Origin of the sequence: Pedobacter sp. PLR, from assembly GCF_026239675.1 — a bacterium.
GTDB lineage: Bacteria > Bacteroidota > Bacteroidia > Sphingobacteriales > Sphingobacteriaceae > Pedobacter.
The window spans coordinates 519,043-576,713 of sequence record NZ_JAPIVQ010000004.1; the positions used below are offsets into that span (position 1 = coordinate 519,043).

A 57,671-nucleotide genomic window follows, 5' to 3' on the forward strand; every position below is an offset into this window, starting at 1 on the left:
TCGCCAGATTAGATGTAGACAGCACCCGGACTAAAAATGGACTGCAACAAATCATATCCGATTTCCAGGAAAAGAAAACCGATATCCTGATTGGTACCCAGATGGTAGCCAAAGGATTAGATTTTGATAATGTGACTTTAATTGGCGTGATTAATGCGGATACTTTATTGAACTATCCGGATTTCAGAGCTTTTGAAAGAAGCTATCAATTACTGGCTCAGGTGGCTGGTAGAGCCGGAAGGAGGGACAAGCAAGGAAAGGTGATTATTCAGGCATATGATGATAAACACAGGATCATTACACAGGTAATTGACAACAAATACCAGGAAATGTACACGGATGAAATTCGTGAGCGGAGAGAGTTCCAGTATCCACCATTTACCAGGGTTATTTTTGTCAACATCAAGCATAAAGACATGAATCTGCTAAATGTTGCCGCTCAAAAATTCGCGAATGTGCTGAAAGGACATTTGGGAAGTCGTGTACTAGGTCCGGAGCAACCAATGGTAGGCAGAATCAGGAATTATTATATTAAACAAATCATCATTAAAGCCGATAAAAATACGGCCATCACTAAAGTGAAATCGGTATTGAAGGACGTTATTTTGCAATTCCAGGCAGAAAAGGAGTACCGTGGAGCAATTGTTCAGGTGGATGTAGATCCTTATTAGTTTTATTGCGATTGATACTGTGACGATTATAATTTAGCCGTCGATTATGTAAGCGCATTAGTTTTCAAAAACCTATTTTTGAGTAATGGCATATAAGTTTGTAGATAATTACAGGGAGCGGGGAGCGAGAAAGAAATTGGTAGCTCATCTTGAAGGAAGAGGCATCTCAGATAAAAAGGTGCTGGAAGCCATAGGGAAAGTACCGCGTCATTTTTTCTTTGATGAAACTTTCTGGAACCAGGCTTATAAAGATATTGCCTTTCCTATTGGCGATGGTCAAACGATTTCACAACCTTACACGGTAGCTTATCAAAGTGAATTGCTCCACATCAAAAAAGGAGATAAAGTGCTGGAAATTGGTACCGGTTCTGGTTATCAAACCTGTATTTTAATGGAATTGGGTGCCAACGTGTACACGATTGAACGCCAGGAAAGTATTTACCGCCATACCATTCGTGTTTTGCCTGGAATGGGATACAATGCTCATTTTTTCTTAGGCGATGGTTCTAAAGGAATCCCTGAACATGCCAGTTATGATAAGATTATTGTGACGGCCGGTGCCCCATGGGTTCCTGAAGCACTACTAAAGCAATTGAAAATAGGGGGGATACTTGTGATTCCTGTTGGCGATGAAAATATCCAGAAAATGGTTACCGTGATCCGCATAAGCGAAACAGATTACGATAGAATTGAACTGGATACCTTCCGCTTTGTGCCTTTAGTAGGAGATCAGGCCTGGTAAATTAAAGCCAGGTTTCTTATTCCTTCATTGCACGATCCATTTCTCTTTTGGATTCTCTGTCTTTGATGCTATCTCTTTTGTCGAATTCTTTTTTACCCTGTGCCAAAGCAATCTGGATCTTTGCATACCCCCTGTCATTGGTGTAAATCCTTAAAGGAACAATGGTATATCCTTTTTCTTCACTTCTGAACTTTAACTTTTTAAGCTCTTTTTTATGAAGCAGCAAAACTCTGTCGCGCTTAATGTCGTGATGGTGGAAAGAGCTGTGGCTATATTCGGAAATATGTAAGTTTCTAACGTAGAGCACATCACCTATGAACATGCAAAAGGCATCGGACATATTTGCTTTACCCTGTCTGATGGCTTTAATCTCGGTACCCAAGAGGGCTAATCCGGCATTAAATTCCTCTACAATATGGTAATCGAAGTAAGCTCTTTTATTTTTAATTTGAATATCGTTCTTCATTGGTCTCAATTTTCACAAAGCCCGGCAGAGATAAATTCTATGCCGGATTTTATAAGAATACCGCTAATATCCGAAAGAAATAGTGATTTCTGAATTTTATCGGACAATTAATACCGGAATAGTTACTTTATGTCTTACCGAGTTGACAGTAGTTCCCAAAATCAGGTCTTTCAGACCCTGGTGGCCATGAGCGCCCATTACCAATAATTCCAGGTCATTTTGTTTACTGATCTCCACAATTGCCGCTACAGTACCCCCGTAGCCAATGTGAGCGGTAGATTTATAGCCCAGCTCTTTTAGATTTGCCAGGTATTTCTCCAGGTTCTCCGCATCACTCAGGGTTTCTGCATCTAATGCAGCTTCTCCATAATACCTGGCAACAGCAGTTTCTACCACGTGAATCAGGTAATAATGTGCATGTTTTCCACCTTGAGTCAGTGCATGACGGATGGTGTTTCTATCGTTTTTAGAGAAATCAACAGTGATGCCAATACGTGCATATTTGATTTTCTCGACATCCTCGATATCCATTGCATCGCCGTGTGGCGCATTGTGCTGCCCTACTTTCGCTTTGTTTAACAGCGGATAAATGAAAACATATAATAACAATAAGCCAATCAGAATGGCCGCAGGAATCACCAATACATATAAATACCAGCTGTGACTGTTACTCGTCCAGGTACTGATTTCTTCCAGCACCAGTTTCACATTTAGTGCGACAATGACAATAGAACTAACCCACGCCAGGACTTTTACCCATGGTTTGATGGCAAAACCTTTCATCGTTTTTTTATCAGAAGTGAAATGGATCAATGGGATAACCGCAAAGCCGAGTTGTAAACTCAGTACCACCTGACTTAAAATCAGTAAACCACCTAAAGCGTCGTCTCCAAGAATTAAAATGGTAAAGAAAGCAGGGATAATCGCTAGTAAACGGGTGATTAAACGGCGCAACCAGGGCTGGATTCTCAACTTTAAATGGCCCTCCATTACGATTTGTCCGGCAAGAGTACCGGTTATGGTTGAACTTTGTCCGGCAGCAATTAAAGCGATGGCAAATAGCGCAGGAGCCACATCTCCGAAGATGTTTTGTAATAGCCGGTGGGCATCCTGTATCTCCGCAACCTCATGTAAGCCGTTTTTATAGAAGGCTGCTGCGGCAAGGATCAGGATCGCTGCATTAACAAAAAATGCAAGGTTAAGCGCGACTGCAGTATCAATGAAATTGAATTTAATGGCTTCTTTGATACCTTTTTCATCCCGTTCAAACTTCCTGGTTTGCACCAGAGAGGAGTGAAGGTATAGGTTATGTGGCATTACAGTGGCCCCAATGATACCGATAGCAATGTATAAAGCGTCACCTGACAACATGGAAGGCTCAAATCCTTTAACAATTTCTTTTAAATTCGGTTCTACAATAAACATCTCTACGAGAAAGGATACGCCGACGATAAATACCATGGAAACGATAAAAGCCTCCATTTTACGCATGCCTTTATTGAGCAGAAACAATAACAAAACCGTATCAAAAATGGTAAGACTGATTCCCCAGATTAAGGGAAGTCCGAATAAAAGTTGTAAACCAATGGCCATACCAATGATTTCTGCCAGATCGCAGGCGATGATGGCCGTTTGAGCAAGACCGAATAATGGGATGTTGATCCATTTAGGATAACCGTTTCTGGAGGCCTGGGCTAAATCCAATCCTCTAACGATACCTAACCGGGCGCTTAGAGATTGTAATAAAAGGGCAATCAGGTTAGACATTAACAGTATCCAGATCAACTGGTATCCGAATTTACTACCCCCTGCAATATCTGTGGCCCAGTTTCCGGGGTCCATATAACCAACACTCACCAGATAAGCAGGGCCAATGAATGATAAAATACGACGCCAGCCTTTACGCTTGTGGGTGTCTACGGTTTGATTTACTTCGCTTAGAGATTCGGAATGCTTCATGTTAAATTCTGATGAGTATGTGCCTGGCTATTTCCCTGGTTACACTTGTCTTTTTGTTTTCTACAATGATTTCTACTGAGCCATCAAAATCATTGATGGCACTAATGGTTAATGATTTTCCTAACGTAAGTCCTAATTTTTCCAGGTGCTTCAGAAAAGCGGAGGAATGTTCACTCACGCCCATAATCAGTCCTTTATCGTCTTTTTTAAGCTTACTGAGCTTTATAAATGGAACGAAATCGAAATTCCCGTTTTTGTCAGGAATCGGATCGCCATGCGGATCATTTTTTGGGAAAGCCAGGTATTCATCCAAACGTTCTACCAGTTCGGGGGAATTGATGTGTTCCAGCTCTTCTGCAATGTCATGAACTTCATCCCATTTGAAATTTAGTTTTTCCACCAGAAATACTTCCCAAAGGCGGTGTTTTCTGATCACATTGATTGCCGTTTGCCTGCCAAGAGGGGTTAAATGTGCACCCTGATACTTTTTATAGCTGATCAGCTCCTTCTCAGAAAGCTTTCTGAGCATATCAGTAACCGAAGCTGCCTTGGTTTGCATCTTTTCAGCAATCGCATTGGTTTGTACAGCGCCCTCATTGTTCTCCGATAAATGGTAGATGATTTTCAGGTAGTTCTCTTCAGTGAATGATTGCATTTTTGTGTGTCTAACTAAATGTTTAGACAAATCTAAAAAAATAAAGAGAAATAAACTACAATTATTTGTACGATTTTTAGAATAAAATTTGGTGATTTTGCTGTTGATAGTCTACCTTTGACTATATTTTAAACACAGATGGCAGCAGAACTAGATAAAACAGACTTTAAAATACTGAAACTATTACAAGAGAACGGTAGGATTACCAATCTTCTTTTATCCCAGGAAATCGGACTTTCTCCGGCACCAACCTTAGAAAGGGTACGTAAACTGGAAATGTCGGGTTTCATAAAAAGTTACCATGCCTTAGTGGATGAAGAGAAGCTAGGATTAGGAATCAAAACTTTTATCCAGGTTCAATTAGATTTTCATAAGAACAATACCATTCAGATTTTTCTTGACGAAGTGAACCAGATCAAGGAAATTACAGAATGTCACCATGTAACCGGACAAGCAGATTTTCTGTTGAAGGTTTACGTGAACGATATCAAAGCTTATGAACGTTTGATCATGGATAAGATCAGTAAAATCTCCGTGGTGAAAACTTTTCAAACGATGATGATTATGTCTACGACAAAGAAAGAACCTATTGTTCCTTTGGAGTACTAAAATTATTTCTTTAACCTATTCAATTAGGAAAAACAGGGGGGATCCTGTTTTATTCAAAAGGGGTTATGTTCAATGTAGGTTGAATTACCCCTTTTGTTTTTTTAGCTGATTTGCCAGTTGATTGGGCTTTCTCCCTGCATAATCAATTGTGCATTGGTTTTCGAAAATGGCTTACTGCCGAAAAAACCTGTGTATGCAGAGAAAGGAGAGGGGTGTGGCGCAGTAATCACGGTATGCTTACTGGTAGCTATCAAAGCGATTTTCTTTTGCGCATAGGCACCCCAGAGAATGAAAATCAATCCTGTTCTTTTTTCCGATAATTCCGTAATGATCTTATCGGTAAACATTTCCCATCCTCTTTTCTGATGCGAGCCAGCTGTTTTTGCCCTGACGGTTAAGGTCGCATTCAGTAAAAGTACGCCCTGATCTGCCCATTGGGTTAGATCCCCATGGTCAGGCGTCTTAAAACCTTCAATATCTGTGCTCAGTTCTTTATAAATGTTTTTTAAGGAAGGAGGAACTTTTACTCCTTTTTGTACGGAAAAAGATAGACCATGTGCCTGTCCCGGCCCATGATAGGGGTCTTGTCCAAGGATTACCACCTTCACCTGATCGAATGGCGTATGGTTTAATGCATTAAATACATCGCTGCTTTGAGGATAGATCTTGTGTCCCGCTTGTTTTTCTTCCAGTAAAAATGTTTCTAAAGCTTTCAGGTATGGTTTATCAAACTCCGGCTCCAAATGGCTTAGCCAACTTTTATCTATATTCAGTGGTGTATCTATATCAACAAACATATTTTATTTTTTCGCGAAGATACTCAACATATCTTTTTCCAGTGTTTCTACTGGTGATTCTGTGATACGACCCAGCTCTTTTCCTGCTGCAGTAACGATGAATGTAGGCACATGGCTAATGTTCATCCCATCTATGAGTCCGTTTTCAGCTTTCTTGCTGTGGTCTACACAAATCAAGGTAATGTCTGCTTCTTTAATATTTAAAGCATCCAGAATTTTGTAAAAATGAGGAACCTGTAGCTGACTGTCGCCGCACCAGGTTCCCATCACCATCGTGATTTTCTTATCTTTCATCAAAGGTTGAAGGGCGCTCAATGTAGCCTGATCTGGCTGATAAGCCGGATATTCCAGGTCATACCTGTGCTGCGTATCTGGCAGGGCTTGTAAACCCGCCCTGCTGCAAATGTTGATCAATCCGGTGACCTTCCCGGTATCGTCTTTGGTTTTCTTGTTGATTTCTTGTGAACTGGCTGTCATAGCAAATAATAATAGCGTAAAGGTAATTAACTTTTTCATCACAGGTTTGGGTTGGTTTTATAGGTTGATCGGGATACTTATCCTTTTCTTTTGTTGAAATTATAAATTAAATCTGCTTTTTGTGATATAAACACGATATTTGCAAAAAATAATTTAAAAGGAATATGCCAAATATAGTTCGCCTTATTATAGGTTTCGCAGTGTTAGGAGGGGCCATAGCCCTGATGGTTTTCGGTTTATGGGGATGGGGAATATTAGCATTTTTCATCAGTCTTTTAATCCTGGTAACTTACTTCTTCAATGAGAATATGTTACTGGCTCAATGGTATTTGAGAAAAGATAACATGCCTAAATCGGAAGTTTTCTTAAGAAGAATTACTGATTATGAGAAACAATTGATCAGAGCACAACATGGTTATTACAACCTGTTGATCGGTTTAATTGAATCCAGAAAAACACCAATGGCTTCTGAGAAATACTTCAAGAAAGCACTTTCATTGGGAATGACTATGGACCACAATATCGCATTGGCTAAGTTAAGCCTTGCGGGAATTGCAATGGGAAAGAGAAATAAAAGAGAAGCGCAGATGTATCTGGCGGAAGCGAAGAAGGCTGATAAGAATAAATTACTTGCTGACCAGATCAAACAGATGAAAGATCAGATGGGAATGATGGACAGACAACAACAAGTAAGATACAAATAAGAATATTTAAGAATTGAATAAAAAGCCACATGAGAATGTGGCTTTTTATTTTTCACTCAATCTGTCAAAGTTCTCATAATTGCGTTCATTTGATCTGCTGATGATGTCGCCGTCCAGCTCTTCTTTCTTCTTGCTGAAGAACAATTGCTCCGACTGGATCCTCTTGATCAGCTGACGGATTAAAGTCAGGTCGAAGTCTTCTTTGCTGAGCTTAATGCAGTATTCGTTTTCTGTGATTTCTAAACTTGAGCTATACATAATTTTCATGTTTTAAATATGCTCTAAATTAAAAAAGGCCTGCTACAATTTATGTAGCAGGCCTTTAAGTTTATGTTATCAGTTTGTTAAGCAAACCAGGCTTCAACGTCCTCTTTTGAAGGCATCGTTAATTCCAGCTTCAATTTCTTGCGCATTCCTCCTAAGTCGTTAAAAACCTTATTTGGGTTGGCTGCTTTTAATTCTTCAATCGTGTTGATGTTCAGCTTTCTGATTACCGGAACCCATTCTGCCGGGATACCTGCATTAACGAAATCTTCATCAGTAGTTACTTTTGCTTTTTTCTCTGGTCTCATCTGAGGGAAGAATAAAACTTCCTGGATGGTAGACTGGTTGGTCATTAACATCACTAACCTGTCAATACCGATACCTAAACCAGAAGTAGGAGGCATACCATATTCCAATGCGCGAAGAAAATCTTCATCCATTGCCATAGCTTCATCATCACCTCTTTCAGATAGTTTCAATTGCTCTACCAGACGCTCTTTCTGATCGATAGGATCATTCAGCTCAGAGTAAGCATTGGCAATTTCTTTACCGTTTACAAACAGCTCAAATCTTTCTACCAGACCTTCTTTACTTCTGTGCTTTTTAGCCAGAGGAGTCATTTCCAAAGGATAATCTGTAATGTAAGTGGGTTGGATCAGGTTGGCTTCAACTTTCTCACTAAACAACTCATCAATCAGCTTTCCTCTGCCCATAGAATTATCTACTTCGATATTCAGGCTGGTACATACTGCTCTGATCTGGTCTTCCGTCATAGCTGATACATCGATATCAGTATATTTCTGGATAGATTCGTACATGGTCAGTTTTTCATAAGGACCTTCGAAATTGATTTTGTGTTTACCCACTTCAATTTCTGCTTTACCATGAATAGCTACCGTAATTTTTTCCAGACATTCTTCTACCATGGCCATCATCCAGATGTAGTCTTTGTAAGCTACATAGATTTCCATAGCGGTGTACTCCGGGTTATGCGTACGGTCCATACCTTCATTTCTGAACATTTTACCGAATTCATAAACGCCGTCAAAACCAGCTACGATTAACCTTTTCAGGTAAAGCTCATTTGCGATACGCAGGTACAAAGGCATATCCAGGGTGTTGTGGTGTGTCGCAAACGGACGTGCCGCTGCACCACCATGGATAGGCTGAAGAATTGGCGTTTCTACTTCCATCCAACCTTGTTCATCAAAGTAATTTCTCATCGTATTGATGACTTTTGAACGGTTGATGAAAATTTGTTTGAAACCAGGGTTTACGGTAAGATCCACATAACGCTGTCTGTAGCGCATTTCCGGATCAGTAAAACCATCGTAAATATTTCCTTCCTCATCGCGTTTTACCACTGGTAAAGGCTTCAGAGATTTTGATAACAATTTGAACTCCGTAACGTGAACAGAAATCTCTCCGGTCTGGGTAGTGAATACATAGCCTTGTACGCCTATAAAGTCTCCCAGATCCAATAACTTCTTAAATACGGTGTTGTATAAGGTTTTATCCTCATCAGGGCATAGTTCGTCTCTTTTTAAGTAAACTTGTATTCTTCCTGTCGAATCCTGCAATTCTACGAAGGCAGCACTCCCCATAATTCTGCGGGTCATGATACGGCCTGCAATGCTGATGTTCTTATATGCAGTCTTATCTCTTTCGTAGTTAGCTAAAATATCTGCTGCATTGGCATTGATTTCAAATGCTTCAGCAGGGTAGGGATCGATCCCTAATTCACGAAGTTGGTTTAGCGAATTTCTACGCAACAACTCTTGTTCTGATAGTCCTGTACTCATATTTGTGATCTGTCCGGCATCATGCCGGAAAAGGTTTATTTTATGCTGATTTAAATCACAGATTCCTGTGATCTCACAAAAATAGTGATTTGTGATGTTTTTATACGATTAAAGGAGGTATTATATATCACAATTATTATAACAAGTATAACAGTTGTGAAAATTAGCTCCTTTAATCCGCAGACTATGTGCTGAAAGTGGGTTTAATCAACCTCTATTTCTTCCGTATACATCTCGTCGATGCTGGCGGCGTACTTGTTTTCAATGACTTTTCTTTTCGCTTTCATGGTAGGCGTAAGCTCACCATCTTCAATTGTAAAAGGGTTTCTTTTGATCTTGAAATTCTTGATGCGCTCAAATTTAGCCAGCTCATTAGAGAGTTTTTTGATGTCTTTAGCCATCCAGTCTACAATCTCTTTATCTTCAATAAACAGTTGAGGCTGTTGAAAAAAGGCTTCTGAAAGCTTGAATTCTTCCTGTAAGGTTTCTCTATTTGGGATAATGATGGCGGTTAAATACTCTCTTTTATCACCAATCAGGAACAACTGCTCAATTTTAGGGCTTTTCAGATAAATGTTTTCTACCGGAGTAGGGTATACGTTTTTACCATAAGCATTGACAATCATGTTTTTTAAACGATCGGTGATCTGTAGGTTTCCTTTATAGAACCTGCCAATATCACCGGTATGGAACCAGTTGTCTTTATCTATCGCTTCGGCAGTTTCGGCAGGCTTATTAAAATAGCCCTGCATCACGCAATGTCCGCGGACAATAATTTCCCCTTCTGCGCATTCAAAATCCTCCTGAAAGGTTTCATGGGTTTGAATATTGATGATTTCTTTGGTTTCTACGTTTTGAATTCCGATTTCAATACCCGGGATTACACGACCAACTGTACCATAGACTTGTCGGTCATATTCCGTTACCGCCATTACCGGTGAGGTTTCCGTCAGGCCAAAACCTTCCAGAACTTTAATACCCAGGTTCCCGAAGAACTCACCCACATTTTTAGGCAAAGCTGCACCACCAGATAACATGAATTTTAAACGGCCACCGGTCTTCTCCTTGATTTTGCTGAATACGAGTTTTTCTGCAACCGCTTTTTTAGCCGACAAAATCAGTCCTGGTTTTCTGCCGGCTTCTTTCTCATTACGGTATTCCTGGCCGATATCTAAAGCCCAAAGGAAGATTTTTGATTTTAACCCTCCACCGGCAGTTCCGCTTTTAATGGCTTTATCATGGATTCTTTCCAATAAACGGGGCACACAGCTCATCACTGTTGGTTTGATCTCTGCCATGTTTTTTGCCAGCAGTTCCAGACTTTGAGCATAGGCAATTTTACAGCCCTGGGCACAGCAGACATGATAAGTTGCTGTTCGCTCAAACACGTGAGATAAGGGAAGGAAAGATAAAAAGGTTTCAGTTTCGTCGATAATAGGGATTTGCTGCAAACACACTTTCACGTTTTGTACAAAGTTGTTGTGCGACAAGACCACACCTTTCGGCGTGCCCGTAGTACCTGATGTATAAATCAGGGAGGAAGTATCGGAGGGACGTAAGGTTTCACGAATGCGTGTAATTTCTGCGCGTCTTTCCTCGCTTACCGGAGTTTCCAGTAAAGTAGAGAAAGGGATCACTTCTGCTTTCATTCCTTCCGGCAGGGCTATCTTTTGATAATCTGCGAAAACCGGAATGATGTATTGCAGGTTTCTACAGTTTTCCGCTATTTTGGTTACTTTTTTATATAGAAAAGGATTGCCAATCAGAATCGCTTTAATTCCTGAATCATTGATGATATAAGTAACTTCCTGTTCCGATAGCGTAGGGTAGATAGAGACGTTAATGGCACCAATCTGCTGGATACCCTGATCATAATAAACATAGTCGGGCGAATTCTCGATCATTAAACCCATCCGGTCTCCTTTTACAATTCCCTTATCCAGAAAAAATGAAGCTACCGCATCTGCACGTTGCAGTGTTGTTTCAAAAGAGATTTCTTCCCAGTCTGCATTCTTCTTATGAATGAGAAAAGTCTCTGTTGGTTTATGGATGTTTTCTACCACATTTCTCAAGAGGCCGGGAACGGTAGAAAACTCATTAAATGATACCATGTTATAATATTTTGTTTGATTGGAGGAACAATGATAAACTTTTCTTTGGAAAGAAAAAATCAGTTACATGAAAAAAGGGCACTGATGTGCCCTTTTAAATCAATAAGGTGTATTAGTTAAACAGAGAAACTCTCGCCACAACCGCAGGAACGACTTGCGTTAGGGTTATGGAAATTGAATCCTTTTCCGTTTAGACCATCTGAAAAGTCAAGCTCAGTACCGGCAAGATAAAGGAAGGATTTCATATCTAATGCAATCCTGATACCTCTGTCTTCGAAAAACTGGTCTCCGGTTTTCTCTTCGTTATCAAAATCTAAATTGTATGATAAACCAGAGCAACCTCCGCCTTTTACAGAGACGCGCAAAAAATAAGTATCATCCATCTGCGCATCTTGCATCAGGTGATCAATTTTGCTTTTCGCTTTATCGGTTATCGTAATCATCGGTTTAAAAATTAAAGTTTAGCATAGCAAAACAAATTGCCTGCCAAACTAAGATTGAAATTAGTGATGAGATTTAGGCATTGCAATTGGTTCCATACCGTTTTTAACGCGGTAATCGTTGATTGCAGATTTGATCGCATCTTCAGCCAATACTGAACAGTGAATTTTTACCGGCGGTAAAGCCAATTCTTCCACGATGTCCATATTGTCGATGGTCAAAGCCTCATCTACAGTTTTTCCTTTTAACCATTCTGTAGCTAAAGAAGAAGAAGCAATTGCAGATCCGCAACCAAAGGTTTTGAATTTTGCATCAGTGATCACATTGTTGTCATCAACTTCAATCTGTAGGCGCATAACGTCACCGCACTCAGGTGCACCAACTAATCCTGTTCCTACATTCTTGCTATCTTTATTTAAAGTACCAACATTTCTAGGGTTGGTATAGTGTTCCATTACTTTTTCTGAGTATGCCATTTTGTTTTCCTCCAAATCTCCGTTTCCGGGGATTGTATTTAAATATTGTTTGTTAAGGGTTGAAGCTTAGTGCTCAGCCCATTCAATTTTACTTAAGTCAATTCCTTCTTTAAACATTTCCCAAAGTGGAGAAAGTTCTCTTAAGTGATTAACTGCTGCCTTAGTGTGCTCAATAGCGAAATCAATTTCTTCTTCAGTCGTGAAACGACCCAATCCGAAACGGATAGAAGAGTGTGCTAAATCATCAGAAAGACCTAAGCTTTTCAATACATAAGAAGGTTCTAATGAAGCGGAAGTACAAGCAGATCCTGAAGATACAGCAAGGTCTTTCATCGACATCATTAAGCCTTCACCCTCTACATATTTAAAGGAGATATTGGCAACATGTGGCAAACGGTGTTCAGTGTTACCATTCACGTAACTTTCTTCCATTTGAGATAAAGCGCCTTCTAATTTATCTCTTAAAGCAGATAAACGTTTTGCTTCTTCATCCATTTCCAAACGGCAAAGTTCACATGCTTTACCCAAACCTACGATACCAGGTACATTTAATGTTCCTGAACGCATACCGCGCTCATGACCACCACCATCGATCTGTGCAGTTACTTTAACCCTTGGGTTTTTACGGCGTACATATAATGCACCAACACCTTTAGGTCCGTACATTTTATGTGCTGAAAATGCCATTAAGTCAATACCATCAGCATTTACATCTACAGGAATCTTTCCTACAGCTTGTGTTGCATCAGTCATGAATAATGCACCATATTTATGTGCAATAGCAGAAATTTCTTTGATTGGCTGAATTACACCGATCTCATTATTACCATACATGATGGTAACTAAGATAGTTTGTTCAGTCATTGCAGCTTCAAGCTCCTGAAGATCGATTAAACCATCTTCTTTCACTTGCAGGTAAGTTACTTTTGCACCTAATTTCTCCAGGTGTTTACAAGCATCTAATACTGCTTTGTGCTCAGTAGTTGCGGTAATGATATGATTACCCTTGTCCTGATACATTTCATAAACTCCTTTGATACCTAAATTGTCTGCTTCTGTAGCACCTGAAGTAAAGATGATTTCTTTATCAGTACAGCCAATTAGTTTCGCCACTTGTTCACGAGCGTAGTCAACACCTTCTTCTGCCACCCATCCAAAAGCATGGTTACGGCTGGCAGCGTTACCAAATTTGTTGGTGAAATATGGTAGCATCGCTTCTAATACCCTTGGGTCAAGGGGAGTAGTTGCATTGTTATCTAAGTAAATAGGAAGTTCCATCGTATGTAATTATTCTTAATAATAGACAAATGTACGAAAAAAGAATGCCAACAATTATAAATAATAGCTATGACGGTATAGGTAAAACCCGCATTTTTACATTTTTCTAACCGTTTACCCAGATATGAGGAAAATTGAACACATCGGAATCGCTGTAAAAGACCTGGATTTGTCCTGTGATCTTTATGAGAAATTATTGAATACCACTTGCTATAAAAGAGAAGAGGTCGTTTCTGAAGGGGTGCATACGGCATTTTTTCAAACCGGAGCCAATAAAATTGAGCTGTTGTCTGCCAGTCGCCCGGATAGCCCGATTGCAAAGTTCCTGGAGAAAAAAGGAGAGGGCATTCACCACATCGCTTTTGATGTAGAAGATATCCTGGCGGAGATGGAACGCTTAAAAAACGAAGGATTTGTGTTGCTGAATGAGCAACCTAAGTTAGGTGCCGACAATAAACTGGTTTGTTTTCTTCATCCGAAAAGCACGAATGGCGTATTGGTAGAGTTGTGTCAGGAAATTAAAACCATATAATGGAAGATTCAAAAGCATTAAGTATTATCGTCAGCAAAGATTTTGAAGTCGAAGAAATCTGGTCGGAAACAGAGATTAAGGAGCGATTGGTCCAGGCTTTTGCCTATCTGCTCGACAATGACATCTCCAAAATGATGAACATCTTGTACCGTGCCGATGTAGATGAAGAGAAATTGAAAAGCCTTTTAATCAGTAATTCGGAACTTCCTTCGGCTGAAGTCATTGCTGAGGCCTATTTGAGGCGGCAAAAAGAGAAAATAGAGACTAGAAAAAAGTATAGTAGATAATTTTTCAAGACTTCCTTGCTAATGAAAAATAATTTTAGGATATTTGCAACCTTAAAAATAAGCGAGAAATAAGGAAATAATAATATAAAAGCATCATGAAAAAAGATCTGCATCCATCAAACTATAGATTTGTAGTATTTAAAGATATGTCAAATGAGTACTCTTTCTTAACCAAATCTTGTGTAGATACTAAAGAGTCTGTTACATGGGAAGATGGTAACGAATATCCTCTATACAAATTAGAGATTTCTCATACTTCACACCCTTTCTATACTGGTAAAATGAAATTAGTAGATACAGCTGGTCGTATCGATAAATTTAAAACTCGTTACGCTAAGAAGTAATTCTACCAAAAAAGTAATTATTTTAAAGTCCCGGTGCTATTGCTTCGGGACTTTTTTTATTTTTGTTGCTTATGACAATCAATTTATTTGATGATAATGCCTGGGCATCCCTGCGTCCGCTATCTTTCACAAGACCGGTTGCCGACCTCCGTGTGGGTATACTTACCATAGCTCAAAAATGGGAACGGCATCTACATGCTACTGCCGGTTTCCTGACCAACCCTTATCTATCTGTTAAATTCCCTGCACAGCCAACGGCTAGCTTATCGATCAATGGATCGGTATGTCCGGATGAAGGCCTGCTGGAAGCAATAGACCGTTTGCGCGATGGAGAAGCTTTGAAACAACAGGACTTGCTGATTGCTTACCGTGCAACGGCCACCGGGATGCTTCCCGAACAGGCAGCAGCACTCAAGCCGGTGGCTTATGAAGCAGCGCTGATCCGGATTTTCTATCCGGAAGATATTTTTAAAAACAACGATGTAGAGCTGAGAAAAGACTTTAGTTTATTGACAAAAGGTCGTTCTTCCACAATATTGAGCAGCACCAACGTTATACTTGGAGAAGAAATCTTTGTAGAAGAAGGTGGCGGGGCAGAATGTGCCACGTTAAACAGCTTAAGCGGACCGGTCTATATTGGCAAAAACAGCCAGATATGGGAGGGAGCACACATCCGTGGATCCTTTGCACTTTGTAATGATTCGCAAGTCAAGATGGGGGCTAAAATCTACGGACAAACTACGGTGGGCCCTTTTAGCAGGGTTGGCGGAGAGATCAATAACGCCGTGATCTGGGGCTATTCCTCTAAAGGTCATGAAGGTTACCTCGGTAATTCCGTGTTAGGGCAATGGTGTAATATTGGGGCAGATACCAATAATTCTAACCTTAAAAATAACTACGCTGATGTGAAAATCTGGGACTATTCGATGGCTGGTCTTCGCGAAACAGGGATGCTGTTTTGCGGAATGATCATGGCTGATCATGCGAAATGCGGGATCAATACCATGTTCAATACCGGATCTGTAGTCGGGGTAGGAGCCAATATTTTTGGTGCCGGATTCCCAAAAACATTCCTTCCTGATTTTTCATGGGGCGGTGCTCAGGGCTTTGAAACTTATCGCCTTGACAAAATGTTTGAAACGGCTGAACAGGTTTTTAAGCGTAGAAACCTGCCTTTTGATGAGGTAGAAAGAAATATCTTAGCCGCTGTGTTTGAATTGACTAAGTCATACAGAAGTTAATAATCATTAAAAAAACAGCAGAATTGAAGCCTTTATCTTAGCTTCATGGCGCTAAAACAATAAAAATATGACCAGAAAAAAAATCGTTGCCGGAAATTGGAAAATGAATTTAGACTATGCCGAAGGGGTATCTTTATTCTCAGAAATCGTAAATATGGTAAGAGATGAGAAAAAAGGTGACCAGATCGCCATCATCTGCGCTCCATTCATTCATTTAAACAGTTTGGCACAATTAGGTGGTGAAACCGTTAAAATTGGTGCTCAAAACTGTCACCAAAACGAAAGCGGCGCTTATACAGGAGAGACTTCTGCAAAGATGATCAAATCTGTAGGTTGCGAATATGTGATCATCGGACACTCAGAAAGACGTCAGTATTTCGCTGAAACGGATGAGTTATTGGCTGAAAAAACAGTAATTGCTTTACAAAACGACCTTACGCCACTTTTCTGTATTGGTGAAACATTAGACGAAAGAAATAACGGAAGTTATTTTGATGTGTTGAAATCTCAGTTAGTGCATGGTGTTTTTGGTTTGGAAGCTGCTGATTTTTCTAAAATAGTGATCGCTTACGAACCAGTCTGGGCAATTGGAACAGGTTTAACTGCTTCTTCTGAGCAGGCACAGGAAGTTCATGCTTTTATCCGTGCAGAAATCACTACTAAATACGGTATTGACATCGCAGAAGGCACAAGTATCCTTTACGGTGGTAGCTGTAACCCTAAAAATGCAGCAGAATTATTCGCTCAACCGGATATTGATGGTGGACTAATTGGTGGTGCTTCCCTTAAATCAAGAGACTTTACTGACATCGTTAAAACTTTCAATTCTTAATGCAATACATCAAGGTAATATTCAGCTTTACAGCGATAGAAGAATATCAGCAGGATTTGCTGATCAGTGATTTGGCGGAGATTGGCTTTAATACATTTGAAGATACCGAAAATGGCTTTGCAGCATTTATTGACCTGGACAGTTACGCTTTAGAAAACCTGACCGCAGTACTGGAAGGGTATAAAGAGGAACTGGAAATCGCATACACCGTTACAGAGATTGCTGCGGAGAACTGGAATGAGGAGTGGGAGAAGAATTTCGAACCCCTTATTATCGACGGGCAGTGCTATGTAAGGGCAACATTCCATCAGCCGCAACCACAGTATCAATATGAGATTGTGATTGATCCTAAGATGGCATTTGGTACCGGTCACCATCAAACTACGACCATGATGATGCAATACATCCTTTCTACAGACGTTCAGGGAAAATCAATCCTTGATATGGGCTGTGGTACAGGTATTCTTGCAATCTTAGCGGCTAAAAAAGGCGCTGCATCACTGGTAGCGATAGACAATGATGATGTGTGTTACCTGAGTACCTTAGAAAACTCGGAGTTGAATGGCATTACCAACTTAACTGCCGCCTGCGGTGGTAAAGAGACCATTCCTCAACAAACTTTCGACATCATTCTGGCAAACATCAACAGAAACATTCTGCTGGATCAGATTCCTACCTACAATGGAGTTCTGGCCTCAGGAGGAAGTATCTTCTTCAGTGGATTCTATGAAACTCCTGATCTGGATATGATTAAAACAGCCTGTGAAGCTTTGCAGATCAGGTATGTAGATCATAAGAAAATAGGAGAATGGGTTGCTGCTCAGTTTAAAAAAGATTAATACCGCTTCGGCGGTATTTTTTTATACCTTATTTTATCATTGACATATGCGCATACATTTTATAGCTATTGGCGGTAGTGCCATGCACAACCTGGCCATTGCCTTACATAAAAAAGGCTATCAGGTAACGGGTTCTGATGATCTTATTTTTGAACCTTCTGCAAGCCGGTTGGCCAGGCATGACATTCTGCCGGAAGAAATGGGCTGGGATCCCGGGCGGATTACACCGGATTTAGATGCCGTAATTTTAGGGATGCATGCGCTGCTGGACAATCCTGAGTTGCTGAAAGCACAGGAACTGGGCCTTAAAATCTATTCTTACCCTGAATATATCTATGAGCAAACCAAAGATAAACTTCGGGTAGTCATTGGTGGCAGTCATGGCAAGACCACCATTACTTCCATGATCCTTCATGTACTAAATTATTACAACCGTGATTTTGATTACCTGGTGGGTGCTCAGCTGGCCGGATTTGATACTATGGTGAAAGTTACGGATGAAGCACCACTGATCATTATCGAGGGGGATGAATATCTTGCTTCCCCAATAGACAGGCGACCGAAATTTCATTTATATAAAGCGAATATTGCGGTAATTAGCGGAATTGCCTGGGATCACATCAATGTTTTCCCGACTTTCGAAGATTATACCCGCCAGTTTGAACTATTTATAGATACCATTCAACCGGAAGGAAAATTGATTTATTGTACTGCTGATGACGACTTAAATCAACTGGTAGATAAATCTACAGCTAATGTACAGAAAACAGGATACGGCATTCCTCCGCATGAGGTAAAAGACGGTGTAACTTATCTTTTACCTGAGCATACTGTTTTAAATGTCTTTGGAAATCATAACCTGATGAACCTCAATGCCGCCCGCCTGGTTTGTGAGGCTTTAGGCTTGACAAATGAACAGTTTAATGACGCGATTTCTTCCTTTACAGGTGCAGCAAAAAGACTGGAAGTACTGCTCAAAAAGGACCATACAAATGTGTATAAGGACTTTGCACACTCTCCATCTAAGTTAAAGGCAACCATAGAGGCTGTGAAAACTCAGTTTACGGAAAGGAAACTGGTTGCGTGTATAGAGTTACATACATTTAGCAGTTTGAATAAAGAATTTTTAGCACAATATGCAGATACAATGAAACAAGCTGACCGTTCAATTGTATACATAGATGAAGCTACTTTTACTCATAAAAAGATTAAACCTTTTAGCAAATTGGATGTGCAAAATGCGTTTAAATGTAATGAATTACAGTTTTTTAATAATTCTGACGAATTAAATGATTACTTATTGAGTATCAATTTTAATCACACAAATTTATTATTAATGAGCTCCGGGAATTTTGGTGGTTTGGATTTGGTGAAATTGGCACGTGAGTTGACTACCAATTAACATAAAGTACAAACTAGAATAATACACCTAAATTTATCACATGAATATCATTGGAAAAAACATTAGACAATTACGCCAGAAGAATGGCTGGAGCCAAGGGGAAGTGGCTAAACGTCTAAATATTTCAATTCCTGCCTTTTCAAAAATTGAAACGGGTATTACAGATATTAATATCTCCAGATTAGAGCAAATTGCTAACCTATTTCAGGTATCGACTATGGACATCATCTCTAAAGAAGGCGAAAATCCTCAATCCCTTAATTTTGAAGAAATTAATGCCCTCAAAGAAAAACTTTCTTTGAGAGAAGAAGAGATCATCAAACTTCAGAAGAAGGTGATCGATCTTTACGAAGAGATCCGCGAAAGATAGACAGCCCCTTAAAATATTTTACGTAGCGTCAGGTGTCGTTTGCCAAAAGTGGCACCTGTTGCTTCATGTAAAGAGAGCATCTTATCATTAAAGTCGCCTACCCAACTCAATTCCAGCTCATCGTATTGATCTAAGGGCAATACATATTCCTTCAGTTTAATAAAGAGCGCCGATTCCAATCCATGTTTCTGGAATACCTGCTTTGTACCCATTACAATCGCACGCATTCTGTTAACGCCAACCCAGCGTTTGTAGAGGAACATTAACTTTTCTATTAAACCCAGTTTTCCGTTAAAACTTTTGATCAATTGATTCGCATCAGGGATAATCACCACAAAAGATGCCGGTTCTCCATTGATATAGGCAAACCAGATCAGCTTTTCATCCATAATGGTTTCCATCTTTTTGAAACTTTCCAGTAAAGTCTCTTTTTTAATGGGTACAAACTTTTCAAAATCCTGCCAGCCATCGTTGTAGATCTCCATCAGGTCCTGCACATACTTCTCTGAATTCTTCTTAGAGAAATGCTCAAAAGTATAACCAGGCTTATTGGCTACCCAGTTGGCAATTTTAGTAAAACGCTCAGGGAAAGGTTTTCTAACATTAAGGTGATTGGTGATTTGTTCATAACTGGTCTCAAATCCGTAGTTTTTGAAAAAACCATGATAATATGCATGATGATAATTCATGCCGTAAGAAGGCGGCGTAAAGCCCTCTACGAGTAAACCCCAGAAAGAATCATTCTCCCCGAAATTGACCGGCCCATCCATGGCTTCCATTCCTTGTTCCTGCAGCCAGATTTTAGCCGTATCAAAAAGGAGGAATGCAGCTTTCTGATCATCAATGCATTCGAAAAAACCCATGCCACCCGTAGGTTGGTCATACTGATAAGCTTTTTTGTCATTGATAAAGGCAGCTACCCTTCCAATCGTTTGCCCTGCGGCATCTTTCAGGATCCAGCGGGTACATTTTCCATGGTTAAAGAAGGTATTCTTTTTAGCATCAAATATCTGTTCAATATCTTGATCCAGCGGACAAATCCAGTTGGGGTCATCTTTGTAAAGAAAGCGGGCCACATTTAAAAATTCTTTTTTTGTCTTTGAATCGGATACGGGTATAATCTGCATGTATGCTGGGCTGAATTAAAATAAAAAGCATCCCTATAGGGGATGCTTAGAGAAATAGTATGTGTTGTTGTTTAATAATCGTCGTCATCGTCGTCACTGAAATTGTCGAAGCCATCCAGGTCGTCTAAAGGCAGGTCAAAGTCGTCTTCATCTTCTTGATACGACTTCTTGTTGCCGGTTTCTTCGCTTGAATCTTCGATGTCAGTTTCAGGGTCAACTAATGGACTTTTGCTGGTAGGTTTTTTTGGTGTTTTCATTACAAAAAAATAAATTCAGTAAGGTTTGTATTGATAGTATAAAATTACAAAAAATCTTTATAAATATAAACAACAGTGTTTATTTGATTTTTTGGTGCATCAAAATTAGTATAAAAAACTTTTATAGTCAGCGTATTTTTGAAAAAAAAAGATGGCATAACCGCGTTACTTTGCAGTATAATTTATGTTGAAATCAGGATATGAATGCCGGGAGATTTCTCATTATTTGATAAATGAAGGTAAGGATAAATACTTTAGCGATCTTTGAAAAATTCAATTGGATAATGCGGTTTGCAGGGAGTCCGGACCGGACTGCCGGATTCGCTGGAAAAGAATGGAATCAAGCCCTTAAAAAGGGTAAACCCTACGTTTAAAAAATGAGAATTAAGTTTATAATCTGTTACTCATCATCAGGAGCTTACTGAATATGGGTGTTGTTCCTACAGAGGGAGGAGCGCTTAAAAAAACAAAGCAAAAAAAAAATGGTAAAGTTTGAGGCTTTACCATTTTTTAACACACAAATGAAACCTGAATTGAGATATAGTTTTAGGTTAGGTAAAATATCTTTGATCAATTCTATAAGAACGCTTTTTACAAACTATGTTTGTTTTTAATATCTATAACAAGTTTAGTGCTAATTTGGATACCAATAATTTTAACTTAGTAAGTGGTACTTATAATTGAGTAAACGGTAATTTAGGTGTATAAAGGGATAGAAATCGATACAAAAGTACCAGACAACCCGGTTTGCTGTACACTGATCTGTATCGGATTTGCTTCTACCTGATTTAATAAATGGATACGTTCTTTAGTCAGGTCCATCCCTTTACTCTGGTGTTCTCCTTTTTTCTCTCTCAAAGAGTTTTCAATGCCTACGCCATCGTCAATAATTTTAATGATGAGGTGATCGGGCCCCTGAAGGTCAATCAGGATGTCTATTTTACCACCTTCTTCTTTGGGCATAATGCCATGCCATATCGCATTTTCAATAAAAGGCTGGAGAATCATAGAAGGAATCATCGTTTCTTCCTTATCAATTGCCGGACTCACCCGGATCTGATAAATCAGCTTATCGCCAAATCTTTTCTTCTCCAGACTCAGGTACAATTCCAGATAATCAAGTTCCTCTTCCAGCGTAATGAAACTCCGGGTACAAATCTCCAGGTTTTTTCTAATCAGCTTAGCAAAGCCTGTTAGCACCTTATTGGCAGAATTGGTGTCCTTGGTATTGATGTAGTGCTGAATGGAATTCATCACATTAAACACGAAATGTGGGTTCATCATGGCTTGCAAAGCACGTTGCTCCAGCATGAGGATCTTGTTCTTCAACAGCAATTGTTCCTGTTCTTTGTTTTTTTGCCGGCGTGTTACCACTACAGCCAACTTATAAAAAGCAAGGCCCGCCACTGAAAATACCAGTACGAGGAACCAGGTGGTCTGCCAGAAATAAGCTTTAAGTACAAAGCTTACGGTAACCGGGGTACTCCAGTCGCTGTTATTGGATTTTGCACTCAGTTCAAAAACATAAGCGCCGGGCTCCAGCGTGGAGAACTCAATCCTGCGACTTCTGGTTTCTGTCCAGGGGGCATCATGTTTCAGTCGATAGCGGTATAAGATGTTTTTATTTTGAAAATCAATGGCACTATAGAAAAATGTAATGCTGTTGTTAGAAGGCTCCAGTATATGATCCGGATGGTTCATGCCCAGCTTATTCTTGTTATTGACCACCGAAGTAATGTATACTTTTGGCGCCTCATTTTTATTGATGGAGTGATTGACATCAAAATAGACCAGACCACTGTTAGTCGCAAAATAGGCGTTCTTTTCTCCTATAAACAAGCAATTTACGTCATCTGTCAGTAGGGAGTTGGTAAAGCCAAAAGATTCTACAACAGCCTTGTCGTTTTTAAAATCAATCTTATTGATGCCATTATTCGTCACTACCCAGGTCTCATCATTCTTTACAAACAATCTTTTACAAATGTTATCTGCCAGACCATCTTCCTGCGTGATGACCTTTAAGATACGGCCATTCCTCATGAAAATCAGTCCGTTGCCATCCGTTGCCAATACAAGCGTATGGTCTGAAAGCTCCTGAATATCATTGATCCTTTTCGTTAAAAGTGGTTGTTTAACATAATAATTGGACAATATTCCTTTAGAAAATTGCGATAGCCCATTCACATTGGAGAACCAGAGATGCTGTGCCTGGTCATAAAATACCCGGTAAGAACGGTTGTTAAAGAAATCTTCCCCTTGTTTAAAAGATAAGGAGGTGAATTCAAACCGGCGCTCCCGGTCAGGAATTATCACCACACCAGAAGAAAGCGCCAGTGCAAGGTTTTTTCCCGAAGCAATGCTAAAGCTTTTGATGACAAACATGGAATTATTGGTCTCTTTCAGGAAATCAATCTGACGGTTGTCCTGATAAATGTCGTTGATCCTGCCCAGACCATAATCTGAAGCAAAATAAATGGCATGATTCAGAGAGTCAAAAGCGAGCTGTTTGATGGTGTTATATTTCTTTTGATCTGGCAATGCGATCTTTTGAATCTGACCATTTTTAAGGTTCAGCGTATTGATCTTTGCTTCGTCAAGGCCTAGCCAGAGTCTGTTGCGATCGTCCCTGGTAATGCTTTTCACCACATCGCTGCTCAGTCCGTTGGCTTTGTTGACCACATAAAGACGTTCATTTTCCTGTGGCAACATATAAATCCCGTTAGTGGTGGTAAACCACATATTGCCTTTGGCATCCTTAATGGCCTGACTGGCGGAGATATTTTCCAGGAAGCGTTTGGTTTTTCCGTCTGCTTCCACATGGTAGATTCCTGAGGCATTACTGATCCAGAGATCCGGCTTTTGATCGGTATAAAAATAACCAGGGTCATTGTTCAGGATATCCGGACTGATCTTTATCTTCAAAACCTCCTGATTGCCCTTTCTGATGTTCAGCCCCTTTTGATCAAGATAGGCGAGGGTTTTATCAGGTAAATTGAGTGCAGTTTTATAAGATAAGGGTAAACGCTGATGGGGAACCACCTTGAAGGTGTTGTTTTCCATGACGCGGACAGAGGTATTGCTGATGGCCCAGATCTTTCCTTTCTCATCTTCATGGATAAAGGCATTGATGAACTGGCGGTCATGGTCGGCAGAAATGTATTTTCTGATCGACTTTCCATTGTACATGACCAGCATGTTTTTATTCGTTCCCAGCCATATTCTCCCCTTACTATCCTGGAAAAAAGAAACGATAACGGCATTGACTTTTAAGAGCTTTAACAGCTTGTTGTTCGTTTCATTATAGATCTTGCCGTTTAAAAAATAACTGAGCTGACCATTTAAAGCCAGGAACCATATTTTTCCACTCTTATCTTCCTTTAATTGCAGGATTTGATTGTCGGGTAAACCATCATTAACGGAGAATGTCTCTACAACTTTCCCGTCAAACCGGCTGACGCCTGCATCGGTAGCAATCCAGATATAGCCTTTGCTATCCTGCATCGTATAAAAGCAATTGTTGCTGGGTAAGCCACTCTTGGTATCAAGGTGTTGCAGGTAGGTGCTTTGAGAAAAGACCACCTGGCTGCTGATCAGGCAGAGCATAAAAGGAATGATCCACTTAACGATCCCTTTTGTATTAAGATTTATCACTTTCAATTCTGATATACGATTTAACTTTTTCCGCAAAATCACTCGCGCGCCTTCTCGAAACGGCGATCTTTTCCCCGTTTTTCAAAAGAACTTCCACACCATTTTTCGAATTATACTCTTTTAAATAGTTCAGGTTAACAATACTCGATTTATGAATGCGCACAAATTGCTGCTCAGGAAGTATCTCTTCATATTCCTTTAAAACTTTTGAAACGGTAATTTTTTCCTTGTTGGCGAGGTGAAAAATAGAATAATTGCTGTCTGCTTCAATATGAATAATATCGTTGATATCTATTAAAGAATAGCCCTGGCCATTCGGAAGGCTGATTTTTCTGATTTCTGACCGGTCTGAAAGATTGGCTGCCAGATTTTGTAAACTGTCATTCCTGTTGTGTTCCTTTTTATTCAGGGCAATGAATTTCCCCGCTTTTTCTACCGCTAGTTTTAACTCATCAATATCAATAGGTTTCAAAAGATAATCCAGGGCATTGGCTTTAATCGCCCTTAGTGCATACTGATCGTAAGCAGTAGTAAAAATGACATGGGCGTTGTGTTGTTGGGCCAGAGGGATGAGTTCAAACCCATTTTCGCCAGGCATGGCAATATCCAGAAATATCAAATCGACCTGGTGATTGCTCATCAACAGCCTTGCTTCAGCTACTGATTTTGCAATCCCCACGATATGAATGCGCTCGCAATTTTCCTGAAGCAGGAAATAAAGAGAGGAGCGGGCAAATTCTTCATCATCAACAATAATCGTGTTCAGCACTGCTATCGGGTTTATAGGGTCAATTTATTAAAAAAATGAGGGATGTAAGAATCTTTTTTGCTGAGGATAAAAACCAAGTGGTCATTTCTAGCGTAAGTCCCATTATAAAACCTAAGAAATTTTAGAAAACTAAAACCTGCGCAGGTAAGTTTCATAAACTTTTGAACTAAAAATTAGAATTACGGTTTGCGAGAGCAAAATCGTGATTTTTTAACTCAAAGCTATAACTATGAAAAACTTACATGATGAAAAAGAAGTGCTGCAAGAGGAACGCAGTATTCTTACCGCTCCATTGCAACGCCGTTCATTTCTGCAATTTGCAGGTGCTGGTGCAGCAGGCGTCGCTTTGATCGCCGCAGGATGTAAAAAAGATAGATCCATGATCGATGATGGTGGGATCAAAGGGGGAGTCACGCTCGATTTCAAAGACGATATAGGTGTATTAAATTATGCTTATGCATTGGAACAACTAGAAGCCGCATTTTATATTCAGGTGGCTGCCACTCCATATGCGAACATCAGTGCTCCTGAACTTGCCTATTTTAAAGACATACAATTTCATGAAATTGCCCACCGTGAATTTTTCAAAAATGCACTGGGTCCGGCTGCAATCGGCGGACTGGAAGTTGACTTCTCAAAAATCAACTTTGCGGACAGAACCAGTGTACTGGGGACTGCAAAAGCATTCGAAGATTTAGGGGTTTCTGCTTATAATGGCGCTGGGAAATTATTGAAAAGTACCGTTTACCTAACACTGGCAGGCAAAATTGTTTCTGTGGAAGCGCGTCATGCGGCTTACATCAGAGAGCTGATCTCGCCAAACTCCTTCTCTAACGTAGAAGTAGTAGATGCCGTCATGGGGCTGGACAAATCCCGTGATCCAAAAGCGGTACTGGCCATTGCTGGTGGATTTGTGAAAACAAAAATCAACGTCATTAATTTATAGTCTTAACCTGGAAATCATGAATATCGTCGATATATTAGAAGAAATTGAAAAAGTAGATGGAGAGGTGTATGAACGCTTTAGTCCACGTAGAACTGCAATGAAGGAGTTTTTCAATGTAGGAAAGAAAATAAGTCTGGCTGCGGTGCCATTGGCCCTCGGTTCCATGTTTAACAAAGCCTACGGACAAAGTACCTTGCCTGCAAATGTAAAAGCAGTATTGCAATTTGCCCTAACCTTAGAACATTTTGAAGCCGCCTTTTATGTACAGGCATTGAAAACAACAGGTGGTGCGGATTTCTCCGGATCGAAACAAATGGCCTTAGATAAAGCGGCTATTGAGATCATCAGTGCCCATGAAACGGCGCATGTTAACTTTTTAAAAGGAGTAATCGGGGCAGATGCAGTTGCTGCCAAAGCCAGTTATGACTGGACGGCAAGTGGTGCTTTTCCAAATCCATTTGCATCGGGTAATTACGGGATTTTTCTTGCCGTTGCCCAGGCCCTGGAAGATACCGGAGTTCGTGCTTACAAAGGACAGGCGCCAGCCTTAGTTGGACAGGGTGGTGTGCTGGAAGCAGCATTGAATATTCATTCTGTGGAAGCTCGTCATGCCGCCAAAATCCGTTACATGCGTGCACAAAACGGCTTTAACATTAAACCATGGATTACCGGTGGAAATGATAGTGGTGTTGCGAATGCTGCAGCAGTATATGCCGGAGAAGAAAATGTGCTTCAGGCAGGTATTACGATTACTGGAATTAACGGAGCCGCAATTACGGCGAATGCTGCTACAGAATCATTTGATGAGCCATTAACTACACAACAAGTATTAGATATTGTGAAATTATTCGGAGTTTCTTAAAAAACAGGGGATTTGTTTAGGTTTAAGTTGGGGAAGAGGATGTATTCTCTTCCCTTTTTTCTTATCTGCCAATATCAATTTAGTAATTGATTACCTGCTCTTCCAGGTGATCCGGAAGGTCGCGGTAATTGTACTGCTGACCGCGAAGCTGAGGCTCGAAACCTGCTTCTCTGATGGCATCCTGAATTCCTTTCGCGGTGAAACGGTGTGGAGCACCAGCGGCAGAAACTACATTCTCCTCAATCATAATCGATCCAAAATCATTGGCACCTGCATGTAAACATAGCTCAGCTACGTTCTTACCTACGGTAAGCCAGGAAGCCTGAATATTTTTAATGTTAGGCAGCATAATTCTACTCAAAGCAAGCATTCTGATATACTCATCTCCGGAAACATTATTGCTGATCCCTCTTAATCTTTTCAATAAAGTACCATCATCCTGGAAAGGCCATGGAATAAAGGCAAGGAAACCTTTGGCATCTGCCGGTTTTTCGCTCTGTACTTCCCTGATCCAAACTAAATGTTCGAAACGTTCTTCAATAGTTTCTACATGACCAAACATCATGGTCGCCGAAGTCGTAATGTCCAGTTGATGTGCTGCACGCATCACATCTAACCATTCTTTACCGCCACATTTACCTTTAGAAATCAGCCTTCTTACGCGGTCGTTCAGGATTTCTGCACCTGCACCTGGCAGGGAATCCATACCGGCTTCTTTCAAAGCGCTCAATACTTCCGTATGGGAAATTCCTTCCAGTTTCGCCACATGGGCAATTTCCGGCGGACCTAAAGCATGCAGCTTTAGATCAGGATATAATTCTTTTAACTTTCTAAACAGATCAGCATAAAATTTCAGTCCCAGGTCCGGGTGGTGGCCACCCTGCAACAACAACTGATCTCCGCCTAATCTGAAAGTTTCTTCAATTTTAACTTTATAAGTTTCAATGTCAGTGATATAGCTTTCGTCGTGTCCTGGTCTTCTAAAGAAGTTACAGAACTTACAATTGGCAATACATACATTGGTCGTATTTACATTACGGTCTATCTGCCAGGTAACTTTCCCACTCGGTACTTGTTTTTTCCTCAGTTCATTGGCCACATAGGCCAGTTCGGCAGTTGACGCATGGTGATACAGAAAAACGCCTTCTTCTTGTGTAAGAAAGTCGAATTTTAGCGCCCTATGCAATAAATCGGCTGTATTCATACCGCAAATATACCATAAGTTCCTTTCTTTTTATTTCACATTATTATCACATTTCCCTTTTGCATTATTCCTATCTTTGGCTGATTATTTTTAATATATATGGTAGATTTTAACCGTTTTACATTGGCCAATGGATTGCGTGTCCTGGTACACGAGGATGATACAACGCCTATGGCGGTGTTAAACATTCTATATGACGTTGGTGCAAGAGACGAAGAAGAAGATAAAACCGGCTTTGCCCATTTATTTGAACACCTGATGTTTGGTGGTTCTGTAAATATTCCTAGCTATGACGAACCTTTACAAAGGGTTGGTGGCGAAAACAATGCTTTTACGAGCAATGACATCACCAATTATTACATCACCTTGCCGGCTACAAATCTGGAAACCGCTTTCTGGTTAGAAAGTGACCGCATGCTGAGCCTTGCTTTTTCAGAGAAAAGTCTGGAAACACAGCGTAATGTGGTGTGTGAAGAGTTCAAACAAAGATATTTAAACCAACCTTACGGTGATGTATGGTTGAAGCTGAGACCGCTTGCTTATAAAGAACACCCTTACCGCTGGGCAACTATCGGACAAGACTTAAAGCAAATCGAAGATGCTAAAATGGAAGATGTGAAAGCATTTTTCAAAAAACATTACCACCCTCAAAATGCCATTATGGTAATTGGTGGAAATGTGAAAACAGAAGAAGTGAAAGCACTGGCTGAGAAATGGTTTGGGGCGATCCCTGCCGGAGAACAGACCGAAAGAAACCTTCCTGTAGAACCAGAGCAAACTATTGCCCGTGAAGAAACAGTGGTGGCAGAAGTACCATTGAACGCGATTTATATGGCTTTCCAAATGCCGGATCGTGCCGATAAAGACTATCAGGTTTATGATCTGATGTCTGATATCCTTTCACAAGGTCAATCTTCCAGGTTATACAACAGCCTGCTTAAAGAACAACAATTGTTCAGCGATATCCATGCTTACCTAACCGGAAGTATCGATAAAGGCTTGTTCATCGTGGAAGGTAAACTGGTAGAAGGTGTAACGATGGAAGCTGCTGAGGCTGCCATCTGGAAAGAGCTGAATGCCATTGCTAACGAAGAAGTGACGGTAGATGAGTTGACGAAAGTGAAAAACAAGTCGGAGTCTATCATTGTATTTGCAGAAATGAGTCTTTTAGATAAGGCTATGAACCTTGCTTATTATGAGTTATTAGGAGATGCAGAGCTGCTAAACACAGAAATCGACAGGTACCATGAAGTGACTTCATCGCGTATTTTGGAGGTGGCAAAACGCACCTTCGTTAAAGAACAGTCTTCAATTTTATACTATTTAACTGCCCAAGATGCTTAATCGTACATTAGCGCCTGAATCAAAACAGGTAGATGAAATAAATTTTATTGAACCATTAAAGCAACAGCTGGATAACGGAATTCCCGTGTTTACCATCAATGCAGGTAAACAGGAACTGGTACGTATTGAGTTTATCTTTGAAAACGTAAACTGGGATCAAACGAAACCATTACAAGCAGTAACGGTAAGTCACCTGATCAATAACGGAACAGCGAAATTAACCGCCAAAGATATTGCTGAAAAGGTAGACTATTATGGTGCTTTCCTGCAAACAGAATATGGTGCAGACCAGTCGAGCGTAAAAGTTTATACTTTAAACAAACACCTAGCCGCGGTATTACCGATCTTAAGCTCCATCCTTAATGAAAGTGTTTTCCCTCAGCAGGAGCTGGATATCTATGTGCAGAATCAAAAGCAATCCTTGCAGGTAAGCTTGCAAAAGAACGATTTCTTAGCAAGGAAGCATTTTGCACATGCCATATTCGGAGATTCCAGCTATGGATCCAATATTGATGCTTCGGATTATGAAGCGATTCAACAGGCAGATTTGCTAAGCTATTTCAAGGCAGCTTATAAACCTGAAAATTGCACCATCATTGTTGCCGGAAAGTTTGAACAGCCAGAATTTGATCTTTTAAATGGCGTTTTAGGCAAAACCTGGAACAACAATGATCAGTCTGTCGTAAACAAATTTGATTTTACCAAGGGAACAGCAGGGGAGATCCTGATTGAGAAACCAGAGGCCATACAATCGGCTATCCGTATGGGTGCATTGGCCATCACCAGAAAACACAAAGATTTTCCTGGCTTCCAGGTGATGAACTGCTTGCTGGGTGGTTATTTTGGCTCCCGTTTAATGGCCAATATCCGCGAGGATAAAGGGTATACCTATGGGATCGGATCGGCCATCGTTTCTTTAAAAGATGCTGGTTATTTCTTCATCGCAACAGAAGTAGGGGTAGATGTATGTAACAACACCTTAACTGAAATCGAAAAAGAGATTGATTTACTGAAATCAGAACTGGTATCGGAAGCAGAATTAAACCTGGTCCGTAACTACATGTTAGGTTCCATGTTGGGTAGCTTAGAGAATGCTTTTTCTCATGCTGATAAGTTCAAAAACGCCTATTTCTCTGGCCTTGATTACACTTATTACGATAACTATATCGAAACCGTGAAAACCATCACACCAGAAGATTTAAAACAACTGGCAAATCAATATTTAAATACTGCCGACTTCACCAAAGTCATCGTAGGTAAAAAATAGGAAGTTATCCTGGCTATTAAATTTTAGCCAGGATACTTTTTTGTTTATCTGCCTGGTAGAGCTTCTTACGAAAAGCAACATAATCATTGTATTTCTCTGCAGGATAGGTTTTATTCGATATGACAATCTTACGCGTATAAATTAAGGTATTGTCTTTAACAACTGAGGTAGCAGTGTACTTTCCGAACTCGGAATCAACCGTTACATCTTTAGGGATAAATTCCACTTTAAATCCTTTTGGAATGGTGTAAATCACTTCATCTTCATCCATATAGCCATATTTTACGGCAAAAGGTGTTCTTCTGTTTTCAATAACCGCAAGTGTATTCTCCACTCTGTTCAGTAAGTTCAGGGTAAGAAATAATTTATCAGCTCCTTTGGTCATTAACTGGCTGCTTTTTAATTGAATACTGGAGTTGATCACCGGTAAGGTTTTATCAGGCTGCGTATAATTTAAAGAGGTGATCTCTATATTAGGAATAGAAAAGGAATTCATGATTCTTTTACGCTGATTTATCGGCTCACTGAGCATCATCCCCAATTGATCCTCATATTGTGCATTTGCATATTTTGTATCTATCTGTATTTCTGCTGATCCTTCTTCATTCAGATTCACCTTAGTGATGCTGTGCATATAATTGTGTTCAGGCTTAAGTATCGGCGTTTCTACTAACTTTCCCCCATCTGCTGTGACCAGTAAAACTGTTCTTCCAGAATTGTTATTACCTATAAATCCTGCTGGACTGTAGTTGCTGGTGCATTCCAGCCAGGTGGTGTCTTTTGCCATGGGTACGCATAGGATCATATGGTTGGCCTGGTTCATACTCGCGTATTTACGGTTTAGTGAAGGCATTCCATTACCGATCACCACCAGATTAGATTTGATACCAGCTTCTTCCAATAACGATTTCATGTAATTGGAAAGGCCTTTACAATCGCCATAATTTACGCTGGAAACCTTTTCCGCAGATATAGGTTGAAATCCACCGATTCCAAGCTGAACACCTACATACCTTGTGTTTTCCTGCAGGTATTTATACAATAGACTTACTTTTTCCTCAGCTGATCCCGCAGTTTTTACAATATTTTGCACTTTAGCTTTTGCCGGTTCTGAAAGTACCTGACTATTTTTACTCAGCTCATACATCCAGGAGCCCAGGTTTTTCCAGTTCTCAATATTGGCTTTTGAATGGTCATATTCAAATTGATTCGGTGCAACAGTTACCCATGGATTAACTGTTTTTAATCCGGTGCTTAAAGGTTCGCTATCCAGTGCCGGGATGGACGAACATGACCATTTGTACTCCATTTTGTCTTTTACCAGTATGGAATCTGTTTTCAGGTCCTTACTGTGCAGGTATTTAAAACTTAATTCCTTTGGGATTTTAAAGGTGTAACTTGATTTTTCAACAGCCATACCAAAGCCAGCAGCAGCAAACCAGGAAGGATACGAAAGAATACCCTTATAATCTATCTCATAGCTATATTCAATGGTGTAGGGGAAAGTAGTGTGCAGAAACTCGAGGTACTTTACCCTGCTGTCCTCATACATTGAACCATTAGAAACAGCACTGCGGTCTTTGAAGTCTGCAGCCCGGTATTCTTTGATTTTTTGACCTTTAGCATCATAAAGGCTCGCCTTTAAGTTGGAAATGTTTGAAAAGTTATCATAGTATTCGACCAGATTGGAGCTTCCTTCGCCGCTCTTGTTTAAGATGGTTACCGCAGTCTTATACTGTTGTATTGCCGATCCTGGCCCTTTTACTTCATAGGTTAATTCTTCATTTCTGACCACTATACGGGCATTTTCCAAAAGCTCAACAGGAATTTTACTGATATCATAAATCCCCTGAGCATTCAGTTGCAGGCTGGCAAAACCCAGGATGGCCATGAATATTATCTTTTTCATCTTTAGATCTTTTTTAAGACTATCTGTTCTGCCTGTTTCCTGACAATATTTTTAAAAAACTCCTGGAGTCCTTTGTATTCTTCCGCAGTGTAAAAGGCTTTTTTGATGGAAATTTTACTGGTTACCTGTACCGTATTGCCTTCTGTAGCAGTTAAAAATGTAAATGAAGCACTTTCATCAGCCATATTTATTTTTTCGCTTTTAGGTAACTTATCCAGTTGATAGCCTGCCGGGAATTCAAGGTTAAAACGATAATTTTCTTCTGTAGGGTAGCCAAAATCAACCGGGAATTTTCTGTCTTCCAGCTTAAATGGGTTTTCTTTCGTTCTATCATATAAAAGTGGCGTAAAGTAAATTAAGTTTCCAGCCTCCTCTATATGGTCTTCAATTTCAACATCCATGCCCTCATTAACCGTTTCCTTCTGGTTGCTTACATTGTCAAGCTCATAGTTTTTTAGGCTCAAACCAGGATTACTGCTTTTGAAATCTTTTAGAAATGTCGCTTGGTTTACTGCCGATTGGTACTTATTCCTGAAATGCAAGCCTTCATAGTTAGAATAAGAAGCGTAACGCTTCCCGGTCAGTTTATTATCTTCGGCCAATACCAGGGAATAAGTAATTCGTTTACTACTCAAGTCAAGGGGCTCAACATCAATCCAGTCACCGTTAATTGATTCCATATCAACTTTAAAGCCTTCATGATTCAGGTTGTCGAAACCAATCAGACCCGGAACATGGTTTTTATTTACGGCGTCCAGAAATAGGTAGGTTTCTCCTTTTGGTACCGCTACAATCACGTTGTCAAATTGACTGAGCATCGGCGCCCCGGAATGTGCCCCATTACTCCGCGTACTCAGGAGCACAGGGAAAGCAGGAATACCGGCTTCTTTTAACAGGGTATACAGACTCAGGTTAATATCTGCAGAACAACCTGTTTTCTTTTCAAATACGGATTTAGGATTCGTTTCATCGGTGTAAATACTGCTTTCTTCATTCCATTTTACATTATTTTTCACATAATTAAAGAGTATCGTAGTGACCGTATCCGGATTTGTTTCGTTTTTTATCAGCTCTTGAATAAGTGTTTTTTGACTGCCTCTTTTAGCGGTAAACAGGCCGAATTTTGGTTCCTCTTTAAGGGAGGTTATGATCTTTGGCCAGGTAGTAGTGATATCCTTGTGCATTTGATCAGGAAATCGGGTGGCGCTAAGTTCAAATTGAACCTTACTGATGTAATCCTGGAGCGTGGTAATGAAAGGCTCAGCTTTCAAGGCAGGTATGTTTTCTGCAAAATAAGAATACTCATTGGCAAGTGCAGTAAGACGATCTGTACCTGACGTAAATGTTTCTGAACTTTTCACTGTAGTAGGGTTTAAGAAGATAAAACCACCACCAGTAGTTTTGTAAATGAGGTATTCCGGAATTTTAACGCGATAACCAGAGTACAGTACTGGTATATCCTTTTGGAAATACCAGGGTTTTAGCGTAAAGATGAAATCGGAGGCCACACGGTATTTGAATTCTATAATAGAGCCTTCCTTTACATTGGGTAAAGTGTATTTTTTTAAGGTGTAATTCTTGTCCTGTTTCTCTGAAAACTTGCCATCCTTATTGATCTTATATGGTACTATTTTGCCAGCTTCCATATTATAGGTCGCAGCATCCAGGCTGGTTAGTTTGCTTTCATTTCCACTTTTATTGTAAAGTTGGATTTCCAGATTTGCGAGGTCGTACCCATTTTTATTGATCACTTTGTAGCGGGTATGTCGTTCATAAACATAGATGAACCCCTTTGTTTTAGGGCTAATCTCAAACCAGCCACGGCCAATATCAAATAAAGCGATTGCCGCCGCCGCTGAATCTACGCCTGTCGGCTTAATGTCAAATTCAGTTGGGCTAACCTTTCCATATCTGAAGTTTTTGGGATCCTGACCGCTTATTTGGGCAGAGGCAGAGATTACAGTCATTAGAAAAAGACTGCATAACAGTGTTTTTAGGGTGTGCATGAGCGTTAGTTTGGTGCTACAATATAAAGCTTTATTTCCTGAAAGTGTAAATATTGCTTGGAAAGTTGTTTTTAAAATAAAACAATTATCTTAAGATTGCTTGTGGTTACTGGTAAGTTTGGTTTTTTTGTTTTGAAATTCATTTTTTAACAATTATCCAAACCATTAAATTCAAAGCGATTATTTGTTGATATTTGTGCCCAATTAAAATCTTTAAGCTAAATATGTCTCCGATTAAAATAGATGTGAACGACCTGACTTACAAAATAAATCCTGATTTGTCGACTATCGACTGGACTTACGTATGTGAGTTATTTGATAAGGTAGATTGGAGAACAAGGGTAGAAGCAGACATAGAAGCAGCCTTCAGAAGAAGCAGCTGGACCTTATTCATTTATAAGGGAGATCAGCTGATTGCTTTTGGAAGAACCATTGATGATGGCAGGTATTATGCAATCCTTGCAGATATCATTGTTGATCCGGATTTTCAGGGTAATGGACTGGGTAAATACCTGGTGAATACCTTAAATGAAAAACTAGGCGACAATTACCACTTCGTAAACCTGACTGCCGCTCCGGGCAAAGGTGATTTTTATAAAAGTCTGGGTTGGAAAAAACAGTCTACCTGTTATATCTGGCCACAAGGACCGAAACAAAAAAGATTACATACAGAACCGGATCCGGAAGAGCCTACTGCTTAGTCGTTTATTGGGGTTCAGGCTCATGATTCTGAACTGAGGCTTGCTGTTTTTAGTGATTTAAAAGAAGATGGTCTTCTTCCTGTCATCTTGAAAAAGGTGTTGCTAAAGGAGGAGATGCTATCGTAACCAACTTCATAAGCGATCTCACTTATCGTCAGATCGCTTTCCAACAACTTTTCCATCGCTTTAGTGATCCTCACCAGCTTCAGGTATTGAAAAAAAGAAATGTCTAAAGAAGCCAGAAAAACTCTGGATAAGGTACGTTCTGAAAATCCTGTGGCTGCGGCAATGGAAGCTAAGGTCAGTTCTTCTGATAAATGCTGGTGAATGTACTGTAATGCCGGTCTTAAACGCTCATTGTCGGTGGTAGGAACCACAATCGGCAGGGGATGTTTACTGATGTCCGGCAGGATGTTTTTTAAGGTATTTAAAAAGTCGTATTCAGGTGTTCCCGGCGCGATATTCCCATTCCAGTGCTCTGAATATTTGAGCATTTCCAATAACAGATTATTGACCGGGTAAATGCCAATCTGATCATAAAAAGGGGCTTGTTTTTCCGGATTCGTCGCAAAGTAAATGTTACGTACAATCGCAGAGCGATAGCGGTGTTCTAAATGGTGTGCAACCCCTGCTGGAATCCAGAGGTAATGACGCCCGGGCAGAAAGTAAGATTTGTCATTCGCGTATAAAAAAATCACCCCGCCCTCCACATAAGTCAGTTGCCCTTTTACATGTTGATGGTGACGGAACCGGTCTTCAAACTTGCTATGCCACACATAAGTACTTTGAGGATGTTCGTCTATTGCCGATAACAGGCTTTCTTTAGTGTGCTGATCCATATGGCTGGTTTGAACAAATATATGTCACTTTAGATAAAAAAAAGAAAGAATTCTTAGCCGAAATTTGTAGCATTAAATAATCTATATGAATTTTAGCTCGTATAAAAGAACATTCATGGGCTGTATGACCCTTCTTTTATCCTCTCTTTTTACCCATGCACAAGGTCCGCTGGACCCGGAAAACGCACTTTCCATCAGCCAGGTCTGGCAACTTACAGACAGTAACAGCAGGAAAATACAAATGAACAATCTGGAAGTCATGGCTTCCGAAGCAGGCATCAAAGTGGCCAGATCAGAACGACTGCCTGAAATTCAGGCAAATGGTGTGTTGGCGCATATCTTTAAAATGCCCATTTATGAAAACGGTTTGTTTCATACGCCAACACAATTTCCGGTAGAGCCTAAGTATTATAAAATATCCGGTGATGCTTACCTGAACATTTACAATGGTGGGAAAACCAACCGCGAAATTGCGGCCTCAAAGACAGAAAACGAACTGGCAATCGCGAAAAAGAACCTGAGCAAGCAGGAAATCCATTTCCTGGCTGCGGTTTATTTCTACGATGTGTACAGAAACCAGTCCTATAAAACACTGCTGCTACAAGACATAAAAGACCGTGAAAAACAACTTCATGAGATCAACGTATTGTATAAAAACGGAACTGTGCTTAAAAGTGATGTGCTCCGTGCAGAACTGCGCTTGTCGAAACAAAAAATGATGTTGACGGAAATTGAAAACAGCATCCATATCGCCGAACAGAAACTAAATATGCTGATAGGAAGAGCTGACGATACGCCTTTAAAACCCCTCATTTCTGAAACAGAAACTGATCCGGTTTTAATCAAAGGGCTTGCTAATTATCTGGCTGCGGGACAATCGAACTCTTTCAAGCTTCAGATTTCTGAACAGGAACAAAAACTCGGGGAATTGAAATTGAAACAAGTGAAGTCTGATATCCTGCCATCGGTGGGTTTATTCGGAGAATATATGATGGCCTATCCGCAGATCCAGTTTTACCCTTATGCATTGGCCCCATATCGTAATGGGATGGCTGGGATTAAACTGAAAATCCCTGTTTCTGCACTTTACACCAATAAACATAAGGTGAAAGTAGCCGAGATCAAACTGCATCAGCAGGAAGTGGAAGATGAAGCGGTGAAAGACAATATCCGCCAGGAAGTACAGGAAAATTATATCCGTTATACAGAATCTTTGAAACGTATCGAAGTGGCGAATGAAAACATTAAGCAAGCTGCGGAAAGTTATCGTATCGTACAGAATACTTATTTCAACCAGTTGTCTTTGTTGACGGATCTGCTGGATGCCGAAACCCAACTTTTACAATCTCGATTTGAACTGACAACTGCAAAAGTAAATGCCAAAATACAATACTATCAATTAGAAAAAGCTGTAGGAAACCTATAAAATGAGCACGCAAACACAAAATAAAACAGATAAAAGAATTTCAGTAGTCACGACAATCGTTGCCGCTATAGTTATGGTGGTATTGTTGATTTGGGGAGGCCGTACGGTTTTTACCTATTTACGCTTCGAAGAAACCAATGATGCGCAGGTGGAAGAATATATCAATCCGGTTACCGCGAGGGTAAACGGCTATATCAAAACGGTGCGTTATATCGAAAATCAGGAAGTGAAAAAGGGGGATACCCTGGTGGTCATTGATGACAGCGATTATACCGTACAACAAGACGAAGCGGCTGCTTCACTGTCTAATGCAAAAGCACAGGTTTCTGTATTGCAAAGCAATATCCTGACAGCTGGTACAGTTGCAGGTGCCAGTAAAGCAAAGATTGGTGCAGCCAAAGCAAAGTTGTGGAAGCAACAGGCAGATTACGACCGCTATAAAAAACTATTTGAAGCAGAATCTGCAACACGTCAGCAATTAGAAAGTATGCAAAGCATGCTGGAAGTGGCACAAGCAGAATATGCAGCGGCACAGGAAGACTATGCAGCGGCAATTTCTAAAACCAACGACATTAAAGCGCAGTCAGAAGTGCTCGTTTCTGAAATCCAACGCAGAGATGCGGTGTTGAAAAGAAACCATTTGAATACCTCTTACACGGTGATTTTAGCCCCTTATAACGGAAAAATGGGTAGGAGAACCATTCAACCCGGACAATTGGTACAAAGCGGACAAACCATCGCTTATATCGTAGATAGAGATGCAGGAAAATGGGTGATTGCGAATTTTAAAGAAACGCAGATTGGAAAGATGTATGTTGGAGAACCTGTAAATATTGAAGTGGATGCTTTTCCCGGCCAATCATTTTCAGGAAAGATAGAGTCGCTTTCAGCGGCCACCGGTTCCAGGTTTTCTTTATTGCCTCCCGACAATGCAACGGGTAATTTCGTGAAAATCGCACAGCGTATTCCGGTAAGAATCCGTTTGGAAGGTGCTACAGCAGCATTAACCAATCTAAACGCAGGAATGAGTGCAACGGTTCACATTAAAAAAGACCATGAGTAAAGCGCTGCCCATTTTTAAATCCCGGACTCCGGAATGGCTCATCAGAACAAGTATTCTGCTATTGCTGTTGTCCTCGGTGTTACTATTCGCCTTATCCACAGCTGATGGAACTGCTGCGGCCGGGTATTATGGTATGGAACCTGCTGATGTACAATTCTCGCTTTTGCTGTTTTATGCTGCGGTAGCTAGTTTTGCAGGCGTAGAACGTCGTTTCTTTGAGCGGATCATTACCAAAGACTACCTCCTGATTTGTATTGTCCTTGAAATTCTGATCGCTTATTTCTGTTACCATACCCGAGAAATCTGGCTGGTGTTTACCTTTAGATTTTTACAGGGTATTGTCAATTGCGGGATTACCAGTATTTGCCTGACGCTATTGTTCGGAAGATTAAAATCTGAACATTCCAGAGAAGTAGGGTACACCATCTTTTATGGGATGATTCTTTGCGTATCCCCGGTTACCGCATTATTTGCTGCCCCGATAGTAGAGAACTTTGAATACAATGTTTTATATAAAGCGATCATTTTTTGCTTTATGCCAAGCGCAGCCTTGTTGTTCTTTATTTTAAACAGGGTCCATCTGACCCGTAAAAAGCCTTTATACCAATTGGATTGGGCAAGTTTTTTACTGTTTGCAGTGATGCTCATCCTCATTGCTTATGTGTTGATTTATGGCCAGCAAAAAGACTGGCTGGAAGACCGGAGTATCGTTTACAGTATCTTCGCGATCATTATGCTGTTTGTACTCTCTATCCTGCGACAAAAAGCTTCGAAGCGTCCTACGGTAAATCTTTCAGTGTTTAAGTATCGTAATTTTAGCATAGGAATTATTTTTCTCCTGATCTTATACCTGATTCGTGGTGCTTTTACCCTAACCAGCACTTACTTTATCACGGTATTGGGCATGGATTCTTTACATGCAAACGAGCTCATGATTTTCAATATTCTGGGAATCATTACAGGCTCTTGTGTTGCCATTCGCTTTTTAATCTGGCAAAAGTTGCTGCGGATATTGTGGATCACCGGATTTGCCTTGTTAATGGTGTTTTTTACGGTGATGTGCTTCTTATTTGCGACAGAAGCTGATGCCGAAACGTTTATCCTTCCGCTTTTCTTGCAGGGTTTAGGCGCAGGGATGGTCATGTCGCCAATTGTGATGTTTATCGTGTCTGCTGTTCCGGCTCAATTGGGGCAATCTGCGGCCTCTGTAGGTATATTTGTGCGTTTTTCCGCTTTTAGTCTGAGTCTGGCGCTGATGAATTATTTCCAGCTTTACTTTAAAGGGAGCCATAATAATGACATGAGAAGCGGCTTGTCACTATTGGATTTAGGTATTTCAGAGCGGTTAACCGGCTATCAGACGGCTTTATCCAGCCATGGGATGTTAAAAGATGAAGCGGCAAAAGTAGCCGTTGGATTGTTAAATAAGGCGGTACAAAAACAAGCATTCTTACAGTTTTGCGTCAACTATTATGAAATGATCGCTGCACTTTGCTTGTTCTCGATTGTGCTGATTGCCCTTCAACCGGTCATCAGTAAAACAATGATCAATTTAAAGGGCAAACGGCCGGCAGCAGCAGGATTTTAAGGAAAATCCTGCTTTTACCTCCGGGTAAATCTTATCTGATTAACTGATAAGACCTGCTTTTATTTCTTCATAAATCCTGGTGCTTTCCAGGACAGGAAGGTCCAGGACTTTTCCGTAATCGATAATGGCACCTGCAAATAATTCCAGTTCCGTGTTTTCCTTTTTAGCCTGAATATCCAGCTGCAAAGAGGTAGGAGTAGTATAGGGGAAAGTCGCCGCCTTTTGAAAAGTATTGGCAATGATCTCTGCCGGAATACTGATATTTTTCTTTGTGGCAATCGCCTTGATTTCCTCCATAATCATGGTTGCTCTTTCACGGAGTTCCGGCAGTTCATTGATTTGCCCGATGGATTGATTATACCTGGCAGAAACCAGTCCGAAACTGGCAATGAAGAAGAATTTGGTCCAGATGTCCGGAAAAGCATCCGTTTTATACAAGATGTCAATACCCGCTGATTTCATTAAACCTACCAGGTTCTGCGCATCATAATCCGGATTTTGGGGATCATTGCCGACCACTATTTTACCCGCGTTTCCTTTATGTTCTACTGTTCCTTTTTCTTTAATATGAGAAGCTACATAAACACAGGCAGGAAGTACAATACCAGTTGTAATGACCTTGCGGATTCTTTCATAAATATCTACCCCATTCATTAAGGGTAAAATCACGGTATTTGCTTTGATCTTGTCTTTTAAGGCCAGACAAACCTTCTCGAGGTCGTACTCCTTGACACAAATGAGGATGACATCAGGAGCAGGGACATCGGCAAAGTCCGCATAGATTTCCGCAGGATGGGCTATCGGATTTTCATGCTCCGGAGATATCAGCCTGAGTCCGTTTTGCTTTACGATTTCATAGGTCTCTCCTCTGGCAACAAAAGAGATATTTAGTTCTTCGGGAGTTGAATAGCATTGTGCGAGTTTAAATCCGAAGTAACCCCCAACTCCTCCGAGCCCGATTACTGTTAGTTTTTTTATAGTTGTTTTCATGTATAGGATAGAAAAATATCTGTGCAAATTAATCAGATTAATACTCCATAGCTGTTTATTTATGTCAAATGATTTATACTTTTGAAAAAAATACACCTATCTATGAACTATTTATTCTTCTTGTTGATACCAGGGCTGTTTACCTTCAGTCAGGCCAGCGCACAGCAAGTTCAAATCCCTCAAAGTACCGAAAGCAGCTCGTTCTCTATTGGTAAAACAGATAAGATTAAATCGAATATATTAGGAGAAAGCAGAACACTTAATATTTATCTGCCGGAAGGTTATCATCCTGATTCCGCAAAAACTTACCCTGTAATTTACCTGCTGGATGGTTCTGCAAACGAAGATTTTATACATGTTGCCGGACTGGTTCAGTTTTTAACGATGACAGAAACTATGCCTGCGACGATTGTTGTTGGAATCGGAAATATAGATCGAAAAAGGGATTTTACCTTTCCGACTACTAATGCAAAAGATAAAAAAGACTACCCTACAACCGGACAATCCGAAAAGTTCATCCGTTTCATCGGAAAAGAGCTTCAACCTTACATCGCGAAAAACTATAAAACGAATGGGATTAAAACCCTGTCAGGTCAGAGTTTAGGTGCTTTGCTGGCTACGGAAGTGCTGCTAAAAGCGCCATCATTGTTCAATCAGTACCTGATCGTGAGTCCGAGTTTATGGTGGGATGACGAATCTTTGTTGGCTAAAGCACCGGAGTTATTGAAAACTTTACCTGCGCAAAAGATCAAAGTTTATGTGGCGGTAGGTAAAGAAGGAGCAGTAATGGAAGGTGATGCTAAAAAGCTGTCCGAAATCTTAAAAACCACCAATTTAGAAGTTCATTTTGCATTTTTCCCGGAAGGAAATCATGCGAATGTATTACACCATGCACTTTACAAAGGCTTTGAGCTTTTCAATCCTAAAAAATAATTTCCTATGAAGACGCCTATACTTACATCCAGTCTTTCTTTAGATCAGCTGACTTTAGCTGATGCGCCATTTTTGCTGGAATTGGTCAATACGCCAGGCTGGAAGCAATTTATTGGCGAAAGGAATGTACATGGTTTACAGGATGCCCTGGTTTATACCCAAAAAATCATAGACAACCCGGATGTAACCTATTTTGTGGTGAAGCTGAATACCTCAAAAACCCGGGTAGGGATGTTGAGTCTGATCAAAAGAGACTACTTACCGGACCATGATATCGGCTTTGCCTTTCTTCCTGCTTATAACGGAAAAGGCTATGCCTATGAAGCAGCATCAGCCTTGCTGAAAGATCCTGCAATCCTGGCAGCACATTCCCGGATCCTGGCCACTAGTTTAACGGACAATGTGCGCTCCATCCGGCTTTTGGAGAAATTAGGGATGGTATTTGAAAAAGAAATCACTAATGAAGGGGAGATGCTCCGGTTATATGGCTTAACACTGGATCAGCGCTTTAAATAAGCCATGCCTTTGGAAGCAGGCAATGTGTCTTTAAACCCAAATTTTTCATATAAAAAGCTGGCATCACCATCTGCAATTAAGCTGATGTAGCAGGAAACCGGCAATTCATCATTGATAAATTCCATGAGTTTTTCCATGATAGATTTGCCTATTCCTTTACCCTGATATTCCGGCAACACACACATGTCTGTGATCTGACAATGACAACCGCCATCACCGGTAATTCTGCCCATTCCAATGTGTTTACCACCTTGCTCCGGATCGGAAACCAAAACTTCACATATCGAGTTTATCGTTATAAAGGTAAAATCCACCAATTTGCTTATCGCTTTGTGAGGTGTTCCGAAACCGCAACCGAACTCACGCAACTGGTCTTCGTTCGCTTATGGAAATATAAGCATACCGTAGATGCGACTAAGGATTTCAATGCTTTTTTGTTAACCATCACCAGAAATCTGGTGTATAAGGAATTTCAGCGGAAAGCAAAAGCGAATGCTTATGAAAATGAACTCGCAAATCAGGAACATATTTATGATCCTGTGGCTAGTTTTATGGACTTACAAGATTACCGTAATCTGGCCGAAAAGGCAATGGAAAGTCTAGCCCCACAAAGTAAAAAAGTTTTTAAACTCAGCAGGGAGGAAGGAGCCAGTTATGAACGGATTTCTAATGAACTGAACATTTCAAAAATACCGTCCACAGTCACATGGCAAAATCATTGAGCCATATCCGACAATATTTCAAAATTCATACCCCGGAAACCGTCTTGGTCTGGATGTTTTTTGCTCTGGTTCTTGTTTTCTGGAGCGCTTATTATTTCTGGTTTAACTAATGGTTAATTTGAATAATAGCCATAATTAGTCTTTACATTTTCCGGTTTTAGTTTTGTTACTGTTTTGCTTTTGTTTTGCTCAGGCAAAACAGGAGCAAAACAAAAGCAAAATAAGAGCAAAACAATAGCAAAACAGATAGCGGTTTTTATACGGTTAAAACACCCCTGAAAACCGGAGAAATTCAGGGGTGTTTTCTGTTTTTTATGGTCAGTCATTTTCTTCATGGTTGGAAAATGGAAACACTCCCTTCTTTTAGAGAAGAAATGAGTGTTTCTGTAAACGGTTTTATATCTCCTGTTAGGAAAAATGTAAAATATTTCATGGTCGACTAGACATTTGCCTTCCGGGCGGGATATATACTTGTAGACAGGCAGAGATTTCTCTTGTTATATACGTATTGAATATGCAGGTTTTAACTTAAGCCCGGATAATGAAGTAAATGGTCTTACTTGCAGTGGTGTAGGTTATGGCACTACTTTAGATCATATCGAAGTGAATTATGGTAGAGATGATTCTTTTGAGTTTTTCGGTGGATCAGTTAATGCTTCTTATTTAATTTCAAAAGCTGCTGCTGATGATAACTTTGATTTTGACAATGGTTACAATGGAGAGATCAATTTTGCAGTAGCAATTGCTGATAAAAACTCTACCCATAGCCAAAGCAGTGGAAGTTCAGATTCAAACGGTATCGAATCTGATAACAATTCACCAACTGAGCAAGGTGGTTCTTATACACTAACACCAAAAACACATCCCATACTTTCTAACTTTACCATTGTAGGTACTTCAACTAGTGATGCTATCAGGACCTCATGGCGATTTTTTTAATAGGTTAATCCGGAAAAATCAGAGTTTATACTTTTAGATTATTTTTTAATAGCATAAGTTTTAAGATAAATTCCTTAGTATTGTTTTCCAATTTTCTTAAATTGCTTATCAATCAGGATTAACGTTATACATGTCGAATTTTAAGGTAGTCAGCGAAACGCAACTTCTCGGAATGATAAAGGAAGGGAATTACGCTGCTTTTGATGAAATGTATAGCCGACACTGGAGCGCGCTTTATGGAATGGCCTATAATATCCTGAGAGATCATGAGAGTAGTAAAGATATTGTTCAAGACATTTTTATCTGGTTTTGGGAACACCGCGAACAATGGGTTTTAACTTCCTGTAAAGGTTACCTGCTGACTGCCGTAAGGTTTAAAACCGCCAATTACATCCGTGCAAATAAGGCCAGAGCAGAATTTTATAAAGGTAATTTCGATCAGACGATTGCCGCTATGGATGAGTCTTTGTTGCTGGAAGCTAAAGAATTAGAATCATTTATTCACCAGGTTACTGCCGAACTCCCTGAGCGCTGCCGGGAAATTTTTTCTATGAGCCGCTTTCAACAGCTTTCTAATAAAGAGATCGCTGATCAGTTAAACATTTCTGAGAAAACAGTAGAAGGCCATATCACCACGGCACTCAGGAAACTGAGAGAAAAACTACGAAACGGCAGCTTTATTTTGTTTTTATTTCATTGATAATCAATAAATTGCAAATTTATTCAAAATCATACAAGGGATAAGTCCTCTTCAAGTGCTTTACATTTAATTAGCCTAAAATGTAATGCAAAAAGAAGAAATCATTAGCATCGCCACTAAAGTCTCCGAAGGAACCGCAACGAGAGCAGAAATGGCAGCTTATATCTACCACCTGGATCAGGTTATCACGGAACATCCGGACTGGGAAAACCTGGAAGCGGAAGAACGGGAGCAAATCGGATTTGAGATGAGATTCTATATCCGTGAAGAAATACAGGGTGTTAAACCAATTATTGTCCAGCCTTCCCGTTCTATCTGGCCACGTATTGCGGTGGCAGCTTCCATTCTTATGGTTTGTTTTGCAGGATTCTGGATTTACCAGAAGCAGCAGGATAACTATGAAAACCGATTCCTGGCCAACGACCTTAATCCCGGTAAACATACTGCGATATTAACACTTGCCAATGGCAAGAAAATTAACCTGTCTGATCAGCTGAATGGCGAGCTGGCAAAAGAGGCAGGGATCAAAATTTCTAAAACAGCGGATGGCCAGTTGCTTTATGAGCTTCAGCCTGCATCAACTACCGGAAAATTCAATACTCCGGTTTATCATACACTTACTACTACGAATGGAGAAACCTATCAGCTGCGTTTGCCAGATGGGACCTTCGTTGTGCTTAACGCCGCTTCAAGTCTGACCTTTGCAACTGCCCCGGATGAGCGCGGAGCACGCAGGGTTAGCCTGAGCGGTGAAGGGTACTTCGAAGTTTTTAAAGATAAAAAGCACCCCTTTTATGTGAAATCGGGTACGCAGGAGCTAAAAGTACTGGGTACCCATTTTAACATCAACAGTTATAAAGATGATGGAAGCATAAAAACAACGCTGGTAGAAGGATTAATTGGGCTGTCGGCCCTTGCCGGAAATACTCAGGAAAATACAACAGAGAAAGTCACGATAGTGAAACCCGATCAGGAAGCCATTTTTAATGGTAAAGATTTCAAACTGAAGGAAGTCGATCCCGAATTGGCCCTGGCCTGGAAAAATGGAATGTTTGTCTTTCCCGACGAACGTTTAGAACTGATTATGAAACAAATTTCGCGATGGTACAATGTTAAAGTCGAATATGAGGATGAAGCTTTGAAAGACATTGCCATTGGCGGATCTATATCGCGTTTCAGCAAACTGTCTAAAGTGCTGAGCAAATTGGAATTAACCGGACTTGCGAAGTTTAAACTGGAAGCTGATAAAATAATTGTGCTTAAATAAACCGCTTGCTGCTCTAAATGGCTGCGAGTAATAAATAAACCTAAACCAACCAACTATGACAGTTCATCAAAAAGACTCCTAATCTTTCTGTAAAAGGCAGCATGCTGCTTTAACAGTGATCAATCAGTTTATAAAGAAATCTTGCAGAAATAAGAAAAGGACTCCGGGTAGTGACCGGAGCCCTGAATACTGATTAATCAAAAAATATTGCGTGTAACAAATTTCAAGAAATTAAACAGTTTCCAAATGTATAAAATTTATACTAAGAATTATTATCGGCCTTTAAGCCGGTTATTAACCACAATATTTATGACAGTAGGGGGTGTCCTCCGGCTGAATAAATCTTTTAAAAGACAGTTAATTATGGGGATGAATATTACCTCTGTTTTACTTATTGTAACCATGATGCAGGTGAGTGCTGCTGGTTTTGCGCAAAAAATCACTTTTGTGCAAAAAGATGCCTCACTGCAACAGCTCTTTAAAGTAATTAAAAAACAAGCTGGCTATGACGTGTTATGGCCTTCAAAATCAATTAAAACGGCTAAAACATTCGATGCCAGTTTTAATAATGCAGACCTGAAAGAGGTGCTGAATAAAACATTTGAGAATCAGTCATTTGAATATGTCATTGAGGACAAGGTCATTGTGATCAAGGAAAAAGATAAGTCTTTGCTGGACCGGATTATAGATCGGTTTAATCAGATTGACGTTACAGGTAAAGTGATTGATGAGAACGGGCGACCTCTTGTAAAAGCTACGGTAAGGAGTAAAAAGGGGAATCGCATGACTTTCACGGATGCTTACGGGGATTTTAAACTGGCAAACGTCGACGAAAACGACCTGTTGATGATTTCCTTTCTGGGTTATGAACAAAAGGAAGTGCCTGCGGCAAAAAACATGGGAAGTATTCAGCTCCAGGAATCTGCCGGGAAATTAGATGAGGTGGTGATTTCCAACGGTTATCAGGATGTTAAAAAAGCCATGATGACTGGTTCTTTAGCCAGAGTTAAGGCAGAGGATCTGGTCATTAACGGAACCAATACGATTGAACAACTATTGCAGGGAAAACTTGCCGGAATGCAGGTGATCAATAATTCTGGAATGGTTGGAACCAAGCAAACCGTCAGGGTTCGGGGAACATCTACCTTATTGGGTAATCAGGAGCCGGTTTGGGTAGTTGATGGTATTATTCAGGAAGACCCCCTGCCCTTTAAAGCTACGGAATTAAATAACTGGAATACTGGTGCTAGCACTTCTGACGGATTAAAGCAGTTTATCGGCTCCGCCATTTCCTGGTTAAACCCATATGATATTGAGGATGTAACCGTATTAAAAGATGCGGCATCTACGGCTATTTATGGGGTAAAAGCCGCCAATGGAGTGATCCTGATCAATACTAAAAGAGGGAAACCCGGCAGCACACCGCAAATCAGTTACAATAACAGCTTTTCCTTTGAAAATAAACTGAGTTATGATCAACTGAACCTGATGAACTCGCAGCAAAGAATCGACGTTTCCAGAGAAATCTATGAAAGAGGTTTGCTATCTAACAAAAATAGCTGGGATAATATAGGTTATCAAGGGTTGTTAAATCAGTATTTGACGAATAAACTACCTTATGAAGATTTTAATGCCGGCGTTAAACAGCTGGAATTAAACAATACAGATTGGTTGGATCTTTTGTTTCAAACGCCTTTAAGTCAAAACCACAATATCAGTATCGGCGGTGGTGGTCCTACAAACTCCTATTATGGTTCCTTTGGTTACAATAATAAAGTTGGACAGGCTAAAGGAAATAGTCAGGATAGTTACAATGGGAATGTGAATTTTACCAGTATAGTGAACAGTAAGCTGACTGTTGGGGTACGTTTGTCTGGTGCTTACGCGACCACTAATGGCTTTTATGACCTGGATGCGACGCCCTATGCGTATGCCACGAAAACAAACAGGGCTATACCGGCCTTCAATCCGGATGGTTCTTTGGCCTATTATATGAAAGGGAATGGTGTTTTTAAGTATAATTATTTAAACGAGCAGGCGCATACCGGAAATTATAATTACAAGAGCAATTTAAATTCAGCAATAAATATCAAATACCAGTTGCCTTTAGGATTCCGTTTTGAATCTACTTTGGGATTAGGATATACCAATACCCATGGGGAAGCTTATGCCGATCAGTTTACGAATTTAATAACCTATAAAAGAGGGTATGAGTATGGTGATTTTGGGCCAGCTACAACTGAGTATAAGGCTTCAATATTGCCAAATGGAGGCGTTTTGGATCAGTTAGAGAGCAGAAACCTGAATTATACCTTTAGAAACGGGTTAAGTTATCAGAAAACCATTGCTAAAAAACACTTTGTTTCTGGTATGGTTGGATTTGAAATGAGAAGCAACCAATATGCCGGGTCCAGTAATAAGGCATATGGATATTTGCCTGATCGCGGGAAAGTATTTTTGAATCCACCCGCTACTTACATAAATTCGACTTTTGGAACTTTAGCAGAGAATCCAATTTATACCACAGAAACTTTAAATACACTCACAGACAGGAAGGCGAATTATGTAGCCTATTATCTGACAGGAGCCTATAGTTACGATTCCAAATATGTGTTTAACATGAGTATCAGAGGTGATGCTTCCAATCGTTTTGGGCAGGATACCCGTTCGCGTTTTAGTCCGGTTTGGGCAATTGGTGCCAAATGGAATGTGGCCAGAGAAAGTTGGTTTGAACGTACAGAATGGTTTAATGATTTTAGCATTCGTGCTACTTACGGTTACCAGGGGAATGTGGCCGAAAATTATGGACCTGATTTAGTGGCAAGAATGCCTTCCGCAAATGACGGGATCAATTCAATGACAGGCGAGCCAATTCTTAAAATCAGCACTTTACCTTATACTGATTTGCGCATGGAAAAAACGCAGACTGTCAATCTGGGTTTTGACCTGAGCTTTTTCTCCAACCGGATTTCTGCCAGTGTGGATTACTACAATAAGAAAAGTAAAGACCTGATTGTTCTGAAAGATGTGCCTTATGAGTATGGGGTATTACAAATGCCGGTAAATAGTGGTGATTTGGAGAATTCAGGACTGGATGTGGCCATTAATTTTGTACCGGTTAGAAACAAAAATCTGACCTGGACTGTCTCCTTAAATTCGGGCTACAACCACAATAAAGTAACGAGTAAGTTGCTGCCAAATGGAACCTGGTTTAATGCCGTATCTGGAAGCTATAATGTAGCAGGCTATCCGGTTTCTTCTTTCTGGATTTTTGATTATACCGGACTTAATGCAGCAGGAAGACCAACTTTTAACCTACCAGTGAATGCAGAAAGTAGGGAAGATGCTACAGGCTATATGATTTATGGTGGAAAACTCAATGCAGATTTCACCGGTGGTTTTAGTACTAGTGTCAGGTATAAGCAATTTACAGTCTCCACTAATTTGTATGTGTCCTTAGGAGGAAAGAAAATATTACCAAATCTTTATACGCCTGATATTGCCAACAATACACCTAATGAATTCACTAACCTAAGTGCTGAACTTGTGAACCGCTGGCGCAAACCTGGAGATGAATTGATTGCCGGCATGCTGCCTGGTATACCATCTAACTATACCGGGCCGGGGGCTAGTGTATTTGTTCCCGGAGAAGTAACCCCTTATTCTCCTTATACCTTTTATAACTACACAGCAAGCAGGGTAGTTAATGCCTCATTTCTCCGCATGAATAACATCAATGTGAATTATTCTTTGCCTGATCATATCAGCAAGCGCTTTTTAAGTAAGAACACCACATTTGGTTATTCATTAAGTAACCCATTCACCATGGTGAGTAAAGATTATAAAGGAATAGATCCGGAAGTTGCTTCCGGGGGGCAGCCTTTACCGCGTACTCACGTTTTCTCTTTATCAGTCACTTTCTAAATTATTAAACATGAAACGTCTACTATATATACTTATGCTGCTTGTACTGTTCACAAATAGCAGCTGTAAAAAATTTCTGGAGGAAAGCAGTCAGGATGAAGTGAAACCTGGAAATTTATCCGATTTAACTTCGCTTATGTCCGGAGATGGTTATCCTTATCAAACCAATTTGAGTCTCGTATTAAATTACATAACCGACGACATCGCATGTTCAGGTGGACAGGGCCAGGATAGATATATCACTATCGTTAAAAAGATAAAAAGTGCATTTAGCTGGAAGAAAAGTATGTTTGAGGATTTGATTTTAACAGGGGGAATTACTTACGTTACACCTGTTAATTCCTGGCAGATCCTCTATAAGCAGATCGCAGGATGCAATGTGATATTGGACTATATTGGTAAAGTGTCGGGATCGGAAACGGAGAAACAAAATTTGCGCGGTCAGGCTTTAGCCATGCGGGCCTATTATTATTTTATTCTGGTAAACATGTATGCCAGGCCTTATAATGACCCTGCTTCCAATCCGGAAACCAATCCTGGTGTGCCCTTAAAACTAGATATGTCAGTGTCAGATCAGTTTTTTGCCCGAAGTACCGTTGCTGAAGTTTATGCTCAAATGGAAAAAGACTTCCTGGAGGCGGCATTGCTCATGAGGAACAATCCTAAAAACAATGGGGTCTATAAAATGAGCGAACAGGCCGCTTATACCATGTTGTCGAGAATTTATTTATATCAGGAACAATGGGATAAAACCATTGAGTATGCGGATAAAGCATTGGCTATAAAATCAAATTTAGCACAGTTGAGTTCTTTTACTGCGTCCGGAGGTTTTTATGCCTGGAATAATAGTTTCTTAGGTACGAAATACAATAAGATTTATGACCCGGCAAAGAGTAATGAGATCATCTGGGCATATGAGCCTAATCCTAGTGCAGATAAGGAAGTTTTTGTGTCTTCTCTAAGCCCAGCGGTAAGTGCTGTTTTAAATCCTCCCTATTCGCCATCTACTGAATTGATGAAATTGTATGAAAGTCGCCCGGTAAAAGATAATGAGATCTATCTGGCTGATTTGAGAGCAAGATTATATTACGAAGGCCTGTTTTTGGGTTTTGTGCCAAAGCCTCCCGGATTACCAATTCCTGATTTTAAAGTCTATTGTGGATCTAAAGGTGGTGGCGGGCTCAGGATTGCCGAACTTTATTTAAACCGTGCAGAAGCCAATATTCGTAAAGCTTTAACCGGTGGAGGTGCTGGATTTCCTGCGGCATTGAATGACCTCAACAAGTTGAGAGCTTCCAGGTATGATACCAGACAGCCATATATTCCGGTAAATATTACGGATGGAGCGGCCTTACTTGATTTTTATAAAGATGAGCGCAGAAGGGAACTGGCTTTCGAAGGCCACCGTTGGTTTGACCTGAGAAGGTATGGGATGCCCGCCATCTCTCATTATTATGAAGAGATTCCAGGATCCGGAGAAACTTTTACACTGGAAAAAGGGGATAGCAGATATACTTTGCAAATCCCTGAGGTTGTGATGAAACGCAACCCATTACTGGTTCAAAATCAATAATTTTTATTTAGCTATACCTCATATGAAACCTATATTTTCTCCTGACAAGCGTATATACGCCATAGCTTTACTTTTCATCGGATTCACTTTTTTGATGGCTTGTAAAAAAGAAAAGGAAGTCATCATACCAACTGAAACCCCGGAAAAGACCTGGGTATTGCCACAAGGTGATCATCCTTTTGATCAACGCATCCAATCATATTATGACAGATTTGGCACCTTTTTATTGTATAAGTTTACCGAGCAGGATGTTTACTGGAATATCGGAACCAATATTCAGAATTACAGAACTGTACCAGCGGATGAAACCTATATCCCAGAACAACTGGACCTCCTGGACAATACCTTTTTCAGCAACTACCAGGATTCGACCCTAAGAAAATACCTGCCAATTAAAATGTTTTTATGCAGCTCAGTTAGATTAGGTACGACAAATCCTGAAGTAAATGCCTTCTTAATCGGGAGTAATGAAGCAGCCACTATTACTGGAACCACCATGGGTGGATATCAAAGCTTTGCAGTAAATTGGGGAAGGAAGGCCGTTTTGAGGATTAAAACTCCGATAGATAGTGTAACCATCTTTAAGAATGATGTGAATTTTAGTTTCTTAAAAATGGGAAACATTACAGGGAAGATGGGCAAATCCGTAGATTTTCTAACCAGCTCGGATTATACGACGATTTTACCAGCAACACCCGCAGTACCAACCGCAGGTACTCCGGTAGTGGAACGTTATAAAAGAGGTTTCATCGGAGTGGGGACAACCATTCCAACACCCAATTCAGATTGGTATGCCTATTTACGCGCCATCACTTCTACCCCATATGAAGATTTAACCAATAATACGACACCGATTACGGATGCCACGTATAAAGGAATGCTCAACGGGCTGAAAGATCCTAATGGATTGATTAAGAAGAAGTATAATCTGATGATCAACTTTTATAAAAGACAATACAATATTGATTTGCAGGCGATTGGTAACTGGAGGGCTAAATAATGGGGCGTCTGTTGATGACCATAGCGCTGCTCGTATGCCTAAGCAAGATCAGTGCCGCTGCATCGTTCATCCTTAAAGGGGACATCAGAACAGAGCAGCCCCTGGAAATTTCGCTGAAAACTTTGTCGGGAGCCATACTGGGCACTGCCACAATTGATGGTAAATCCGGAGATTTCCAAATAAATGTCGCTTTGCTTAGTCCTGATTTATACCAGATCATGATCGGTAAAACAGTAGAAAAAGTCTATTTAACCAATCAAACCGTTATCGTTAACGGGTATTATGATGTGGCAGATAATAAAAACACAGCCCTTGACTTTAAGGGGATAGACCGCCATTTGGCTTTGGCCGCTTTTATTCCTGAAAAATTGATAGATCAGCGTAAGGTAAACCCAGGTGCTTTTACCGCTTTAAATGCTGGTGAACTCTGTGCTTTAGCTTGTCTTTTTAACAATGATAAATATGATTTTAATGCGGCAATTCTCGAAAAGTCGGGTACGTTTAATTCGGCCGCCGGACAATGGTTGCTAAAGCGGGTAGACAGTTTGAAACTACAGCGTAAGGGGGTGCCTGCTCCTGATTTCTCCTTACCTGATGACCGCGGAAAGCTGACTTCCTTAAAGGATCTAAGAGGAAAAATAACAGTATTGGATTTCTGGGCTTCCTGGTGTGGCCCCTGCAGAACTGCAATGAAAGAATTCAAAACCTTTTACAATGATTTTAAAGATGAGGTGCAATTTGTGAGCATTTCTCTGGATGATGATCCTGCTAAATATGAAAAAGGACTGGAAGATATGCAAATTCCATGGATGAAGTTATGGGATAAACGCGGTTTTTATAAATCCGACCTCAATGCGAAGTACGGGTTTAAAATGATTCCTTATTGCGTGATCCTGGATGAAAAAGGGGTTATTCTGGAAAGAGATATTCAAAGTTCAGCAGCCTTAAAAATGGCACTGGAAAAGTTAACTAATAGCAAATAATTCAATGAACAGATATATAATTCTTCTTTGCAGTATGGTGTTTAGCATCGGTACTTGCGTAGCACAGGTTTTTAATGCCAGCTTACCTTATCACGTAACCGGGGGTAAAATGGTGGTGAGTATTATCGTAGATGGGAATGCGGTTCCCTTTATTTTTGATACTGGCGGGCAGACTAGCATCAGCTCCAAACTGAAAAATGCTCTGGGTTTAAATACCATCACCAACAGGGTAATCACAGACGTAAATAATGTTAAGGTCAATTTGGAAATGGTTAAAATTCCTACCATTGCGACACCAGATGGTAAAGCTGTCTTTACGCAGGTGAATTCGATGGTCATTGACAATGAGGTTTTTGCTTGTTTTGATGGCGCAGTTGGATTATTTGGTAGTGATATGTTTAAAAATTGCAGCATCGAAATTGATGATAAAAGCAAGACCATCCATATTACTAATGAAGGTAAGTTGTCTTTAAATGGTAGAAAACAGGTTTATGAGTTTACACCAACCAGTAATGGAATGCCGGTGTTTTCGATGAATGTTGGAAGTTATACCGATATTGATGTGTTGTTTGATTCGGGCGCTTCCTCGGCATTGTTATTGAAATCTGATGATTTTAGGAAATTATTAGGTGGAAATGAAGTGTCAATTGTGAAAACCGGAAAGGCCATTGGTTCTATTGGCGTGAATGGTTTTGGTCCTCCGGGAAACAGATACCTGATTAATATGCCGGAATTTAAACTGGGGTCCCAGAAATTTCTAAACTATAAAAGCGGATCTTCCAATTCTCCGGAATCTTTACTCGGACTTCATTTACTGGACTACGGTAAAGTAACGATTGATTATATCAATAAACTGTTTTATTTCGAACCCTATCAGACGGAACCGATCACGGATTATGAAAAAAAATGGGATATAGACTTGTTCGTCAAAGACCAAAAACTGGTAGTTGCTGCCATATGGGATGATGTAAAAACAGGTGTTAAACTGGGTGATCAGGTAACACATATCAATGGGAAAGCAGTAGCAGCTTTAAGTCTTTGTGAAAGCATGACCAAAGGAATACCGGAGCTTAAAAACAGCAATGCTATTGAGCTTACTGTAAAAACTGACGAAGGCATAAAAAAAATCACCATCAAGAAAACATAAGTACACATGTATCGCATTAGCGGATAAAAAAAAGGCAAATATCAATTTGCAAGGATTTGCTATGCCTGGGAAATACGCAGCGCTCAACTGTACAGGTCCGGGAGAGATCCCGGTTCCTGTTCTATAATCATGAGAAAAAGACCTGAACTATAAATATTAAAAGAACCAAAATGAAAAAAGTAACTGTTGTTTTTAGTGGAATTCTATGCGTTGTCGCATTTCATGTAAATGGGCAATTGGTGAAACCGAGCCCTAAACAGAAAATATTAGACTGGCAATTCTCCGCCTTTGACCAGGACGGAGTTTATGGCGCTGAAGTCAATAAAGCGTATGAATTTTTAAAAGGGAAACAACCTAAAAAGAAACCCATTATTGCGATGGTAGGCTATGGCCTGGATATCCAGCATGAGGATTTGAAAAATCAACTCTGGATCAATCCAGCGGATAAGGCAGATGGTATTGACAATGATAAGAATGGATTGGTTGATGATGTAAATGGATGGAATTTCTTAGGAAATGCAAATGGTGATGTATTGAATAAAACCAATAAAGTTGCCGACAGGGAGTTTATGAGACTTAAAGGTCAGTATCTGGGAATCTGGTTTAATGGCAAAGACTATGTGCGTTTTGATGTTGTAAAGGATCAACCGGTGGTTGTTCCAAAGCCAGCCAATCTAACTGAATTTCAATACTTCAGAAAGCAGGTTTTACCCGCTTCAAGTATTGGTGCAGCCTTTATGCAAGCCGATTTATACAGATTCATGAAGTATTATCTATTTCATGATTTCAATACGGCAATGATGGAGAAATATCCTGATTTAACTAAGGTTGATGGAACTGCTTTTGCAAAAATAGCACATAATTACAAGGCAGATTCACTGAAGTATTATTCTGCTCAGTTTCTGGCGCTTGGAATGACTTTTAAAATGCCTACAGCGGGAGTAAAGCCACCATTGATGTCTTTTGCGAAGTATAAGGATTTCTTTATGATTAAATACCCTCAGTACGCACTGAAATATGAAGCAGAATTACGTAAGGTAACAGATAACCGAAGTGTTGTGGGGGATGACCCGAACAACATCAACCAAAAGAACTATGGTAACAATGATGTTTTTAGCAACAGTGCGTTTTATGGAACTACTGCCGCGGGAGTAATAGCTGCACAAAGAAATAACGATTTGGGGATAAATGGAATTGTTGATGCCCAATTGATGCCTTTAAAAGTATACCCTAAAGATGGTGAGCCATTTTACAAGGACATCGCGCTGGCGATTCGCTATGCTGCGGATCATAAAGCGGACGTAATTGTATTGGGTATGCCTAACGCTATTTGTCCGCCGGAAGAAGCTAAATGGATGAGCGATGCTCTGGTTTATGCAGAGAAAAAGGGAGTATTGGTGATTGCTCCGGTTTGGGATATGTCTGAAGATTTAGGGAAAAAGGCATATTATCCAAATCGTCATGTGGGTTCTGCTAAAGATCTGGGGAATTTCATGTCAGTTGCCGCTTCCGATGAAAAGGGGAATCCGGTTAAAGCAACCAATTATAGTAAAACAGAGTTGGATCTGTATGCGCCGGGTGTGAACATTTCAACAACTTATTTAGGTAGTACTTACCGGATTAGCAATGGGTCTTTAGCTGCGTTATCAGTGGCTGCGGGGATTGCAGGACTGATCAAGTCTTATTATCCAAACCTGACGGGTACTCAATTGAGAACTTTGATGCTGAACAATGTAACCAGTAGAGCAGGTGTGGAAGTAGAGAAAACGATAAAAGCAGGGCGTGGTTTGGTAACGGATCTGTATCTGTTAAAGGATTTAAGTATCTCCGGTGGGATTGTGAATGCTTACCAGGCGGTAAAGGCTGCCGATACTTTAAGTAAATAAACATTAAAAATATAGATCATGAACATTAAAAATATAAGTGCGGTATGGTATCTGTTCCTGCTTTTTTCGACAGGCACAGTGGTTGCCCAGAATAAATTTGAAGAGGTATTACCTTATCAGGATAAGGAAGGTTATTTGATCATTCAGGCCAATGTGGGCGGTAGAGAAGGACAATTTGTTCTAAATACTAAAAGCGGTATTTTACTGACAGAGGCTGCGGCTAAGTCTAGGAATCTGGTTGTTGCTGCAGATGGTCGGGCGGAGGCTCAGGGTTTTTTTATAGGGAAGAATTTATACTATAAATCTGTTCGGGTAAAAGTGGAAAAAGAGACTGAGTTGTTTAGTAAACTGGGTGTGGAAGGTGTAATTGGCTTTAATGTTTTTACCAATTGTGTGCTCAGTATTAATACTAAAAACAAGACCATTATTATTTCCGGACCTTACCGTCCGCTTTACGTGAAAATTGAGAACCGTGGGGCGATACAGATCAATGAGGATAACATTATACTGGATTTGATTAGTAATGGAAAAACTACAAATGTTCCTGTTGAGATCTTTCCTGTGCCCGCCAATTCTTTCCTGAAAAAGGGGTTGCTATCTCTGGATATACCAAGAGGGAAATACTATTTGCAAGCGTTCTCTGAGGAGGATAGTCGGAGAGTAGTCTTTAAAAAGGAAGAAGTTGTGATTGTTCCCGGAAAGGTTAATGAGGTAGACCGAAACTATTTCCTGAGTAATATTTACGATTACAGGTCTGGTAAGGAATGGAAAACGATTGGTGATAAACCGGTGGTTGTTGATTTCTGGGCTTCCTGGTGTGGTCCTTGTCTGCG

54 protein-coding genes (2 of these 54 only partly in view) are annotated in these 57,671 nt (G+C 40.2%); 33 read left to right on the forward strand and 21 right to left on the reverse strand.

The annotated features are described in order from the left end of the window. Positions 1 to 671, forward strand: the 3' end of a protein-coding gene (gene priA, locus OQX61_RS12820; RefSeq protein WP_265842103.1) for a primosomal protein N'. It extends 1,807 nt beyond the left edge of the window; the window shows 671 of its 2,478 coding nt (coding positions 1,808-2,478); the start codon falls outside the window, past its left edge; it ends in the stop codon at positions 669 to 671. Positions 672 to 756: 85 nt separating this feature from the next. Beyond that, positions 757 to 1,413, forward strand: a complete 657-nt coding sequence (locus OQX61_RS12825; protein ID WP_265842104.1) for a protein-L-isoaspartate(D-aspartate) O-methyltransferase — start codon at positions 757 to 759, stop codon at positions 1,411 to 1,413. Positions 1,414 to 1,429: 16 nt separating this feature from the next. Here the strand turns inward: OQX61_RS12825 and smpB are convergent, their stop codons facing one another. From smpB to OQX61_RS12840, 3 genes are all read right to left on the reverse strand, one after another. Further along, the gene (smpB, locus tag OQX61_RS12830; protein ID WP_182961031.1) at positions 1,430 to 1,879 is read right to left on the reverse strand and encodes an SsrA-binding protein SmpB; all 450 of its coding nucleotides are present in this window, start codon (positions 1,877 to 1,879) and stop codon (positions 1,430 to 1,432) included. Positions 1,880 to 1,975: 96 nt separating this feature from the next. Beyond that, positions 1,976 to 3,838 carry an Nramp family divalent metal transporter gene (locus OQX61_RS12835; RefSeq protein WP_265842105.1) on the reverse strand — a complete coding sequence of 621 codons (1,863 nt, stop codon included), beginning with the start codon at positions 3,836 to 3,838 and terminating at the stop codon, positions 1,976 to 1,978. Position 3,839: 1 nt separating this feature from the next. Continuing rightward, on the reverse strand, positions 3,840 to 4,493 hold the full coding sequence (locus OQX61_RS12840) for a metal-dependent transcriptional regulator (protein ID WP_265842106.1): 654 nt from the start codon (positions 4,491 to 4,493) through the stop codon (positions 3,840 to 3,842). A 138-nt stretch (positions 4,494 to 4,631) separates the two neighbouring features. On the opposite strand from OQX61_RS12840, the gene OQX61_RS12845 reads away from it, so the two are divergent. Continuing rightward, a complete protein-coding gene (locus OQX61_RS12845) occupies positions 4,632 to 5,102 on the forward strand; it encodes an Lrp/AsnC family transcriptional regulator (protein WP_048906633.1) in 471 nt (156 codons plus the stop codon). Positions 5,103 to 5,203: 101 nt separating this feature from the next. On the opposite strand, the gene ung is transcribed toward OQX61_RS12845, so the two are convergent. After that, entirely contained in the window at positions 5,204 to 5,899 is a 696-nt protein-coding gene (gene ung / locus OQX61_RS12850) for a uracil-DNA glycosylase (protein ID WP_265842107.1), read from the reverse strand. A gap of 3 nt (positions 5,900 to 5,902) precedes the next feature. Continuing rightward, on the reverse strand, positions 5,903 to 6,415 hold the full coding sequence (locus OQX61_RS12855; protein WP_265842108.1) for a thioredoxin family protein: 513 nt from the start codon (positions 6,413 to 6,415) through the stop codon (positions 5,903 to 5,905). A 125-nt stretch (positions 6,416 to 6,540) separates the two neighbouring features. On the opposite strand from OQX61_RS12855, the gene OQX61_RS12860 reads away from it, so the two are divergent. Further along, a complete protein-coding gene (locus tag OQX61_RS12860; protein WP_265842109.1) occupies positions 6,541 to 7,080 on the forward strand; it encodes a DUF2892 domain-containing protein in 540 nt (179 codons plus the stop codon). A 45-nt stretch (positions 7,081 to 7,125) separates the two neighbouring features. Here the strand turns inward: OQX61_RS12860 and OQX61_RS12865 are convergent, their stop codons facing one another. The 6 genes from OQX61_RS12865 to OQX61_RS12890 form a co-directional block, all read right to left on the reverse strand. Then, entirely contained in the window at positions 7,126 to 7,338 is a 213-nt protein-coding gene (locus OQX61_RS12865; RefSeq protein WP_265842110.1) for a hypothetical protein, read from the reverse strand. Positions 7,339 to 7,424: 86 nt separating this feature from the next. Next, positions 7,425 to 9,146 carry a lysine--tRNA ligase gene (gene lysS / locus OQX61_RS12870; protein ID WP_265842111.1) on the reverse strand — a complete coding sequence of 574 codons (1,722 nt, stop codon included), beginning with the start codon at positions 9,144 to 9,146 and terminating at the stop codon, positions 7,425 to 7,427. Between the two features lie 203 nt (positions 9,147 to 9,349). Next, on the reverse strand, positions 9,350 to 11,257 hold the full coding sequence (locus OQX61_RS12875) for a long-chain fatty acid--CoA ligase (RefSeq protein WP_265842112.1): 1,908 nt from the start codon (positions 11,255 to 11,257) through the stop codon (positions 9,350 to 9,352). Positions 11,258 to 11,373: 116 nt separating this feature from the next. After that, a complete protein-coding gene (locus OQX61_RS12880; protein WP_062549731.1) occupies positions 11,374 to 11,700 on the reverse strand; it encodes an iron-sulfur cluster assembly accessory protein in 327 nt (108 codons plus the stop codon). A gap of 60 nt (positions 11,701 to 11,760) precedes the next feature. Next, positions 11,761 to 12,174 (reverse strand): Fe-S cluster assembly scaffold IscU, encoded by a 414-nt coding sequence (gene iscU, locus OQX61_RS12885; RefSeq protein WP_062549730.1) that lies wholly within the window; start codon positions 12,172 to 12,174, stop codon positions 11,761 to 11,763. A 66-nt stretch (positions 12,175 to 12,240) separates the two neighbouring features. Beyond that, positions 12,241 to 13,452, reverse strand: a complete 1,212-nt coding sequence (locus OQX61_RS12890; protein WP_265842113.1) for an IscS subfamily cysteine desulfurase — start codon at positions 13,450 to 13,452, stop codon at positions 12,241 to 12,243. 124 nt (positions 13,453 to 13,576) lie between these two features. On the opposite strand from OQX61_RS12890, the gene mce reads away from it, so the two are divergent. The 8 genes from mce to OQX61_RS12930 all read left to right on the forward strand — a co-directional run bounded on the left by mce (position 13,577) and on the right by OQX61_RS12930 (position 19,299). Further along, positions 13,577 to 13,984 (forward strand): methylmalonyl-CoA epimerase, encoded by a 408-nt coding sequence (gene mce / locus OQX61_RS12895; protein WP_265842114.1) that lies wholly within the window; start codon positions 13,577 to 13,579, stop codon positions 13,982 to 13,984. Then, a complete protein-coding gene (locus OQX61_RS12900; RefSeq protein WP_265842115.1) occupies positions 13,984 to 14,271 on the forward strand; it encodes a hypothetical protein in 288 nt (95 codons plus the stop codon). The genes mce and OQX61_RS12900 overlap by 1 nt, the downstream gene beginning before the upstream one ends. Positions 14,272 to 14,366: 95 nt before the next feature. After that, a complete protein-coding gene (locus OQX61_RS12905) occupies positions 14,367 to 14,615 on the forward strand; it encodes a type B 50S ribosomal protein L31 (RefSeq protein WP_265842116.1) in 249 nt (82 codons plus the stop codon). 71 nt (positions 14,616 to 14,686) lie between these two features. Next, a complete protein-coding gene (locus OQX61_RS12910) occupies positions 14,687 to 15,856 on the forward strand; it encodes a putative sugar nucleotidyl transferase (protein ID WP_265842117.1) in 1,170 nt (389 codons plus the stop codon). Positions 15,857 to 15,923: 67 nt separating this feature from the next. Then, on the forward strand, positions 15,924 to 16,688 hold the full coding sequence (gene tpiA / locus OQX61_RS12915) for a triose-phosphate isomerase (RefSeq protein WP_265842118.1): 765 nt from the start codon (positions 15,924 to 15,926) through the stop codon (positions 16,686 to 16,688). Beyond that, complete coding sequence (gene prmA / locus OQX61_RS12920; protein ID WP_265842119.1) at positions 16,688 to 17,527, forward strand: 50S ribosomal protein L11 methyltransferase; 840 nt, start codon at positions 16,688 to 16,690, stop codon at positions 17,525 to 17,527. The genes tpiA and prmA overlap by 1 nt, the downstream gene beginning before the upstream one ends. A 46-nt stretch (positions 17,528 to 17,573) precedes the next feature. Further along, the gene (locus tag OQX61_RS12925; protein WP_265842120.1) at positions 17,574 to 18,929 is read left to right on the forward strand and encodes a Mur ligase family protein; all 1,356 of its coding nucleotides are present in this window, start codon (positions 17,574 to 17,576) and stop codon (positions 18,927 to 18,929) included. A gap of 40 nt (positions 18,930 to 18,969) precedes the next feature. Continuing rightward, positions 18,970 to 19,299, forward strand: a complete 330-nt coding sequence (locus tag OQX61_RS12930; RefSeq protein WP_265842122.1) for a helix-turn-helix transcriptional regulator — start codon at positions 18,970 to 18,972, stop codon at positions 19,297 to 19,299. 8 nt (positions 19,300 to 19,307) lie between these two features. On the opposite strand, the gene OQX61_RS12935 is transcribed toward OQX61_RS12930, so the two are convergent. From OQX61_RS12935 to OQX61_RS12950, 4 genes are all read right to left on the reverse strand, one after another. Next, the gene (locus OQX61_RS12935; RefSeq protein ID WP_265842123.1) at positions 19,308 to 20,426 is read right to left on the reverse strand and encodes a GNAT family N-acetyltransferase; all 1,119 of its coding nucleotides are present in this window, start codon (positions 20,424 to 20,426) and stop codon (positions 19,308 to 19,310) included. A 71-nt stretch (positions 20,427 to 20,497) separates the two neighbouring features. Beyond that, complete coding sequence (locus OQX61_RS12940; protein ID WP_265842124.1) at positions 20,498 to 20,683, reverse strand: hypothetical protein; 186 nt, start codon at positions 20,681 to 20,683, stop codon at positions 20,498 to 20,500. A 696-nt stretch (positions 20,684 to 21,379) separates the two neighbouring features. Further along, positions 21,380 to 24,334, reverse strand: a complete 2,955-nt coding sequence (locus OQX61_RS12945; RefSeq protein WP_265842159.1) for a two-component regulator propeller domain-containing protein — start codon at positions 24,332 to 24,334, stop codon at positions 21,380 to 21,382. After that, positions 24,321 to 25,103 carry a LytTR family DNA-binding domain-containing protein gene (locus tag OQX61_RS12950; protein WP_265842125.1) on the reverse strand — a complete coding sequence of 261 codons (783 nt, stop codon included), beginning with the start codon at positions 25,101 to 25,103 and terminating at the stop codon, positions 24,321 to 24,323. Before OQX61_RS12950 ends, OQX61_RS12945 begins: the two co-directional genes overlap by 14 nt. Positions 25,104 to 25,332: 229 nt before the next feature. Between OQX61_RS12950 and OQX61_RS12955 the strand changes: the two genes are divergently transcribed. Continuing rightward, on the forward strand, positions 25,333 to 26,049 hold the full coding sequence (locus OQX61_RS12955) for a ferritin-like domain-containing protein (RefSeq protein WP_265842126.1): 717 nt from the start codon (positions 25,333 to 25,335) through the stop codon (positions 26,047 to 26,049). Between the two features lie 16 nt (positions 26,050 to 26,065). Next, a complete protein-coding gene (locus OQX61_RS12960; RefSeq protein WP_265842127.1) occupies positions 26,066 to 26,911 on the forward strand; it encodes a ferritin-like domain-containing protein in 846 nt (281 codons plus the stop codon). A 79-nt stretch (positions 26,912 to 26,990) separates the two neighbouring features. On the opposite strand, the gene mqnC is transcribed toward OQX61_RS12960, so the two are convergent. Continuing rightward, positions 26,991 to 28,115, reverse strand: a complete 1,125-nt coding sequence (mqnC, locus tag OQX61_RS12965) for a cyclic dehypoxanthinyl futalosine synthase (protein ID WP_265842128.1) — start codon at positions 28,113 to 28,115, stop codon at positions 26,991 to 26,993. A 99-nt stretch (positions 28,116 to 28,214) separates the two neighbouring features. On the opposite strand from mqnC, the gene OQX61_RS12970 reads away from it, so the two are divergent. Together OQX61_RS12970 and OQX61_RS12975 are read left to right on the forward strand one after the other, a co-directional pair. Continuing rightward, positions 28,215 to 29,459, forward strand: a complete 1,245-nt coding sequence (locus tag OQX61_RS12970) for a pitrilysin family protein (protein ID WP_265842129.1) — start codon at positions 28,215 to 28,217, stop codon at positions 29,457 to 29,459. Then, entirely contained in the window at positions 29,452 to 30,726 is a 1,275-nt protein-coding gene (locus OQX61_RS12975) for a pitrilysin family protein (protein ID WP_265842130.1), read from the forward strand. The genes OQX61_RS12970 and OQX61_RS12975 overlap by 8 nt, the downstream gene beginning before the upstream one ends. A gap of 16 nt (positions 30,727 to 30,742) precedes the next feature. Here OQX61_RS12975 and OQX61_RS12980 read toward each other — a convergent pair whose 3' ends face one another. Together OQX61_RS12980 and OQX61_RS12985 are read right to left on the reverse strand one after the other, a co-directional pair. After that, positions 30,743 to 32,635: a DUF3857 domain-containing protein gene (locus OQX61_RS12980; protein ID WP_265842131.1), complete on the reverse strand. Its 1,893-nt coding sequence runs from the start codon at positions 32,633 to 32,635 to the stop codon at positions 30,743 to 30,745. A 2-nt stretch (positions 32,636 to 32,637) separates the two neighbouring features. Beyond that, entirely contained in the window at positions 32,638 to 34,641 is a 2,004-nt protein-coding gene (locus OQX61_RS12985) for a DUF3857 domain-containing protein (RefSeq protein WP_265842132.1), read from the reverse strand. Positions 34,642 to 34,865: 224 nt separating this feature from the next. Here OQX61_RS12985 and OQX61_RS12990 point away from each other — a divergent pair, with 224 nt between their 5' ends. Then, the gene (locus tag OQX61_RS12990) at positions 34,866 to 35,342 is read left to right on the forward strand and encodes a GNAT family N-acetyltransferase (protein ID WP_187664603.1); all 477 of its coding nucleotides are present in this window, start codon (positions 34,866 to 34,868) and stop codon (positions 35,340 to 35,342) included. Positions 35,343 to 35,362: 20 nt separating this feature from the next. Here OQX61_RS12990 and OQX61_RS12995 read toward each other — a convergent pair whose 3' ends face one another. Further along, the gene (locus tag OQX61_RS12995) at positions 35,363 to 36,181 is read right to left on the reverse strand and encodes an AraC family transcriptional regulator (protein ID WP_265842133.1); all 819 of its coding nucleotides are present in this window, start codon (positions 36,179 to 36,181) and stop codon (positions 35,363 to 35,365) included. Positions 36,182 to 36,266: 85 nt separating this feature from the next. On the opposite strand from OQX61_RS12995, the gene OQX61_RS13000 reads away from it, so the two are divergent. Genes OQX61_RS13000 through OQX61_RS13010 form a run of 3 tightly spaced genes read left to right on the forward strand, consistent with a single transcriptional unit; the run spans position 36,267 to position 40,258 of the window. Then, entirely contained in the window at positions 36,267 to 37,607 is a 1,341-nt protein-coding gene (locus tag OQX61_RS13000; RefSeq protein ID WP_265842134.1) for a TolC family protein, read from the forward strand. A gap of 1 nt (position 37,608) precedes the next feature. Further along, complete coding sequence (locus OQX61_RS13005; RefSeq protein WP_265842135.1) at positions 37,609 to 38,670, forward strand: HlyD family secretion protein; 1,062 nt, start codon at positions 37,609 to 37,611, stop codon at positions 38,668 to 38,670. Then, on the forward strand, positions 38,663 to 40,258 hold the full coding sequence (locus OQX61_RS13010; protein WP_265842136.1) for an MFS transporter: 1,596 nt from the start codon (positions 38,663 to 38,665) through the stop codon (positions 40,256 to 40,258). The genes OQX61_RS13005 and OQX61_RS13010 overlap by 8 nt, the downstream gene beginning before the upstream one ends. A 39-nt stretch (positions 40,259 to 40,297) precedes the next feature. Here the strand turns inward: OQX61_RS13010 and OQX61_RS13015 are convergent, their stop codons facing one another. Next, the gene (locus tag OQX61_RS13015; RefSeq protein WP_265842137.1) at positions 40,298 to 41,248 is read right to left on the reverse strand and encodes a 2-dehydropantoate 2-reductase; all 951 of its coding nucleotides are present in this window, start codon (positions 41,246 to 41,248) and stop codon (positions 40,298 to 40,300) included. A 102-nt stretch (positions 41,249 to 41,350) separates the two neighbouring features. Here OQX61_RS13015 and OQX61_RS13020 point away from each other — a divergent pair, with 102 nt between their 5' ends. Together OQX61_RS13020 and OQX61_RS13025 are read left to right on the forward strand one after the other, a co-directional pair. Beyond that, on the forward strand, positions 41,351 to 42,181 hold the full coding sequence (locus tag OQX61_RS13020; RefSeq protein WP_265842138.1) for an alpha/beta hydrolase-fold protein: 831 nt from the start codon (positions 41,351 to 41,353) through the stop codon (positions 42,179 to 42,181). A 6-nt stretch (positions 42,182 to 42,187) separates the two neighbouring features. After that, the gene (locus tag OQX61_RS13025) at positions 42,188 to 42,697 is read left to right on the forward strand and encodes a GNAT family N-acetyltransferase (RefSeq protein WP_265842139.1); all 510 of its coding nucleotides are present in this window, start codon (positions 42,188 to 42,190) and stop codon (positions 42,695 to 42,697) included. Here OQX61_RS13025 and OQX61_RS13030 read toward each other — a convergent pair. Next, a complete protein-coding gene (locus OQX61_RS13030; RefSeq protein ID WP_265842140.1) occupies positions 42,682 to 43,011 on the reverse strand; it encodes a GNAT family N-acetyltransferase in 330 nt (109 codons plus the stop codon). The genes OQX61_RS13025 and OQX61_RS13030 overlap by 16 nt on opposite strands. Between OQX61_RS13030 and OQX61_RS13035 the strand changes: the two genes are divergently transcribed. The 11 genes from OQX61_RS13035 to OQX61_RS13085 form a co-directional block, all read left to right on the forward strand. Then, positions 42,898 to 43,419 (forward strand): sigma-70 family RNA polymerase sigma factor, encoded by a 522-nt coding sequence (locus OQX61_RS13035; RefSeq protein WP_265842141.1) that lies wholly within the window; start codon positions 42,898 to 42,900, stop codon positions 43,417 to 43,419. The genes OQX61_RS13030 and OQX61_RS13035 overlap by 114 nt on opposite strands. A 603-nt stretch (positions 43,420 to 44,022) precedes the next feature. Beyond that, the gene (locus OQX61_RS13040; RefSeq protein ID WP_265842142.1) at positions 44,023 to 44,358 is read left to right on the forward strand and encodes a hypothetical protein; all 336 of its coding nucleotides are present in this window, start codon (positions 44,023 to 44,025) and stop codon (positions 44,356 to 44,358) included. Positions 44,359 to 44,488: 130 nt separating this feature from the next. Beyond that, the gene (locus tag OQX61_RS13045; protein ID WP_265842143.1) at positions 44,489 to 45,058 is read left to right on the forward strand and encodes an RNA polymerase sigma-70 factor; all 570 of its coding nucleotides are present in this window, start codon (positions 44,489 to 44,491) and stop codon (positions 45,056 to 45,058) included. Positions 45,059 to 45,143: 85 nt separating this feature from the next. Next, the gene (locus tag OQX61_RS13050; RefSeq protein WP_265842144.1) at positions 45,144 to 46,325 is read left to right on the forward strand and encodes a FecR domain-containing protein; all 1,182 of its coding nucleotides are present in this window, start codon (positions 45,144 to 45,146) and stop codon (positions 46,323 to 46,325) included. A 309-nt stretch (positions 46,326 to 46,634) separates the two neighbouring features. Further along, entirely contained in the window at positions 46,635 to 50,249 is a 3,615-nt protein-coding gene (locus OQX61_RS13055) for a SusC/RagA family TonB-linked outer membrane protein (protein WP_265842145.1), read from the forward strand. A 10-nt stretch (positions 50,250 to 50,259) separates the two neighbouring features. Further along, positions 50,260 to 51,822, forward strand: coding sequence for a RagB/SusD family nutrient uptake outer membrane protein (locus OQX61_RS13060; protein WP_265842146.1), 1,563 nt, complete (start codon positions 50,260 to 50,262; stop codon positions 51,820 to 51,822). A gap of 22 nt (positions 51,823 to 51,844) precedes the next feature. Beyond that, positions 51,845 to 52,822 (forward strand): hypothetical protein, encoded by a 978-nt coding sequence (locus tag OQX61_RS13065; protein WP_265842147.1) that lies wholly within the window; start codon positions 51,845 to 51,847, stop codon positions 52,820 to 52,822. Then, positions 52,822 to 53,805, forward strand: coding sequence for a TlpA disulfide reductase family protein (locus tag OQX61_RS13070; RefSeq protein ID WP_265842148.1), 984 nt, complete (start codon positions 52,822 to 52,824; stop codon positions 53,803 to 53,805). Before OQX61_RS13065 ends, OQX61_RS13070 begins: the two co-directional genes overlap by 1 nt. A 4-nt stretch (positions 53,806 to 53,809) precedes the next feature. Continuing rightward, a complete protein-coding gene (locus tag OQX61_RS13075) occupies positions 53,810 to 54,952 on the forward strand; it encodes an aspartyl protease family protein (RefSeq protein WP_265842149.1) in 1,143 nt (380 codons plus the stop codon). Positions 54,953 to 55,122: 170 nt separating this feature from the next. Further along, on the forward strand, positions 55,123 to 56,838 hold the full coding sequence (locus tag OQX61_RS13080; protein ID WP_265842150.1) for a S8 family serine peptidase: 1,716 nt from the start codon (positions 55,123 to 55,125) through the stop codon (positions 56,836 to 56,838). Positions 56,839 to 56,856: 18 nt separating this feature from the next. After that, on the forward strand, positions 56,857 to 57,671 hold the 5' portion of the coding sequence (locus OQX61_RS13085; RefSeq protein WP_265842151.1) for a thioredoxin domain-containing protein. It continues 220 nt past the right edge of the window; the window shows 815 of its 1,035 coding nt (coding positions 1-815); the start codon lies at positions 56,857 to 56,859; the stop codon falls past the right edge of the window.

Excerpts from the sequence above, each read along its gene's own strand:
- OQX61_RS12825 (WP_265842104.1), top strand. The coding sequence starts at position 757 with ATGGCATATAAGTTTGTAGATAATTACAGGGAGCGGGGAGCGAGAAAG.
- smpB (WP_182961031.1), bottom strand. The coding sequence starts at position 1,879 with ATGAAGAACGATATTCAAATTAAAAATAAAAGAGCTTACTTCGATTAC.
- OQX61_RS12835 (WP_265842105.1), bottom strand. The coding sequence starts at position 3,838 with ATGAAGCATTCCGAATCTCTAAGCGAAGTAAATCAAACCGTAGACACC.
- OQX61_RS12840 (WP_265842106.1), bottom strand. The coding sequence starts at position 4,493 with ATGCAATCATTCACTGAAGAGAACTACCTGAAAATCATCTACCATTTA.
- OQX61_RS12845 (WP_048906633.1), top strand. The coding sequence starts at position 4,632 with ATGGCAGCAGAACTAGATAAAACAGACTTTAAAATACTGAAACTATTA.
- ung (WP_265842107.1), bottom strand. The coding sequence starts at position 5,899 with ATGTTTGTTGATATAGATACACCACTGAATATAGATAAAAGTTGGCTA.
- OQX61_RS12855 (WP_265842108.1), bottom strand. The coding sequence starts at position 6,415 with ATGAAAAAGTTAATTACCTTTACGCTATTATTATTTGCTATGACAGCC.
- OQX61_RS12860 (WP_265842109.1), top strand. The coding sequence starts at position 6,541 with ATGCCAAATATAGTTCGCCTTATTATAGGTTTCGCAGTGTTAGGAGGG.
- OQX61_RS12865 (WP_265842110.1), bottom strand. The coding sequence starts at position 7,338 with ATGTATAGCTCAAGTTTAGAAATCACAGAAAACGAATACTGCATTAAG.
- lysS (WP_265842111.1), bottom strand. The coding sequence starts at position 9,146 with ATGAGTACAGGACTATCAGAACAAGAGTTGTTGCGTAGAAATTCGCTA.
- OQX61_RS12875 (WP_265842112.1), bottom strand. The coding sequence starts at position 11,257 with ATGGTATCATTTAATGAGTTTTCTACCGTTCCCGGCCTCTTGAGAAAT.
- OQX61_RS12880 (WP_062549731.1), bottom strand. The coding sequence starts at position 11,700 with ATGATTACGATAACCGATAAAGCGAAAAGCAAAATTGATCACCTGATG.
- iscU (WP_062549730.1), bottom strand. The coding sequence starts at position 12,174 with ATGGCATACTCAGAAAAAGTAATGGAACACTATACCAACCCTAGAAAT.
- OQX61_RS12890 (WP_265842113.1), bottom strand. The coding sequence starts at position 13,452 with ATGGAACTTCCTATTTACTTAGATAACAATGCAACTACTCCCCTTGAC.
- mce (WP_265842114.1), top strand. The coding sequence starts at position 13,577 with ATGAGGAAAATTGAACACATCGGAATCGCTGTAAAAGACCTGGATTTG.
- OQX61_RS12900 (WP_265842115.1), top strand. The coding sequence starts at position 13,984 with ATGGAAGATTCAAAAGCATTAAGTATTATCGTCAGCAAAGATTTTGAA.
- OQX61_RS12905 (WP_265842116.1), top strand. The coding sequence starts at position 14,367 with ATGAAAAAAGATCTGCATCCATCAAACTATAGATTTGTAGTATTTAAA.
- OQX61_RS12910 (WP_265842117.1), top strand. The coding sequence starts at position 14,687 with ATGACAATCAATTTATTTGATGATAATGCCTGGGCATCCCTGCGTCCG.
- tpiA (WP_265842118.1), top strand. The coding sequence starts at position 15,924 with ATGACCAGAAAAAAAATCGTTGCCGGAAATTGGAAAATGAATTTAGAC.
- prmA (WP_265842119.1), top strand. The coding sequence starts at position 16,688 with ATGCAATACATCAAGGTAATATTCAGCTTTACAGCGATAGAAGAATAT.
- OQX61_RS12925 (WP_265842120.1), top strand. The coding sequence starts at position 17,574 with ATGCGCATACATTTTATAGCTATTGGCGGTAGTGCCATGCACAACCTG.
- OQX61_RS12930 (WP_265842122.1), top strand. The coding sequence starts at position 18,970 with ATGAATATCATTGGAAAAAACATTAGACAATTACGCCAGAAGAATGGC.
- OQX61_RS12935 (WP_265842123.1), bottom strand. The coding sequence starts at position 20,426 with ATGCAGATTATACCCGTATCCGATTCAAAGACAAAAAAAGAATTTTTA.
- OQX61_RS12940 (WP_265842124.1), bottom strand. The coding sequence starts at position 20,683 with ATGAAAACACCAAAAAAACCTACCAGCAAAAGTCCATTAGTTGACCCT.
- OQX61_RS12955 (WP_265842126.1), top strand. The coding sequence starts at position 25,333 with ATGAAAAACTTACATGATGAAAAAGAAGTGCTGCAAGAGGAACGCAGT.
- OQX61_RS12960 (WP_265842127.1), top strand. The coding sequence starts at position 26,066 with ATGAATATCGTCGATATATTAGAAGAAATTGAAAAAGTAGATGGAGAG.
- mqnC (WP_265842128.1), bottom strand. The coding sequence starts at position 28,115 with ATGAATACAGCCGATTTATTGCATAGGGCGCTAAAATTCGACTTTCTT.
- OQX61_RS12970 (WP_265842129.1), top strand. The coding sequence starts at position 28,215 with ATGGTAGATTTTAACCGTTTTACATTGGCCAATGGATTGCGTGTCCTG.
- OQX61_RS12975 (WP_265842130.1), top strand. The coding sequence starts at position 29,452 with ATGCTTAATCGTACATTAGCGCCTGAATCAAAACAGGTAGATGAAATA.
- OQX61_RS12980 (WP_265842131.1), bottom strand. The coding sequence starts at position 32,635 with ATGAAAAAGATAATATTCATGGCCATCCTGGGTTTTGCCAGCCTGCAA.
- OQX61_RS12985 (WP_265842132.1), bottom strand. The coding sequence starts at position 34,641 with ATGCACACCCTAAAAACACTGTTATGCAGTCTTTTTCTAATGACTGTA.
- OQX61_RS12990 (WP_187664603.1), top strand. The coding sequence starts at position 34,866 with ATGTCTCCGATTAAAATAGATGTGAACGACCTGACTTACAAAATAAAT.
- OQX61_RS12995 (WP_265842133.1), bottom strand. The coding sequence starts at position 36,181 with ATGGATCAGCACACTAAAGAAAGCCTGTTATCGGCAATAGACGAACAT.
- OQX61_RS13000 (WP_265842134.1), top strand. The coding sequence starts at position 36,267 with ATGAATTTTAGCTCGTATAAAAGAACATTCATGGGCTGTATGACCCTT.
- OQX61_RS13005 (WP_265842135.1), top strand. The coding sequence starts at position 37,609 with ATGAGCACGCAAACACAAAATAAAACAGATAAAAGAATTTCAGTAGTC.
- OQX61_RS13010 (WP_265842136.1), top strand. The coding sequence starts at position 38,663 with ATGAGTAAAGCGCTGCCCATTTTTAAATCCCGGACTCCGGAATGGCTC.
- OQX61_RS13015 (WP_265842137.1), bottom strand. The coding sequence starts at position 41,248 with ATGAAAACAACTATAAAAAAACTAACAGTAATCGGGCTCGGAGGAGTT.
- OQX61_RS13020 (WP_265842138.1), top strand. The coding sequence starts at position 41,351 with ATGAACTATTTATTCTTCTTGTTGATACCAGGGCTGTTTACCTTCAGT.
- OQX61_RS13025 (WP_265842139.1), top strand. The coding sequence starts at position 42,188 with ATGAAGACGCCTATACTTACATCCAGTCTTTCTTTAGATCAGCTGACT.
- OQX61_RS13035 (WP_265842141.1), top strand. The coding sequence starts at position 42,898 with ATGACAACCGCCATCACCGGTAATTCTGCCCATTCCAATGTGTTTACC.
- OQX61_RS13045 (WP_265842143.1), top strand. The coding sequence starts at position 44,489 with ATGTCGAATTTTAAGGTAGTCAGCGAAACGCAACTTCTCGGAATGATA.
- OQX61_RS13050 (WP_265842144.1), top strand. The coding sequence starts at position 45,144 with ATGCAAAAAGAAGAAATCATTAGCATCGCCACTAAAGTCTCCGAAGGA.
- OQX61_RS13055 (WP_265842145.1), top strand. The coding sequence starts at position 46,635 with ATGACAGTAGGGGGTGTCCTCCGGCTGAATAAATCTTTTAAAAGACAG.
- OQX61_RS13060 (WP_265842146.1), top strand. The coding sequence starts at position 50,260 with ATGAAACGTCTACTATATATACTTATGCTGCTTGTACTGTTCACAAAT.
- OQX61_RS13065 (WP_265842147.1), top strand. The coding sequence starts at position 51,845 with ATGAAACCTATATTTTCTCCTGACAAGCGTATATACGCCATAGCTTTA.
- OQX61_RS13070 (WP_265842148.1), top strand. The coding sequence starts at position 52,822 with ATGGGGCGTCTGTTGATGACCATAGCGCTGCTCGTATGCCTAAGCAAG.
- OQX61_RS13075 (WP_265842149.1), top strand. The coding sequence starts at position 53,810 with ATGAACAGATATATAATTCTTCTTTGCAGTATGGTGTTTAGCATCGGT.
- OQX61_RS13080 (WP_265842150.1), top strand. The coding sequence starts at position 55,123 with ATGAAAAAAGTAACTGTTGTTTTTAGTGGAATTCTATGCGTTGTCGCA.